Genomic DNA, 57,538 nt, shown 5'->3' with positions numbered 1-57,538 from the left:
TTTAGAATGAACTGCTTACACCGAACGCGCTCTCCCTTACATGTCTCCCTATTGTCTGCTTTTACTCCATATGATAAAGTAAGTACAGGTTTAGACGTGCGGATTGTTCAGGAGGTGACGCACTTGGCATCCATTATTACGATCATATTAATTATTGTAAGCATCACGCTGATTACGTTTGTTCTCATGCAACCGGGAAGAAGTGCAGGTTTAGCCGGATCCATTTCCGGCGGAGCGGAACAATTAATGGGGAAACAAAAAGCACGAGGGGTTGAGTCCTTCCTTGCGAAAACAACGGTCGTGCTTGCCGTGCTATTTTTCATCGGCACCATTTCATTGGCATATTTTCTATAGTGAAACAACGGGAGACGTTCCCGTTGTTTTTTACACTTTAATGCGTCTAAAGATTATAAGAAGCGAAAGACGGGAAACATAATGAAAGGCATACGTAGGGATCGCTGAACAACTTGCAGCTATCAGCTGAAGCCGGGATGTCGCTTCCATGGCTTCGCTTTCCGCGGACGAACGGTCAAGCCTCCTCGCGCAAAACCGGCGCTGCGGGAGCTTGACGCGTCCGTTTTGATGTCGACGCCATTGCAGCGTCATCCCTCCGTACGTTGCCAGAAGTGCAAGGATTTTTTGGCTTATAGGATGGATTTCCTTGCATCCAGCTTTGACAACACCAACGGAAAATGCTTATGTGCCAGTGTTTTTCCGTTATTCAGCAGTCCATACGTAATGGAGGAGGAAAAGAACCATTGAAAATCGTACCCCCGAAACCGTTTACGTTTAACGGTGATAACGGGCGCGCTGTTTTGCTTTTGCATGGCTTTACCGGATCAACGGCAGATGTGCGTATGCTCGGTCGTTTTCTGCAAAAAAATGGATACACAACACACGCGCCCATGTTCCCCGGACATGGAGTGCCACCTGAACAGCTATTGGAAACGGGTCCTGATGACTGGTGGGAAGCCGTTGAAGAAGGATACGATCATTTACGGGCACAGGGGTTTGAACACATTGCCGTTTGCGGCCTCTCCCTTGGAGGGCTGTTCACGTTAAAAGCCGGATACACATTCAAGGTGAACGGCATCATTCCAATGTGCGCGCCCGCCATCACGAAAGAACAAGATCAACGTTTATATAACGGTCTTTTGCAGTATGCCAAAGAATACAAGCGCTATGAGAAAAAAGATGAACAAACCATTGAAAAAGAAATAATTGATTTTAAAAAGAATACTGCGACGGTGTTGTCCGCCATTCATCAATTGATCAGCACGATTCGTGAACAGCTTCATGAAATAAAGGTTCCGATTGAAATCATCCAAGCTGGCAAAGATGAAATGGTTGATACGGATAGTGCGAATGTGATTTACGACGAAGTATCCTCTCGGCAAAAACATGTGCAAGGCTATGAGGATGCGCCGCACGTGATTACGCTATGGAAGGAAAAAGAAAAAGTCTATGAACATATTCTCGCGTTTTTGGAACAATTAGATTGGGAGAAGAGGAGTGAAAACGATGGTTGAAGAAACGATAGAACCAGTGCTTGCCCATATTCGTGACGAAGCAAAAAAACCGGTGAGCGTCCATGAATTACAAAAAGCATTGGAAATGGATTCAGCAAATAACCGGAAGGACCTAATGAAAACGTTGAACCATTTGGAAGACACCGGCCAGTTAATCCGTACGCGCAACAATCGCTATGGTATCCCCGAAAAAATGAATTTAATAAAAGGAACGGTACAAGCCCATCGCAAAGGTTTTGCTTTTATATTGCCTGAAGATTCAGGGCAAGATGACGTGTATGTTGCCCCCGGTGATCTTGCCGGTGCCATGAATAGAGATACTGTTTTTGTGCGTATTCAGTCCCGTTCGGGAGGGCATTCCGGCGATCGGGCCGAAGGTGCGGTCGTTCGCATTCTTGAACGGGGAACGAGCCGAGTCGTGGGAACGTTTCTCGACTATGAGCGTTACGGGTTTGTTACCCCTGATGATAAACGTTTGTATGATGATGTTTTTATTCCGAAAGGCCAAGAGCATGGTGCTGCCGATGGGCATAAAGTGGTCGTTGAACTAACGAAATATCCGGAAGGGCGCATGGGGGCCGAAGGGGTAGTCGCTACCATTCTCGGACATAAAAACGATCCCGGAACCGATATTTTGTCCATCATTCATAAGCATGAACTCCCGGGGGAGTTCCCGGAAGACGTGCAGGCAGAAGCGGCTGCTGCGCCTGATGAGATCCAAGCGGATGAAATCGAGCGACGCCATGACTTGCGGGAAGAAACAATTGTCACTATCGATGGTGCCGATGCTAAAGACCTTGATGATGCCGTAACAGTAAAGCGCCTGGACAACGGTAATTATCATCTCGGCGTTCACATTGCTGATGTCAGCTATTATGTGAAAGAAGGTTCCGCCATTGATGTAGAAGCCGAAGACCGTGGGACAAGTTCTTATCTCGTTGATCGTGTCATCCCGATGATCCCGCACCGGTTGTCCAACGGCATTTGTTCGTTGAACCCGAAAGTGGATCGCCTCACCCTCTCCTGTGAAATGGAAATCAGCCCCGAAGGGGATGTCGTTGATCATGATATTTTTGAAAGTGTGATCCGCACTTCTGCACGCATGACGTACACGGAAGTGAAAGAAATTCTCGTCGATCAAAACGAAGAGACGAGAGAACGGTATCGCTCGCTCGTGCCGCTCTTTGAAGACATGGAAGAATTGGCCGGCATTTTACGAAACAAGCGTTTTGAACGTGGAGCGATCGATTTTGATTTTAAAGAAGCGAACGTCGAGATGGACGAGGATGGCCATCCCACCGATATCCGTATCATCGAACGTTCCGTAGCCGAACGGTTAATCGAAGAGTTCATGCTCGCGGCAAATGAAACCGTTGCCGAGCATTTTCATTGGTTGAAGCTTCCGTTCATTTATCGTATTCACGAAGACCCGGACGAGGAAAAATTGCAAAGTTTTCTCGAGTTTATTACGAGTTTTGGCTATGTAATGAAAGGGCGCGGAGATTCCATTCATCCCGGGGCGCTGCAGGAAGTGTTGCAAGCGGTGAAAGGGGAAGCGGAAGAAACGGTCATCAATACGGTCATGCTACGTTCCATGCAACAAGCTAAGTACGATCCGGCGAATATCGGGCATTTTGGATTGGCCGCTGATTTTTACACCCATTTCACTTCACCAATCCGACGTTACCCGGATTTGATTGTGCACCGCTTAATCCGCACATACTTAGTGAAAAATCAAACCGGCAAAAAGACGGTGGACCATTGGCAAGGGCGGCTTCCGGATATCGCCAAACATTCATCGGCCATGGAACGCCGATCCGTTGATGCCGAACGGGATGTGGATGATTTAAAAAAAGCAGAGTTCATGAAAGATAAAATCGGGGAAGAGTTTCCGGCCTTTGTGAGCGGCGCGGCAAATTTTGGCTTGTTCATCCGTTTGGAAAACACCATTGAAGGCCTTGTCCATGTCAGTCATTTGACCGATGATTATTATCATTTCGACGAACGCCAATACGCCCTGATCGGGGAAAGAACTGCAAACATGTTTCGTATTGGTGATCGTCTCGATGTACGCGTCCTCGACGTGAACATGGACGAATCATCGGTTGATTTTGAAATTGTCGGTATGCCGGAACGGAAAAAAAGAGCACCCCGGGAAGGGCCAAAGGTCATACAAGGGGAACGCGGACGCCCGAAAGATCATAAACCGTCAAAAAATAAAGCAAAAGGCCAAAGCGGAGGCAAGAAAGGGAAGAAAAAAAAGAAAAGTAAACGATCGTAACGAGAAAGCTCTTTTCGAAGGGCTTTTTTTATTGGCGAGTGTGGATACATTCCCGTTAGCCACCATCTATCATCGGGGTGTCGCGGAGCGTGTCGTCAAAAGCATTCGGATGACGCCATCATAATCAAGAATAGGAAGCTTTATGGTGTCATTGATGCCAATGGTGGACGCCATTAAATGTATAAATGCGCTGTTTTATGGCGTCATCACGATCCGATGACGCCATAATATGCGAGATTCAGAAGGTTCATGGCGTCCAAACGATTGCAATCTGACATAACAGAATCCTTCATCACTATGGTCGATTGTTTAGCCGTTTTTTTGTTGGTAGCAGTTGTGTACATGACTCTATTGATTTTTTCACCAGTGGCTACTATACTAGGTTACACAACTAATGCACTGATGTAGAAGAGAGGAGAAGCCTTGATTCTTAATCCAGATGAACTAAAGCCGATCTATATCCAAATTTCCGAATGGATCGAAGGTGAAATTTTGAATGGGGCCTTTGGAATCGATGACAAGGTGTATTCCCAATACACGCTTGCGGACATGTTCAACATTAATCCGGCGACGGCGGCCAAAGGGTTAACGAAACTGGCGGAGGAAAAAATTTTGTACGACAAACGAGGGCTTGGTAAGTTTGTTACAAACGAGGCCAAAGCGATCATCGTCCATAAACGCAAGAACCAAAATTTAAAAAGTATGATGGAAAATATCGTTCGGGAAGCGGAACGACTGGGTATAAACGAAGAAGAATTGATCGCACTGTTAAGAACTGTAAAGGCCGGGAGCAAGGAGGACGAACAATGACTATCATCGAGTGTAAGGATGTGGCGAAATCCTATAAACGAACAAATGCGCTAAACGGACTATCAATGACGATCGATGAAAACAAAATCGTCGGACTTGTCGGTCGGAATGGGGCCGGAAAAACGACCTTAATGAAAATTATCGCCGGATTTTTACGGGAAACGTCAGGTGAGGTGAACGTCTTTTCCAAGCGGCCATTTAATAACTTGTTTGTATCGGAAAATACGATTTTTATCGATGAAGACATGCATTTTCCGACGACGCTGACAGTCGCCGACATCATGAAGGAAGCGGGGAACTTTTATGGCAATTGGGACGGGGAATTGGCCGAACAACTTATTCTTTATTTCGATCTGGACCGTAATCAACGTCATAAGCACCTTTCCAAAGGGCAGCGTAGCACATTTAACATGGTACTTGGCATTGCTGCTCGCTGTCCGCTCACCATTCTTGATGAACCAACAAATGGCATGGATGCGGCTGTGAGAAAAGATATGTACCGTGCTTTGTTAAAAGATTACATTGCCTATCCGCGGACGATGCTTTTATCAAGCCACCATCTCGAAGAAATCGAGGATATTTTGGAAGAGGTTGTCCTCATGGATGATGGAGAGAAATCTTTGCACATGTCGATGGAAGATCTGCAAGACACCACCATTGGTTTCACCGGAAAAGAAGATTTGGTCTATCCGTGGCTTATTCATCGGGACATTTTATATGCCAAAAAGGTTGGACCTAAAAATGTCTATGTTGTGGCAAGGAATGACTTTTCGACGGCAGAATTGCAAAAAATGAAGCAGGCGGGCATTCATCTCTTCCCGATATCAGCAAGTGATGCCTGTGTTTACCTTACCGCGAAAACGACTGGGGGCATAGACGATGTCTTTGACTGAAGCTAGCCGAACCGGTGTGATTGCCAATCAAGTGCGCTACAAGTTCAAAGCTTACCTTGATGTGTTTGCCACACTCGTGATCGTACAATTACTTGGCGTCCTTTTATCTTTTAACGGCACTGCCATGTCAAGTTACGGTGGTGTCGCCACTGAGATGGAAGTCCAATATTACACGGCGGATGTTGTGATGGGGGTTACCATCGTTTGGGGCTTTATTAGTTCTCTGTTGCTCACAACGAAAGCCTACAGGGAGGATGCCTTTGCGTTTGTTACCAATCGAATGACCAGCCATTTTTCGTCTATTATATTTATTGGTATTTTCAGTGTCGCGGGAGGGATCACAGCAGTATTATCCGGTTTTTTATTGCAAGTGCTCATGTACTATGGTGCCGGCTATCAAGATGTGCTCGTATCCGGCGGATATACGGATCCGTTGTATATGTTGACGGGGACAACGGCAGCTGTTTTGTTCATTTTTCTTTTCAGCGCCCTCGGGTATTTCGTGGGCATGCTCGGACAGTTGCATTGGGTATGGGTGATTGTCGTTCCCGCGACGATTATTGCTGTGACGAACGTACTGAATTTGAATGCAATGGGAGTTTTCTTTGAAGAGTCTTCATTCCCCATGTTTGTAATAAAAGCAGTGTTGAGCATAGCGGTTCTTTTTACAGTTTCGGGCTTGATATCGAACCGGTTAGAGGTGAAAAGATGAGCATGCTGTTGCAAATGTTTATATTTGTATTTTTGATTGTGCTGATCAGTGGTTTCGTTTCAAAAACAGCTTTGCGCGGGAAAAGAGCATTATGGCTCATGGGCGGATATGCGGTTGTTTTAGTCGTTTCCATGCTGTTGTTTGTAGTGATTGCAAATCAACATGAAACGGCCGGCGAAGGACTTGACGCTCAAACCGTTGCTCAGGAAGGTGAGCAGTTACAGGAGGCGGCGCAAAGCGGCGATCTTGATGACACGTATCTCCATGAGCACTGGGCATTTGCTTACGATGAGGAGCAGTTGGCGTTGGAAACACCGGACAATGACAGGATCAATTTATCCATCTATATCGAAGAAAAAGAAGAAAATGATAGCAGTTTGGAAATCGCCTATTATCAAGTCCCATCGACAGTTGAAGGTCAGGAAGTCGCAAACCCATATCCTCCCGAAGTGGACGTGGAAGATGACACATTGACCATCGTTGAACCGGAATTGTTTGAAGTGGAATATAGCGTTTTCGAGGAGCCTTTTCCTTTTCATCAATTCGAAGAGGATGACAACATCTTCGCCGGTCAGCAAGGGCGTACGCTCCTTTATTTACGTGTTCCCGCGGATCTTGACGTGGATACGATGGAGAATGTGACTTATGTGATGGAATAGCGAAGAAAATAAAATACCCCCTTTACATCTCTCTGGTAACATGCTATCATATAATGTCCAGAGGGAAGTTCCTCTGCTTATCCGGGGACGATACGGATTCGACAGGGATAGATTGAGCTTAAACTGCGAGCCGAGCTGGGCATGCTCGAGAAAGGCCCACGCCAATAATAACTGGCAAAGCTAAAGAAACTTTCGCAACACCAGCTGCACCAGTAGCTGCGTAACAGTTGCGGATCCTTCCTTCCATCGCCCGCGTGGAAGTTTGAAGGGTCTCACTCATAGCGGGCTACGCTGACCGGCCACCGTCTGAGGCCGGCAGAAGAGACTAATCAGACTAGCTGCATGTAAGCCCGTCGCCGGGCTGAAATGACAGCGAATGATAATACGGCGACTACGCTCGTAGACGTTTAAGCGGCAATATTTCTGGACGCGGGTTCAACTCCCGCCGTCTCCACCAATACTTATATGACAGAGCTTATAGAGGCTGTGGGAACAATGTGAACAAAAACGTTCTCAATACAATATGCATGTTTAACAGGTGTTTCTTTTAAGCATCTGTTTTTCGTTTGCCCAACACCTGTTAATTTTTAGAGATTAACAAATATGTTCTATATCCTGGAAAATAACTGTTGAAGGAAAATCACTTCTCACAGCACCAAGCGCACAAACCGACAACTGATAGCCTTCTTGAAGTGGATAGGAACATCCATAAGCCTCTTGATCTCTCCCAGTATCGCTTTTCTGTTGGACCATGAAATACCCTTCACCAGTGGGCAGGACCTCAAAAGAATCTACCGGTAAAAAAAGCCCTCTCCCTTCTGCTTTGACGTAACTTTCTTTCATGCTCCAAACCTGGCATGCTGCTGCATCTGAGTCATCCGCATGGAAAATGAATGATCGTTCACTAGAGGTGAAACAGCTCTTTAAGATATTTTTATCTATGGGTTGAATGCATTCCACATCAACTCCGATTTCTTGATGGTACAAGCCACAAGCCACCCATTCTCCTGCATGCGATTGATTATAATGAAACAAAGGATACTGAGGAAAATACGGTTTGCCGTATTCAGTTATTTCCTTTCTAATTCCCTTTCTTACAGTTGCCCCATATTTTTTTTCAAGAAGATGTAAAACAAGGGTTTCTCCGAGTGCGCTTCGGTACGCATCTTCCAAATAATGAAAACGTTTGATTTTTTCTTGTGAAATTTTCGGTAGTTTATCTACCGTTATGGAGAGGTGGTGCTGACTATAATGTCGGGGAAACGAACAGGTATACAGCTCTATCGTCACATGAACCGCCTCCGTTCTGTTTATTTTATGACTACCCGGCCTTTGCTTGTTCAGCTGATCGTTTCATAGCAATTTGCGCGTCAGCATCATGGATTCGACTTGATAGTGCCAAGGCAACCAGAAGAAATCCAGCTGTTGTAAGCATTGCAACCCTATAGGCGAAAAGCCCATCATCTGAACCACCGGCCGCTCCGGATCCAAACATGGAGAGAGCACTGGCCAGAATTGCGATTCCAATTGCTGCCCCGATTCGATTCTGAACTTGAAATAGGACATTTGTGGCCCTGAAATATTGGCAAACACAGAAAATTGGATGGCTCCAATCGTATGGCCGAGGGGCTACGGTGAATACCGTTATTGCGATCAGAAGGACTCGTTCACTGCCAAAACGATCACCGATCCACCCGGCCGCCGGAAGACAGGCGGCAAGGCTGACCAAATAGGTGATGTTAACGGACGAAACGCTACTCGGTGAGACGCCGAATTCATGCGCAATCACTGGCAATGCCACAATTAGCATCGTCGTGTCCATGGAAACCATAAACATCGACATGACGTAAACGGTGCAAGTGGCAGCTTTCGGGGTTCTGATTTTTATCATGCTTCTTATGATCTTTCTCCTTTAGGCGTTAGATCATGCCATTCTGCATTAATGTAGTGCACGCATATTTCATATTCGTCTTCGAGTAAGACAGTCCACCCCTCTGGCACTTGAACAAAGGATGGCCAAAGTGAAAATTGGCCTTGAGCATTCTGTAAAACAAAATAGAGAGATGCATCTTGGGCAAATGGATTCATGATAAGCTTCCCCCTTTGAGATAGTTAGTAATGTAGGTGCCGATTTCCGCAATAGGCCCTGGTTGGCACATATCCTTGTGAGCACATTCGATCTCATATTGATAAATAGTCCCATTAATATAAGGAGACCATCTTTCTGGTTCAATGCCTTCAAACCATTCGGGGATAATGGTCGAGCGGAAGAAAAGAACGTTCCCATCAAATGTTTGCGGATGATATCCATTTAATAACTTTACCGCGTTTACGTAATTGTTTTTTAAATTCTGGATGGTTTCGTCATCAAGGCTGGCAAGCGCACTTCCTTCTTGGCGCAGCCATTCGATCGCATTTTGAAGAGAAATTTCCTTTCCCTCTAAATTCTCGATGTCAAATCCCCCCAACGCAAGCAACCCCATGACGACATTACTCTCTTCTTCAGGATCATAGAAAAATTGATCCGGATAAGCGTCCAGCATAATGAGGGACGATACTTCAGCGCCCTCCGCTTGTAAATGAACAGCCATTGCCTGTGCAATATTTCCACCTAGAGACCAACCGAGCAGCCGATAAGGGCCTTCTGATTGAACAGTTTTCAACTGCCGGATATAATCAGCTGCCATTTCATCGAGAGAATTTGGGCGTTTCTCCGGTTCGGAAATAGCTCGTGCTTGAAGCCCATATAATGGATATTTTTGATCCAAGGCACTCATAAGCCCTGCATAGCACCAACTGAGCCCACCAGCGGGATGAACGCAAAACAGGGGCTGTTCTTCTCCGCTTTTCCGCAGTGGGAGGAGTACATCAAGAGCGGCATGTTGCTCCCCGCTCTCTATTTTTTCAGCCAAACCTTCTACGGTGGGCGATTCAAATAATGTTCCGATGCTCATTTTCTCTCCAAATGTTTCTTGGATTCGGCTCATTAATGTAACCGCCAATAAAGAGTGGCCCCCAAGATCAAAGAATCCATCGTGGATGCCGATTCGCGTTACACCAAGGATCTCGCTGAAAAGTTCAACCAACATCTCTTGATGCGGGGTTTGGGGTGCGGTTATGGCATGTGCTGTTTGCTTTTTCATATCTGGCGCTGGTAACGCTTGTTGATCAAGTTTACCGTTTGGTGTCAGCGGTAAATTCGGTATCGATACATAGGCTGAAGGACGCATGTAATTGGGCAGCATGCTTCCAGTCTGCTTTTGAAGTTCCCAAGTATCGACGTTTTCCTCACCGGCAGATACGACATAAGCAACAATTCGTTGATCTCCGGGTCGGTCCTCTCGAACGACCGTCGCAACTTCCTTGACCATTTTGTGCTGAAGAATAACGTGATCGATCTCCCCCAGCTCAATTCGAAAGCCGCGGATTTTAACTTGATGATCCGCACGGCCCAAATAGTCAAGTGTTCCATCCAGATTCCATCTAGCCATATCCCCCGTTCGATACAGGCGGCTCCCCGGTTCGCCGAAAGGATTGGCAATAAAACGCTCGGCTGTTAATGCAGGCTTGCCGAGATATCCTTGGGCAAGGCCTTTCCCAGCTACATACATTTCTCCGGTCACTCCGGCAGGAACAGGCTGCAATTGTTCATCCAATACATAAACGTTTAGATCAGGAATTTCCTTGCCAACAATGGAACTTCCTGAAGAGTGGACCATTGCTCGGCTGAGCGGCTGATAAGTCACATGTACGGTGGTTTCTGTAATGCCATACATATTAACAAGCTGTGGCTTATCCGATGGAAAATGGTCATACCAGGACTGGAGTCGGGAAAAGTCGAGTGCCTCCCCGCCGAAAATGATATAGCGAAGAGAAAGCTGCTCCTGAAGATATTCCCAGTCAGTTTCTGCCTGCATCAATTGATAAAAAGCAGAGGGCGTTTGATTGAGAACCGTAACTTTTTCGTTGACGAGCACCTCAAGAAAAGCTTCTGGGTTTCGTGAAACTTCGTGTGGAATAATGATCAGCTTCCCGCCATTAAGAAAAGCGCCCCACATCTCCCAGACGGAAAAATCAAATGCATATGAATGAAATAGCGTCCATACATCAGTCGCTGTAAATGAAAACCACCCTTCTGTAGCCGAGAAAAGACGTGATACATTTTGATGGGGGATTACAACACCTTTAGGTTTTCCGGTCGATCCCGATGTGTAAATCACATACGCTGCATCTTCAATGGATAAAGCGCGCGTTCGTTCCCATTGTTCGATATTGCCCTTATCAAACATATGGACTTTAGCAGTTGTATCACGATCATCCAAGGTGAACAGCAGAGCATTCGGGGCAGACAGTCTCACCTCCGAATTCATGACAATACACGTCGGATGTGCATCCGCAATCATATAGTCAAGGCGGGCTCTGGGGTGAGACGGATCCAAAGGAATATACGCTGCTCCGGCTTTTTGCGTAGCCAAGATGGCAACAATCATATTGATAGAACGTGGCAAGGCAATCGCGATGAAATGTCCAGGTCCTATCCCATAACTAATAAACAAACGGGCAATCTGATTGACTTGATCATTTAGGCTTCGATACGAAACGTTCTCTTCTCCGCAGACCACTGCAACCGCTTCAGGATTTGACATCGCTTGCTCTTCAAAAATTTGAGGTGGAAGAAATGTGCGATGTTCTCCAGTATCCTCTTTTTGTGAAAGAAAGTGTTTTTCATTAGGTGTGAGCACGTTTAATTGGCTGATGGCTGTTGCGGGATCTACGACTGCATTCTTCAGCAACTGTATAAAACGGAAGGCCATCTGTTCAATCGTTTCTTTCGCAAAAAGATCCGTCCGGTACTCAATCATTCCGTTCAAACCCAATGGTTGGCCTTTATTGTCACGTTTTTCTTCAATCTCAAATGTAAGGTCGAATTTGGCAGCGCCAACCGTTCGAATTTCAGAAACAGCAGTGGCTTCCGGAAGATCCAGGCTGTGTTCCGGCGTATTTTGGAACGCCAGCATGACTTGAAACAATGGATTCTTCCCCTGTATCCTCTGGGGATTCAAATGCTCGACCAGCACTTCAAATGGAAGGTCCTGGTGTTTGTAAGCTTTCACATTGAAACGTTTGACGCGCTGGAGTAATTCATGAAAAGGGGGATCACCTTCTGTATTTGTACGTAATACAAGTGTGTTCACGAAATAGCCGATCAAGTCGGTAAGCTGATCGTCATTTCGTCCGGCAATTGGACTTCCAATTGGAATATCGGCGCCTGCACCTAAGCGAGATAACAATGCCGCAAGTCCGGATTGAAGTACCATAAAAAGGCTGCAGCCTTCGGACTTGGAAAGATCAAGAAGCTGTTTATGCGTCACGTCCGAACATGCAAACTCCACCGTGTCACCTAAAACATTTCCACTGAATTGCCGCTGTCCATCAAATGGGAGATCCAATTGTTCGGGCAAACCGTGCAGCGCTTTTTTCCAATAGTTTAACTGTTTTCCGGAATGGCTTTCAGGGTTATCCACTTCACGAATCCATTGTTTTTGCCAGATGGCGTAATCCGCATATTGCAATGGCAATTCTGGCCATGTTAACGTTGTTTTCTTTTTTCTTGCCGTATAAGCAAGACTTAAATCGTGGTTCAACGGCGCTAGTGACCAACCATCAGCAATCGTGTGATGAAGAAGGAGCATAAACACGTGATCGCCTGCCCCACGTTTAAACACTTGGGCTTTGAGCATAGGGGATTGTTCCAATTTAAAAGACGTTTGCACTGCTTCGTTCAAATAGGCTTGAATATCTTCCCCTTGGCACTCTGTGATTGACAAAACGGGAATCGCTTGTTCAATCGGCAAGATCAGCTGTTCTGCTTCTCCATCTTTTTCGAGAAAAATGGTGCGCAGTGTTTCGTGACGACGGACCACATCAAAGAGTGCTTGCTCCAGTGCCTCAAGATCCAGCTCGCCCCGAATCCAAGTAACGAGAGGAATGTTATACGTAGGTTGAGGCCCTTCCATTTGATAAAGAAACCATAAACGGCGCTGTTCAAATGAAAGAGGCACACGTTCGGGTCGTTCTTGTTTAATGAGCGCCGGCTGGAAGGACTCTTTCGAACCGTTCAACTGCTGGGCAAGTCTTTCAACTGAAGGGAAATCAAAAATTTTTCCAATACCAATCTCATCGCCGAATACATCCTTTATTCGATTTGCGAGACGTACAGCTCGAAGGGAGTGCCCTCCCAAATAAAAAAAGTCTTCATCAATTCCGACATCCACTCCAGGAAGAACCTCTTTAAAAAGAGCAGCGAGAACCTCTTCTTGTGAAGTACGCGGAAGTTTTTTCTCCCTCCCATGAGAAATCGAAGGGACGGGGAGCGCCTTTCGATCCACTTTGCCATTTGGTGTGACCGGAAACTTCTCAAGTGTTACAAACGCCGAAGGGATCATATAATCAGGCAAATACTTTCGACCGTATTCCCGCACCTGTTCACTGTCAATAGGATCTCCGGTTGCCGGAATAATGTAAGCCACTAGCCATGGATCCCCAGAGGTATCTTCACGTATGGTAACAACGATGTGTTCGACCATAAAATGCCCGGCATAGACTTCTTCAATTTCCCCAAGTTCCAACCGGAAACCTCGCAACTTAATTTGATGATCAACACGTCCCAAGTAATCCAGGCTCCCATCTTCCAGCCATCTTGCCAAATCTCCGGTTCTGTACATACGAGAGCCAGGCTTTCCAAATGGGTCAGCAATAAATCGTTCCGCTGTCAGTGCCGGTCTTCCGTGGTAGCCGGACGCCAACCCTTCTCCAGCAATATATAGTTCTCCTATCGTCCCTTCAGGAACTAGTGTCAGTCCGTTATCAAGTACATAAACGCTCGTGTTAGTGATAGGCTTTCCAATTGAAGGCGTCGTTGCGTCTTCAATGTCAATCAATTTAGCTGTTGACCAAATCGTTGTTTCCGTCGGTCCATATAAATTTGTAACTTCGCAAGCATGGGCCAGTAGCTGATCCTTTAAATGCTTAGGGAGCGCTTCTCCCCCAGTCAGTACATGAAGACCCGCCAGGCTAGCCGGAGCGTGATTCATTAATACTTGCCACAATGTAGGGGTAGCCTGCATGAAGGTGACCTCTTGGCGGGTCATCAGCGAAGATAGTTTACCCGGTTCTTGTACACTTTCCTTAGAAGCGAACAGAACCGAGGCCCCGCTGGTAAGTGGGAGATAAAGCTCTAAGGCAGAAATATCAAAAGCAATCGTTGTAACTGCAAGCCATTCATCGCGTTCATTCAATAGAAAACGTTCACGCATATCTTCAATGAAATTATGCAAACCTTTTCTTGGAATCACAACACCTTTGGGGCTGCCTGTGGACCCTGACGTATAAATGACATATGCAGGGTCTTCTTCCCCAGGAGCTACAGAGAACTCGGTTGGCGTTAAATGTTGGGAAGAACAATCATTCCAGGGCTGGTCGTTAACATGGTCGACCAGCATAATGATGGGATTAGCGTCTTGTTCCGGCAATAATGTTACAAACGTGACAGTCGTCACAATGCAAACGGGATCAGCATCTTTTATCATATAACGCAGTCTCTCCGCAGGATAATCAATATCAAGCGGAATGTAGGCCGCCCCCGCTTTGAGTGTCGCTAGCATGGCGATCACTACGCTGGAGACACGCGGAAGGGCAATCGCAACATAGTCCCCCGGACCAATGCCTTTTGAAAGGAAGTAGCGAGCCCAACGATTGCTTTCTTCATTCAAAGTCTTGTAAGTAAGGGCACGGTCTTCACATTTCAATGCGATTGCCTCAGGATTCGTCGCTGCCAATCTTCCTATTTTTTTCGTTAAAAATACGTCATCCAGCTCAGTCAGCATCGGATTATACTCATTAAGCAAACGAGACTTCTCTTCTTCATCTAAAAGCCCAAGGCTGGCAATGGGGGTTTGCGGGGACACTTGGGTGATGGTTTGAATGAACGTGAGAAGACGTTTATGATGCGTGTGCAATTCTTTGTTTGTGTAAATAGCAGGATTACCTTCAAAATCAAAGCGCAACCCTTCATTTCCTGTAAGGTCATATACATTGATGGTTAGATCATCCACTGGACCAGCTGCCAGCGGGTGCCGTTTTGATTTAATACGGTTAAAATAAAGAGGCTCGTCCACAGGGACAATATTTACAAGCGGACCAAAGATTCGCCGTTCATTACCCACCCGATTTAAATCACGTCGCATATGCTCATGGCGGTAATTTCCATGTTTTTTAACCTGTTTCATCTCTTGAGAGATTTGCCTGTTTAAGTCTTGAATAGTCATATTGGGACTTAGTGTTAGACGAAGGGGAACGATATTCATAACCGTACTCGGGATCGTCAATGCAACAGAGCCTAGACGTCCCATTATGGGCATTCCCAGAACAACATCCTTCGCTCCTGTTAAACGGTGTAGGTAGATGGAAATCGCTGCGAAGATCCCTTGATGCCAACTTTGAAAAGTTTTATTAAGCGTTTCAACATCATGAGCAGAGAGCTGTCCGCTTGTTTTTAAAGCAGAGGAACTGACCATCTCCGTTCGGTTGCTAAAACTGACAATATCCGGATCATCGGCAAAACGATCCAGCCAAAATTGACGATCACGTTCAAATGTTTTCGAAGCTTTATATTCTTGATTTTCTTTGATTAGTTCATCAAACCTCGCCTTCGTTGCTACCGGGATAGAAGCGCCTGTCTGATCATACGTATAATGTTCGGCGGCTCGTTGAGTAAATAAGTAGAAGCCAAACCCATCTATGGCAATATGGTGAATTTTGATAAACCAAATATAGTGGTCATTGGCAAGCTTAAAAAGGATCATGGCAAAAACCCGATCAGAGTACAAGTCCACCGGACGTGAAAGCTCTGCATTCATCCTTTCTTCACAAGCCAGATAAGGGTCCGGTTGTTCGGAAACATCCATAAGAGGCAAAGAATATGAAACAACCGGGTCCAATACTTGCCATGGTTTTTCAATTTCCCCACCAAAACGGCTATGCAATGTTTCTGTCTTTTGAATGACCTGAGAAACGGCTCTTGCAAAAGAAGCAGTGTCAATCGTTCCTTTTATTTCGACATATTCCGCGGTATTATACGAAGGATTATACGGGTCCAATTGTTGTGCAAACCAGATGCCCGATTGGGCATCGGTTAAAGGCATTTTAAGCGCTAACTCGGTTGACATACTTTCCCCCCCTACATATAATCTTGGTTTGGCAAGCTTGACTTAGAATGGTTTTCTACGAGCAATCTCCAGTTCTTTATCGTCGGTTCTTCTGCCAATTTTACAAACGTAACCGATTCATTATACGATCGCCATCGCTCAACAAGGCTCATCAGCCGGACAGAATCCAATCCCCGCTCAAACAAATCTTCACATTCACTGACATCTTCCGGATTTTCTTCCAATATGTCTGCCACTTGCTTGTGGACGATCCCCACATTTTCGTTTTCACATTTTGTATCTTTTGCTTTATCAATCTCATTGAGCAAGTGGTCAGTAGACATTGTCATTGCGAAACGTTTTGTTGCGTATTGAAGGGCAAAAGCATGATCTTCCATTGAAAAGTCGGCCAATGCGTCCCCGACAAAGAATGGTTTGATATCAAGCATGAACGCTTCAGAAGCCGACAAAAGACAGCCGATATGCGCGTAGATTCCTGTGACGATTAATTGATCGCGTCCTTCTTCTTGCATATATTCATACAGTCTAGTTTTTTTGAATGCGCTGTAACGCCATTTTATTAATTGAATATCTTCAATTTCCGGGGCTAATCCCGTCATAATGGATGTCTGATCAGCATCATCCGGAATACCCTTGCCCCAAAAATCTTGCAACAGTCCTCGGTTTTCGGAACTTTGGCCCCCTGGTTGGGCAGTGTAGACGACGGGAATTCCCGCCCCTTGACTCGCTGCTTTTAATGTTTGGATATTTTGTACTAATGCAGGGATGGGCGGTTGTTGCTGATCGTAAGCGGAAAGGAAATAGTTTTGCATATCGTGAACGAGTAGAATCGCTCGTTTCGGTTCAAATGTCCAATTCACACGATTTCTAGGCAGATCAGATTCTAATGGCATCGGATAACTTGAAATGGAAGGTATCCCCATTAATGTCACCCTTTCATGTATATTGATTAGCAAGTTGCGCTCGTAACGCTTGTTTATTTGTTTTTCCTACACCGGTTTGAGGGAAGCTTTCCTTATATTCAAACCGATCCGGTATTTTATAGGACGCCATGCTTCGTGCCTGGAGAAAGCTTTTTATTTCACGGGTATTCGCCAAAGCTCCCTTTTTGGGTACAATAACTGCACATGAGCGTTCTCCTAAAAACTCGTCGGGAATGGCGATCACAGCCGCGTCATGGACAGCAGGATGGGCAAGCAAGTGGTTTTCGATTTCTTCAGCAGCAATCTTTTCCCCTCCGCGATTAATCTGGTCTTTGGCTCTCCCTTCAACAATGATGGAACCGTCCTTGGCTAGGCGTACAATGTCCCCTGTACAGTAAAAACCGTCATCGGTAAAAGTGCGATGATTATGTTCTGAAGCTCTGTAATAGCCGCGAATCGTGTATGGGCCTCTCGTCTGCAACTCTCCAACCTCCCCCCTTTTCATGATAGTGCCGTCTTCATCGACGACACGCACTTCATCATAAGGGGACATCGGCCGTCCTTGTGTATGAACAATCGTTTCTTCCGGATCGTCCAACCGTGTGTAATTCACCAGTCCTTCAGCCATACCAAAGACTTGCTGTAATTGACAGCCGAGCACTGGTCTCACCCGGCGGGCAGCTTCCGCGCTAAACTTAGCGCCTCCTACCTGCAAAATTTCCAGGCTAGCGAGATCATCATTCCGGGCAGGCGCAGCCTCCAGCCACACAAGTGCAAGTGGGGGGACAAGCGCTGCAATCGTCACTTGTTCCTGTTCAATAAGTGTAAATGCCTCGTCGGGACTGCTGCCTTGAGCCAAGACAACACGACCGCCTGCATACATCGTCCCCAGCACGCCCGGGGAACTGAGCGGATAATTGTGAGCAATAGGTAAAGATGCCAAATATACGCTGTATTCCCTCAACTTACAAATGTCATTACTTTTTCTGATGCTGTATAGATAATCATCATGCGTACGTGGAATCATCTTAGGCAAGCCCGTGCTGCCCCCCGATAATTGCAGAAAAGCAATGTCGCTCGCCTGGATATCAGGCCAGTTCTGATTTTCTGCATTTTTCTCCATTTCATCTAATGATGGAAAGGCCTCCACTATACCTGCCACCCATATATGTTGAAGACTTGAAGCTTGAGCTTGTACTTCTTTTGCAAGATTCGGATAGTCAAATCCGTTTTGGCCATTGGCGGTGATGTACGCTTTCGCTTCTGCATGCTGGCATAAATAGACCAGCTCACTTCGTCGATGGGATGGAAGGGCGAATATTGGCCAAGCTCCGATGCGAAAAAGCGCAAAGATGACGATAAAGAAATCAATGGAATTTGGAAGCTGAACGATTACACGGTCCCCTTTTTGAAGGCCTTCTGTATGAAAACCGCTGGCCAGCTTTTTTGCCTTTGTGTCCAACTGACGATAGCTGATGGATTGAGTTCCGCACTTTACCGCAATTTTTTCTGCAAACATCATGGCTCTTTCACGTAACATGTCATTAAATGTTTCCCCTCGCCAGACGCCTTTTTTTCGATAATACTCTGCCATTTCCTGCGGCCATGTCGGGTGTTCTTCCATAACTTTTCCTCCTGTCTATTTCCCTGTCTCCATGTACCGAATCCCTAATGCGCGGAGCATCGTTTGAAATTTAGCTGTTGTTTCTGCCAATTCTTCTTCGGGATCAGAGCCTTTCACGATCCCAGCTCCGGCGAAAAGACGTAATTTCTTATCTTCTGCTTCGGCACAACGGATGGTGACCACCCATTCACCATCTCCATTCTCGTCACACCATCCCACCATTCCGGTGAAATAATCGCGTTGGAACGATTCAAGATCCTGAATGGTTTCACGAGCCTCTTCGACCGGTGTGCCACACACTGCCGGTGTCGGATGAAGCGCTTGGGCAAGTTCTATCGAAGAAGTCGCCTCATCTAGAAGTTCTCCTTCTACCTCCGTAGATAAATGCCACATCGTCGCTGTATGAAGTAATGCAGGACTCTCAGGAACGGTTAAATAACGACAATAGGGGCGAAGAGCCTCCTCTACCGCTTTAACCACTACCGCATGTTCATGCAAATCTTTAGAGGAATGAAGCAGTTCTTTCGCCTGTGCTTGATCTTCATCGAAATTTTTGCCCCTAGGCCTTGATCCTGCCAACGGATTCGCCTTCACGTTATTTCTTAATCGGGAGAGAAGAAGTTCCGGACTGGCACCGACCAATGTCCGCTTTTTTTGATTGCGTTTAGGTAAATCTGAAGCAAACGTGTATCCATGTTTATTTTCTAAAACCAAACGATTAATCATCATTTTGACATCAACTGTTTCTTTCATCGTCAAATGAAGCGATCGTGACAAGACAACTTTGTTTACAACTTCATCTTCAATTTTTTGCAAACTTCGGTTAACGCTTCTCAGATAATCATCTGCATCAGGTTCAGGCCTAATATCGTTGCAAAAGGGGGAATCAACAGCTTCCACGCTTTCGGGTACATTTCCTCTCCCTGTCCACATCGTTGTTTCGGGTATAAACAAATGGGGGGATGTCTTTTTCAAGTCAAAGGGTATTGCACCAACGATTATCGGCCGTTGACCAACGAAAGGTCTCGCAGATCGCAAAGCCGTTGCTACCTGCTTATGCAATGGAAGATGTCCTTCCCACGGCAAAAAAGAGTGACATCCTTCGGTAAGTAACGTTCCCTTAGGGGAAGCAAGAAAAAAAGAAGTGGTCTGCTCGTTGTATGTTGAAAGTAAGCATTCAGCCCGGCTTTTACCGACGTGGTCGGTCAGCGTCATCATTAGAACCTCCTGGTTAAAAATTTCTTTATACTAAAATAATTAATTGATAGTGATAATCATTATCAATTATTGAATCAAATTTTAATGCCTCTAAAAAAACCTGTCAAGTCCTTAATTGAAAAATGCTGGCGAAAACAGACAATAAATTCCATTCATTTAGCCTGGGGGTACACGTAAGCGAATCCCCCCGATGAGGCCTTTCCGGCGCTTGCAAAGGACGCGCGGACGCATGATAAACATATCAAAGAGGAGTGATTCTTTCTTATTTTAATTGAAAATGATTATCATTATCGTTATAATGCTGAATAAAACGTTAGGATGAAGGGGGAGGAGCATGAAACATTCAATTATTTTATCGATGGCTGTAGGAGGGTTCTTTTTGAACGCTTGTGCAGAAGAGGGAACGCAAACAGACGAGAATACCGGGGAGGAAGTGAAAAGTACGATTACATATCTTGGAGAAGAATATGACCTCGATACGCCAGTCGACAAAATTGCAATAGCAGGATCGATGGAAGCTTTGGAAGATGCACTCATTTTGGGGTATGAACCGTTTGCAGCGAGTACTTCCGGAGGAGAGTTTGCTGGTCATGTCGACGAAATCCTCACCCATGCAGAAGCAGTCGGAGAAAAAACAGAGCCAAACGTCGAACAAATTTTGGAGCTAGACCCTGACCTTTTACTGGCTACAACGAAGTTTCCGGATAAGATGATGGAACAGTTGGAAAAAGTGACAGAGGTCATTCAAGTTTCCCATATAGCCGATGATTGGCAAGACAATTTGCGCTTATTTGCTGAATTAACCGACAAAGAAGGAGAAGCGGAAGAAGCCATAGAAGAATACGAGAAAGAAATTGCTAAAGCCATGGACACATTCGCTAGCGATTTTGAAGATGTCACTGTACTTGCGGTGCGCATTCGAGGGGGAGAAGTTAACATTTATCCTGAGGATATCTTTTTGAATCCGGTTTTATATGGGGATCTTGAATTTGATGTTCCTGACGTTGTAGAGAATGTTGAAGCCCAACAGGTCATTTCTCGGGAAGGGTTGATTGAACTGGATCCTGATGTGCTTTTTGTTCAATTTGCAGGAGAAGAAAATACAGAGGCAGCGGATGCACTTGAAGATTTTCAAAATGAACCAGCCTTTCAAAACATCTCTGCGTTTGAGAATGAGGACGTCTATATCAACAGTATCCCTCCCATGAGTGAAGGGGGACCGGCATGGAGTCGTTTGGAATTTGTCCAAGCCATTAATGAAAACCTAGGTGAAAATGACAATGAAGATTGAACCATTCCAAATTCCCGGTACCAATGTGTTTCATATGCAAGCTGGAATCCATACGTATCGCATTCACGTTTATGAACCGCTACAACCCCCTGAAAACAAAAATGGCTATCCAGTGCTCTACGTTCTTGATGCTAATGCAGTTTTTGGATCATTCGTAGAAGCGGTACGCTTGCAATCAAAGATAAAAAAACCCCTGGGCTGTGAACCGACGATGATTGTAGGCATTGGCTATGATAGTGATCAGCCGTTTCACGTTGAGAAGAGATTTTGGGATTATACGGTGAAAGCCAACCATTCTGAGCTTCCGCAGCGAAAAAATGGAAAAGCTTGGCCCAAGAGTGGCGGTTCTCCACATTTTCAAAAATGGATTGAAACGGATTTAAAACCATTTTTAGAAAATACTTATTCAATTGATAAGCAAAAACAGGGGTTGTTCGGTCACTCCCTGGGAGGGCTGTTTGTTTTGAATCTTCTGCTTAAAGAACAATCGAGCTTTCAATGCCACATCGCTGGCAGTCCTTCGCTTTGGTGGAAAAATAAATACTTATTAAAGGGTAAAATGAATCGACCGTCAGCAGCTCGAAACTTGTTGCTGACGGTTGGGGAAAAAGAACCGGAAGGGATGATTAAAAACACAAAATGTTTGTTCAGCCAACTGAAATCATTAGAAACACTGCGTGTGGAGTACTATCAATTTCCAGAAGAAAATCATAGTTCTGTTCTCACACCGCTTGTAAGTAAGACCCTTCGTTTTTTTCATAAAGAGGTTTGAGTGGCAGTCTCTTGTGCCACACGTTGAGGGGGTGTCAACGATCTATGATTGATCGATCATGCTGAGCAGATCGATTTTTTGCCTAATGAATCTCTAGGAACTCCGATAACTCATAGAGGTCAATATTTTTCTTAAATGGCCCTTTGTTTGATAATCAGGTAGCCTTCGGTGATGACATAATAGGCTCTGAACCAAATCCAATAAAACCACAAGCACAGAATATATATGACTCAAAATTTAGTTGTGTCGCTATAATAATAATACATTGCATACTCAAGAAATTTCTGCTCTTCGTTCGTCAACGGATGAAGAACGTTGTATTCATTTACTAAATTTTGTTCATTGATCTGCTTTATGTCCTTGTCTGTTGCTCCGGCCATCGTTTCGTGAGTTAGCGTTTCAAGTTTTTCGACACATGCCTGCGCTTGGGTGGAAGAAGGGCTGGTATTTAGCGAAACTAAATGCTTTATTCTTGTAAACAGATTAAAGTACCTCAGGTCAAGGTTGGCCCTTTCACGGCGGGAATGATGATAAAACTTTTGGAGATTTTCGTGCTTATTCAGATGTTTTTCTTCCCAGATGATGGCGTTGATCATAAAGCAAAACACCCTTAAATCTACATGCCACTGGTCCTCAATGACTGTTTGCATATGATCCAGTTGATCAATGGTTTGTTGAATGTCCTCTAATTGAACCTTAAGTTCTTTCCGTTTTACATTGATTGTTTGCTTAAGATCGTCTTGATCCATCCACCGTGTATCTTCTAACATACCTGAAATATCTTTAAGAGAAAATCCAATGAATTTTAAAGACTGGATTTGCTGGAGTCTTAGAAGTTCATCTTTGCCATATAGCCGATGACCTCCTTCTTTATAATCACTAGGCGTTAGTAAACCAACTTTGTCGTAGTACCGCAGTGTACGAATTGTTACATCTGTTTCTTGTGACAGTTGACCTATTGTGAGTTTGTCTTTTGACATGTCGGCACTTGCACCTCTTTCCTTTCCTTTTTAACAAAAGGAATGGCAATAAGATAGGAGTGATGCTTACGTAAAGCAATCCGTACCATTGCATTTAATATGAATAATAGTTCTGTAGCCAACACCGCCAAAGCGATAGACATGGGATATATTGGCGAAAAAAAATAACTCAAGACAAAGAAAGGGAAAATGGTTAAATGAAAATTGAGTGCTTTCCGACTGGACTCGCGATAAAATGTGTCTTTCTTTCTCGTCACTGTGTACATAATAAGTGGAGGAAATATTCCTAAGAACAAGGATATGCCAAGCATTAATTGTACGATCAAAATTTCTTTCTTCGATGGTTGACTCATTGTTGTGCCCCTCCTACATCATTTTTAACTCCTTTAAGTGTAAAAGGTGACGTAGGTAGAGGTTCAATGCTGAAATTAATTTTTTAAAAAGTTTGGAATATGCACTGGCTTCTATCCCTTATACTATATACGACATTATTCCCCGCTAAAAAGAATATAAATTATCTCCTTTTCAAATTTGTGATGCCATCTAATTTTTAAACCTTTCCGTTCGTAAAGACCAGCACTATAAAATGAGGAGGTATTTTTGTGTTATTTCTCAAGATAAACGTTCTCTTGTATACTTTCAAGTGAAGACGAATAAGTAACTTAAAACCCTAAAAACGAGTGAGGATGAATAAGAATTGGCACAAATGAAAGAGCAAGAGTCAAAGATAATGTTAAGAGAACCCTCGAACAAAGATGTAAACGACATTTACTATTGGAAGTATGAGGAAGAAAAACAAGAAGCAAAAAAATGGAATGGACCGTATATTGAGGAGCCCCATCTTACCAAAGATGAATTTCATCAATCTTTTCAAGACATTAATAAAGATGAAGTTCCAAGCTTATTAGTCGTGACGGTTGATGGTGAATTTATGGGCACATTAAATTCCTATTGGGTCGATAAGAATACGGATTGGTTGGAAATAGGCATCGTGATTTAAAACCCCGAATTTTGGAATGGAGGTTACGGAACCAAAGCTTTCAGAATGTGGGTGGACTATCTATTTAACTGTTTTGAGTCCCCTTCAAAATCTTTGATTTAGTGGGGGATGAATCGGCTTTTTTTATTAGAAAAATAGGAGAAACCTTGATAAAAAACATACGTTTGGTATAATGGAGATGAATCAAATGTTCGGGGGCTGACAACAAATGCTGGTACGCATGAATTATAAATACGAAATGTTTCCAAACGAAGAACAGATGGAAACAATGAATTGTTGGCTGTCTATTTGTCGTCATCAGTACAATTCCGCTCTTTTGGATAAACAGCGTTTTTATCAAAAAAATAAGACTGGACTATCCCGACATGCATTGCAAAAAAAGCAAACAAAGGATAAACAAAGATTCAAATTTCTTAAAACAATGCCGTCGCAACCTTTGCAGGAGGTATTCTTCCGTCTGGAAAAAGCGTACAAGAACTTTTTCGAGGGACGTACACGCTATCCAAAGCTCAAGAAGCATAAGGATTATACGTCAATGACATTTACACAATTTGGGGTGGATAAACGAAAGATAAAAAATAAGAAAACCGGTGACGTCAACGTACAGGATGTGCGTTATGCTGCTTCGTTAGACGAGAATAATCATCTTCTTATTTCAAAGCTTGGGGCCGTGTATGTCAACTTTCATCGCCCATTAGAAGGAAAAGTGAAACAAGTCACGATCAAACGCCAGAGTAATCGTTGGTTTGCGATTTTCAGCGTCGAAAGACACGTAAACGAAACGGTTGATTTCCCAGTTCAATCAACAGGCGTTGATGTTGGGATTCAAAAATTTGCCGTGCTATCGGATGGAAGCAACGTCGAGAATCCGAGATTCCTTTTGAAAGCAGAAAAGACATTGAAACGAGCACAAAAGAAACTTTCCCGCATGAAACAAGGCTCAAATAACTGGAAGAAACAACGTCAAAACGTGCAGCAACTGCACATAAAAGTGGCGAACCAACGGCGTGATTTTCTCCATAAGCGAAGTTATCATCTTGCGAAAACGTATAAATTCGTTTTTGTGGAAGACTTAAAAATTCAAAATATGGTGAAAAACCGTCATCTGGCAAAATCGATTCATGACGCTGGTTGGGGCGCTTTTTGTCGTAAGCTTGAATACAAGTGTAGAAATAATGGCGGAGCACTTATAAGAATTAAACCCCATTATACGAGTCAAGACTGTTCCAGTTGCGGGAAGCGTGTGAAAAAGGCCCTGTCCGTTCGCACGCATGTATGCCAGTCATGCGGGGTCGTTTTAGATCGCGACCATAATGCGGCCATCAATATTGAAAAAATTGGGCTGGATCTCTTGGGTTTGAGCCCAACCTTATAAATCGATTGTTTCCACTGTAGGGCAAGGTCCTGTCCGAGCAGTATAAAACAAAGCCCTGGGAGATGATGTAAGACTCGGTTCATATAGAATAAAGTTATCGTCTATGAAAAGGGAAGCTCCATCAAAATCTGGGATTTAGGTGGAGAGGTTCACTCATACCTCATTACACCGTCTGGGAATATCAACATGGTCCGGTAATGACCGCATGATGCGAGTTGCACGAAAAGTAGGCATGGTGGAAGAAGCTAGGATTCGGCAAGCGAGGATCGTGGACGGCCAAAGGTACGATGCGATTAAAATGGGGATCTTACGAAATGAGTGGGAAAATCAGTGAAAGTAATGGAGGCGCGAATAACTTGCATATTGTAAGCACTTTGAAAAGGTCGAATAGTAATGTATAATTATACTTAAATAATAGTAAATATACATAAACGGAAAGGTGCTAAGCTATGAACTTGGTCTGTGAGTCTGTGGAAATGAATAATTATTTGCTTGACACTAATGAAGTTGACTATTCCCAACCGATCATTCAGGAGAAAATTGCTGAACTTTTTGATCGCTTTCAAACAGAAGTAGAGAAAGCTAAAATTGCTTTCGAATTTGTAAGAGATGACATTCGTCATTCGTGGGATATTAAAGGTAACAGAGTGACATGTGCAGCTTCAGATACTTTGGCTTATAGAGAAGGAATCTGTTATGCAAAGTCCCATTTACTTGCTGCATTATTACGCTCGCAAAATATCCCAACGGGCTTTTGTTATCAACGCTTAATGTTGTTTGATGTACCCGAAAAAGGGTATTGCATCCATGCCCTAAATGCCATTTTTCTAAGAACGCTTAATAAATGGATTCGAGTAGATGCTCGAGGAAAAAAGCTATCGACGCCCAATTTTCCACGGATGAAGAATTGATAGCTTTTAGGATAGATGAAGTGGCCGGCGAAAAGGATTACCCAATCATTTATACAAAACCACATCCCAAAACAATTGTCACATTAAGAGAAAATACAGATGCGGTCGACATGTATAAGCATCGTTTGCCGGAATGCTTATAGTTAAAAATGTAGAGGTGATGAAAATGGTAATTAATCCTGCAACAACTTCAGGAGCGGCAGTCATTCATAATTTAATGATTCAAGCTTTTTTGGAATATAAACATGAAACTCCGCCATCTAGCGCTTTAGATGAAAGTGTTCAGTCAGTTTCGGATGCATTAGGCAAAGGGGAAAAGGCACTGATTGCTTATGAAGAAAATCAACCGGTTGGTATGGTGCGATTTCGATTAAAAAATGAAGGGTTAAATTTTTATCGTCTATCGGTTATTCCAGAAAAACAAGGGCTAGGCATTGCAAAAGAGTTATTAAAATCCTTAGAGGACTATGCAAATAAGGCTGAACTATCTACAATTTTATGCAAAGTCCGTATGACTGTACAAAAGAACATACAGCTATATAGTTCTCTGGGTTATGCTGTTTATGATGAAGAAGTTGTACATAAACCAAATGGTATGAATATTAAAGTTGTTTCAATGGAGAAAAAACTTTAGTTGCTCAATTAAAGGGACGTGTTTTTCCTCCGCTAGCTAGTGTCATTGTCATCATTATTCACTGATATCAACGATAGATTTTGGTGTCTAGAAAGGAATTCTAAAATGAATTTTATTGCTCCATCACGCTTGCAAAGCGGGGATACTGTTGCTGTTTTATCTCCTTCAGCCGGTGTCCCCAGCTTGTTTCCCCACATTTTTGATCAGGGAATACAGATATTAAAGGAAGAATTTGGCCTGAACGTTAAGGAATGGAGTACAGCACGAGCCGATCCGAATCACCTCTATCACAATCCAAAAGAAAGAGCAGAGAATATCAATGAAGCTTTTGCAGATCCAGATATAAAAGCGATTATAAGTTCAATTGGAGGAGACGATTCCGTAAGAATCCTTCCCTATTTGGAACAGGAAGTTATTCAAAAAAACCCCAAGATTATTATGGGTTTCTCTGACAATACAACATTTCTCACCTATTGTAATCAGTTAGGGTTGGTCACTTTTTACGGACCGACGATCATGGCAGGGGGTATCTCTCAACTACAGGGTATAGGTGAAGAATACAAGCAACACATTACAGATCTTTTATTTAATCAAAATGATGGCTATGAGTATAAACCTTTTCAGTATTGGTCGGAAGGTTATCCGGATTGGTCTGATCCTGAGAACACAGGCAAAATAAATGAACAAAATCTGAACTCACAGGGATGGAACTGGTTGCAAGGTCAAAGCATAAAAAAGGGAAGACTATTTGGGGGTAATATTGAAGTTTTTGAGATGATGAAAGGGACAAAGTATTTCCCTGAAGATCAATTTTTTGATGATAAGATTCTGTTTTTAGAGAATGGTGAAGGGACAACGGCAGTCAATCAAATAAAACGGATGCTAAGAAGTTATGGTATGAAAGGGGTTTTCGACCGCATTCAAGGGCTGATGTTTGGCAGGGCTAGAGATTACTCGATTCAAGATAAGGAACAATTGGATAATGTATTAATGAACGTTATTCAAGATGAATTTCATCAATATGATTTGCCGATCATCAGCAATATGGATTTTGGCCATACAGATCCATTTTCTATTCTTCCGATGGGTACTATGGCAGAGATTGATTGCAAGCAAAAACGCATAATATTGATAGAATCCAGTGTTGTATAAGGAGTAGTAAAAATCGCGGGTGGTGATGAAAGATTGGAACCTGAACCAAAATGGCTAGCATGGGCCAAGCAGCTTCAATCCATTGCGCAATCTGGTTTAGCCTATTCAACTGATGAATTTGACATTGAAAGATTTGAGTTGATTAGAAACATAAGCGTTGAAATGATTGCCGAGCAATCAGACATGAGTCAGGCGAAAGCCAAAGATATTTTTGCCAATGACACAGGGTATGCCACCCCTAAAGTAGACGTGCGCTCGGCTGTTTTTAAGGATAATAAAATTCTTATGGTGAAAGAAAAGAAGAGTGGTTATTGGTCTTTGCCAGGCGGTTGGGCGGATATCGGTTTAACCGCAAGCGAAGTGGCTGTCCAAGAAGTGAAAGAGGAAGCCGGATTTGATGTGACACCTACAAGGTTGTTGGCAGTGCTGGATATGAAACGCCACCCGCATCCACCTACATTGCATCATATTTACAAAATGTTTATCCAATGCGAGATTGTAGGTGGGAAGGCGGCGAAAGGGATGGAAACGAGCGAGGTTGGATTCTTTGAACATGATCATTTGCCGCCGCTTTCGATCGCTCGAAACACGGAATCCCAAATAAAAATGGTATTCAATAAAACAGATAAGGGTGCAATTTTTGATTGAAATCAGGAAATTTTTGGGGGTGGTGGGTGATGGATCAGTTTCATGGACATAAGCAGAGAGACTTGGAATTACCGATACATCGAAAGCGATTGATGGATCATATTGAAAATGATCTGACACAGGATGAGAATGTTAAAGCGATATTTTATGGCGGTTCAATAGGCAGTGGGCATGCCGACATATTTTCAGACATCGACTTAAGGATTGTAGTGGATGGTCGTAAGGTTCAGGAATACAGGGATAAGAAGAAAGAGAGAGCTCATCATTGGGGGAACATATTATTTTTTGAAGGTTATGAACACGAAAGTTTTATTATCGCCCATTTTGATTCATTTGTTAAAGCCGATATTTTTTATTATAAAGAAAATGAGCTTATACCATCCGTCTGGCTTCAAGATTTGCATATTGTTTATGATCCTTACAACATCGTGAATGAGGTTCAGCTGAGATCAAATCAACTGCACTATCAATTTGGCATTGAAGATCTAGAAGCTTGGCGCACAAAACACTATGCTTTTTTGCACGAAGCATATAGAAGAGCCGTGAGAGGTGAGTATTATTATGCCATGCACTGCATGGATTGTTTGCGGCTATCGATCGTTGCAGGTTGGTATATGGAGATGGGACTACAGCCCAATTCATTTGGTGATTGGGCAAAGATTGAGGGGGAAAGAAGCCCTTTAAAAAAATGGCAATTAGAGTTGTTACAGAGATGGGATAGCTCTGGGCAGCTGGATAAGGCCATAAAAGTAATTTCGGATATGAAACCGGAATTTGAAAGAGTGAACAAGCATTTAAGTGCCAGTATTGGAACTTCGGCAAAAGAGGATTTGGTTAAAGACGTTTATCGTAAGATCTTATAGTTTTTTCGTGAATTGGTGATAAAAAGGGCACATTCACAATAGTAAATTTCCTACTCAAAGCATTATGTGTCATCACGTTTTTATAGTTTTTCATGGTGAGATTGAAAAACATCCTCCAGAGCGATGTTATATTTATTGGCAATCACGAGGATATTGCCTAAAACATCTCCTAATTCTTCTGTCAGGTCTTGTTTTAACTCATCAGTTGTTCCTTTATACTCGTCAGGTCGATCACGACCAATTTCCATAGCTCTTATAGCCCTTGCAACTTCTCCTGTTTCTTCAGCGAGAAAGTCATTACGTATGAAACTATCAAGTTCAGACCAGCCTCTTGATTCATAATAGTCTTTGACCCATGATTGAAATTCGGTAACGTTCATTTTGTAGGCCTCCTCGTTTAATTCTAAGTTTAGCAAACAGATCCTTATAATAATAACAGATGGTTTAGACAATGGATATTTACGACTGCAGTACGTTGGAAGGAGCAAACAGTGATGGATCAAAAATGGAATGAATCAGATACGGAAGTGTTCCTCCGTTACGGGCGAGTTTTTGTCCCAGAACGGGGCGAATTGGCGAAGACTTTTATCGATCTTATTCCAGCAAATCATGATGAAGATTTCGTCGTTGTAGACATCGCTACGGGTGGAGGTTGGTTAACTGAAACCATTGCAAGCACCTTCCCTAAAGCACATGTTATTGCTTTGGATGGATCTCCGGAAATGTTGAAATATACAAAAGATCGACTTGAACAGTACGCTGACCGTTTAGAATTTCGTCATTTCGATCTTTTTGACGCTTCATGGCTAAATGATTTACCGAATAAAGTAAGGTGCTTTGTGAGTAGCCTTGCCATTCATCATATTACTTTTCAACAAAAACAAGATTTATTTAAAAAGCTTTATTCGAATTTACATAATAACGGAGCCCTTTTGATCGCTGACATTGTAAAACCGGTAAATGAAATAGGCAGGCGCAGCATGAGTCGTAGTTGGGATGATGTCACGAAAAAACAATCCCTGAATTTAGAGGGGAACCTTCAAGCTTATGAATATTTTCTCAATACAGAATGGAATCTGTTTGAGCATCCGGACGATCCTGTCGACAAACCGTCCACGTTGTTGGAACAATTAAATGCCCTTCAGCAAGCGGGCTTTTCTGATATAGATGCATGGTGGGTAAAAGCGGGTCATGCTCTTTTTGGGGGGTATAAGTACGAATAGCAGCAGGGCCTTTATCATAAATGTTGAGAGCAGCGGAGATCGAAGCGAAAGGATTAATCATTTCACTTCGTTTAAGGGTAACGGGGGTGTAATATTGGTTGAAGGGAATTTATTAAACTTAAAGATTGTTCATTGTTAAACTTAAGAGGTTTATCTTTGAGTTTGGTTTTAGTACATTGATAGAGAGCCGTTGCAAGCATCGTCACCCCATCCTCTCTTAATTGAGGGGGAGGAGGTGAACGCTATTAGAGATTGTCCTAAAAAACCAGCAGAGTTGAAAAACTGCATCAAAAAACAAAAATGCGAAGAGCCAAGCAGTGGAAAATCACTGACTTAGCTTTTCGAGCAGTTCACTTCCTTTTACTGCTTTGCAGTAAAGACTAAGTGAAAGAAAGCCGCAAACATTTTCCCATTTCTTACGATGATCAGTTCATGGGGGAACTGATGTAAGAAGACGATGGCTCAATCTGGGGTTTGGGATGATGTGTGCGGTCTTTTTTTATTATTACGTATAAAACAAGGAAATATACATAAAAAGTGATAAGACCATGGGGGGTCTTATCACTCATACAAGGTGTTTTTCGCTATTAGCAAATGTCCGTTGGTAACCAACCAACTTTATTTCTGTTATCATTATATACCTTTTGTTCGTCCAAGTCAATTGGGATACAGGAAAAATAAGGAAAAGCAAAGGATCGGTTTGATCCATTTACCAAATGAAGAAAATAGGGTATGCTTGTCCATAAGTTAGGGTCCTTGATATTGGATTTGGGCAAGTTATCACCCGTCTTTCCAGTAGAAAGGATTTTTTTGTGCCCCCCCCCCTTTTTTTGAACATTCGATGTCCTCGGATGCATGGTGAGCAAAAGCAGGCCATGCTCTTTTTGGGGGATATAAGTACGATTAGCAGCGAGACTTTTAAAAGTTATTTCGAGGTGAATATAGTGTTTATAAAGGGACTTAATCATTTTTTATTTTCTGTTTCAAATTTGGAAAAATCCATTGAGTTTTACCAGGATGTATTTGAAGCTAAATTATTGGTTAAAGGAAGCAGCACCGCTTATTTTGATTTGAATGGGATGTGGTTGGCGCTTAATGTAGAAGAAGATATTCCTCGCAATGACATAAATCAATCATACACGCATGTTGCTTTTACCATTGAAGCGACTGAATTTGATTGTATTTATAACAAATTAGAGAAATTGGGCGTAAATATCTTAACTGGTCGTCCCAGGAGCGAGAAGGACAAGAAGTCTATTTATTTCACGGATCCTGATGGTCATAAATTTGAGTTTCATACCGGGACTTTGCAAGATAGACTGGATTATTATAAACAGGAAAAGTCACATATGGAGTTTTATGTTTAATTTGGCATGTTAGAACTTGCTTTAATATTGGAGGATGAACGATGGAGATTCGAACAGTGAACAGTTCAGATTACGATGTATTATCGTCGTTAATAAATGAATGGTGGGGCGGTCGGCAATTCGGCAAATGTCAACTATGTTGCCGAAATTATTATTTGCTTTATTTCTAAAAAAAAGGGCAGGGCATCACTGTAAACTTGATCGTGGACAATGTTGATTTATTTTTTATAAAGCCCGTGAAACCAATGCAGAGATTATAGAAGGGCCTATTGATCGCCCTTGGAATCCTCGTGAGCTTAGACCCGAATAATTATATGATACCATTTTCAATGAATATTGATCAGGAAAAATCGTTTGATGAAGTTATGAGCTGATTCGAAATAAAAGGGATTATGCCTGAATAGACATATTGCTGAATATAAGGGGTGACCAAGATGCGTTCTGAAAAACAAATGATGCAAATGATTTTAAACGTGGCGCAAGGTGATGAACGAATTCGCGCTGTAGGAATGAATGGTTCCCGAGCGAATCCGGATGCACCAAGGGATCCATTTCAAGATTATGATATTGTTTACCTTGTTACGGATGTTCATTCGTTTTTGAATGATCCTAGTTGGATTGATGTGTTTGGGGAAAGAATCATGATGCAAACACCAGAGGATATGGCAATGTTTCCAGCTGAATTAGGCGGAAGGTACTCTTATCTGATGTTATTTGAAGATGGAAACCGTATTGATTTGATTCTGGTGCCGATTGAAGAAAAAGACAGTTATTGTACTGAAGACAAACTAACCATTATTTTGCTCGATAAGGATAATAATCTACCGAACATTCCACCACCAACGGATGAAGGATACTGGGTGAATCGTCCTTCTGCGGAGTTTTTTGCTAATTGTTGCAATGAATTTTGGTGGGTGACCACGTATGTAGCAAAAGGTTTGTGGCGCAGAGAAATTCTTTATGCACATGAGCATCTGAACATTGTTAGGACAATGTTAATAAAAATGCTGGAATGGCGAGTCGGATTAGAAACAAATTTTTCTGTTAGTATCGGGAAATCCGGTAAGTATTTAGAAAGGTTTCTAACGGAAGAAGATTGGCAAGCGCTCCTTCTTACGTATGCAGATGGCCGGTATGAAGGGATTTGGGAAGCGTTGTTCACAATGGAAGAAATATTTCAGAAGAATGCAAAAATCGTTGCAGATGCGTTCCATTTTGAGTGCCCACACGAAGAGGCACAACATGTTATTCGCTATTTAAAGCATGTTAGAAATCTCCCTTCTAACACATCGGAGATTTATTAGTCACAGCTTCATAATTGTGAAATAACCGTTGGTGGAAAACGAGCTGTGTATTTCGCAGTTAAAGGTTTGTTGATTGAAAAATTATTGCTATTATTAATGAATCAATAGGAGCGATCACACATATGTAAATCATCCTCTCTCTAACACAACAGAAAATTGAATATAGAGAGAGGATGTTATATATGCACAGTACGTTCATCCGCCTTGTGACAGGCCAAGCGTTTAACGGTGCAGGTATGGTGCTCTATATCGTCTGTTTAATGCAGATGATATATGAAGCCAGTCATTCGCCAATTCTTATGAGTCTCGTACCTGTGACGATCACGTTTACAAGGTTTATTTCGGGTCTAGTCGTTCCCGTGTTTTTTCAACGCTTCCCGTTGCCAATGATTCTTTTATACGCACAAAGTTTCAAGTCGGCATTCTTTATCCTGTTAATCTTGGTTGCTTTTTATGGAGAGCTGTCCTTGATATTCATCCTCATGAGTCTTCTCGCTTTTCTTGATGGATGTTCCGATCCTGCAAGTGATGCATTAATTCCCCGGTTTGTGCAGGAAGAAGCACTTGTCAAAGCGAACAGCACAGCGGCCATCGTCTACCGAACGATTGAGTTCGGCTGCTGGGCGTTAGGTGGCGTATTTCTTGCTATATTCGGTGCGGAACCCTTATTGATCGTGGTTTTCACCTTGTACGTTATTGCAACATCCGTGTTTTGGACGATTAGACAAGAAGCTTCTGTGCTCAAGGATCAGCCCCGAAAAAGCTCACCCTTTGAAGAAATGCTCATGGGATGGAAAGAAGTACGACGATTTTCTTGGCTTCGCAATTTCATTGCCGTTTCATTCATGGATGCAGCGGTAGGTGTCGTATGGATTGCGGCGATTGTCTATATTTTTGTTGAGGAAGCACTTGGTGTTTCCGAGGTCTGGTGGGGATGGATCAATGCTAGCTTTTTTCTTGGCCTGATTATGACAGGGGTTATCGTTTATGCACGGGAGCACCTTTTTCGGCGTCAGCTCAGACGAATTGTGCTAATTGGTTTTCTAGGATCGGCACTTGTTACAGGCACGTATGCATTAATTACACTGCCTTTGCTTGCCCTTTTGCTGTCTGTAGGTGTTGGGGTCTCCCAGCAGCTACGAGGGGTCGGCATGCACACCATTTTGCAACAGAAAATTTCCGGAGAAAAATTACCGTACGTTTATGCTGTTAATGAAGCAGTAACAACATTAGCGTTCGGCATCGGCGCGTTAACGGTGGGAATTATTGCTGAAAATACCGGTATTCGTTTGGTGTATTTGATCTCGGCAGGTTTCTTGCTCGCGTGTATGGGCTTGTGGTTCATTACTTTTCGTAAGATTGGTGAAGAAAAATAATTTGGGATGCAATAAAGCTGCGATGTTTATAAAAGGGTATTTTCTTCAAAGGATCGTCGAGAAAAAAGAAAAGACACTTTCCAAACAAAATACGAGCCGGAGCCCGCGTTAATTAAAGGAATCCCTATTCGTGTGTGTAACCACTGCTATTTTATTAAAGGCTTCCTGTCCCTAATATTTAGCAGATAATTTTTGGTTGAACGTTTGTTTTTTTGTACAAGTAGGTACATGCATTACAAGCATTTTTCATTCCTACATAAAGTATTGTATACCTCATAAAGAAAGGGGGTATACTAAATGTTTAATAAGTGGGACGAACTCGTCTTTGGCGCTAACTTTGATGGTGATCGTTATAAATGTAAATGCGAACCTGTCAAAAAGAAACATGACCATTGCGGGTGTAATAAATGCCACGATCACTGTGGATGTGAGAAAAAAGACGAGTGCAAGCGCGAGAAAGAGTGCACAGTCAAGTTTTATGTTGATTGTGACTAATTGTAACCCTTCGTTGTCCTCCTTCAACGATCCCTTGTCTTTAATCAGGGGATCGTTTTTGTATTTAAATAGGGATTGCTGAACAATTTGCAGCTATCAGCTGAAGCCGGGATGGCGCTTCCATGGCTTCGTTTTCCGTGGACGAACGGTCAAGCATCCTCGCGCAAAACCGGCGCTGCGGGGTCTTCGCCCTGTGCTTTCCGACAGGAGTCTACGTGTTTTTCCTTCGCTCGCTAGTGGTGTTACCATATTTAATCACGAATATCAACCATTGATTTTAGTGTTGACCCAACATAAGATTATTTTATATTTTTCCCGGTGAAGTTAACTAAATCAGGTTGGTAAATCAGCTTTGAGTAAGCATGCCCAACGTAACCCTTCTTCAGCCCATTATCCTGTTCAAACTGCTCACCGACTGCCGGAAACTTTTCCTCATCATAATCAAGCTCCGTATATTCTTTCCATACCTTTTGATCGTTCTCAAGAATTGGGCTCATCTTTTTAACTTCTTTTATTCCTACAGCTTTATGCTCTCCGTAATGCATGGATGTGTTCGTTTCATAATCCGTGCCAAGCATCAACACGTAGCCACTATTACGGTATATAAAACCAAGCGGCGATTGATTACCCAGGCCATGATCTAATGAATGATTCCTTGCAATTTCGTCGCGGTTCATCCCCCACACTGAAAAAGAGTGTACAGGATGATAGCTGCGTTTCACGTCCGGGTATGTGCGAAATGACTCTGCAATGGTCCCCATTGCTACGGTTGGTATTACATCGGGATCAAATGGCGGCAATTCATTCATCACTTCGGTGACCCATTCTTCCGGAATTGCCGGGTTGCCCCATTCTCTTGGGTCTGATACATCAGCACTGTGTGCCGGCATGATAATCGTACCTTTTGAACTGATCACATCTTGTAAAGCTTGAATGACAGCAACTGGTCCACCGCAGACCCAACCTAACGATTTCATCGAAGAATGCACAATAACGACCATGCCTTCGCCTAAGCCTAGCTTTCTTAAGTCATTTGCAAGCGAAGTACGTGTCTGTGGTGCCTTAGATTGTTGAATTAGTTGTGATTGAGTCATGAGGGCCTGTCTCCTTATCGTTTGACAATTGTACTATAAAAGGTTTTAAATCCGGTACTCTTGTCTTCAAATCCCATGTTCTTATAAAATTTGTGTGCATTTGACCTCTCTGGCCGATCCCCGCTATTTAATGCAAGCACATTAGCTCCTATATTGTTCGCCCATTTTTCTGCTACTTTAATGAGTTCTTTTCCTATTCCAAGTTTTTGATAATCGGGATCTACAACCATGGCTGCTATTCGAACATACATGCCATCCAATTCATAAAAAAAGCTTTTAGTTAAACCGGTCATCCCCACGATTTTATCATTATATAGGGCGACCAAAGTGTGATAGTCAGGGTGTGATTCTATATGGCTGAATCTTAAAGTCATTTCCTCGGTAGTCGTTGGATAACCTAAATGCTTCATCAGCTCGGCTAATGCACTTACGTCCTTTGCAGTTGCTACTCTAATTTCCATCAGTAATGTCCCCTAAGATCTTCAATATCCCCAAAAATTGTAAATATAATCTCGATCACCTACTGGTATCGTGTCATTTAAATCAAGCTCACCTCTTTCATAAAAAAGGTGAGCTTATACCAAGAGAAGACTATAATCCCAAAAAGGGTATAGCACCTTAAGGATAAATGAAAATGCTGTATTTATAAAGGGGGATATTTTGACCATTTGAAAAAAAGATGCGAGAAACATTCTTTACATAAATGCCAAAGAACGAATCCCTAATGAACACCCTTCTCAGCAAAAACAATGTCCCCATTATCTGCGTCTAACTCCACCTTAATTCCAATCGGAAACACATGAGAAGGAAAGGTATGGCCGATATCAACATTTGCCAGAATTGGGAAGCTTCGATCACCGATGACCTCAAGTAAAAGGTCTTCTTGCGTGAAAGGAGACCCAAGATCGTCAAAATGTTCATGTTTGCCTATAATCAACCCTTGGATTTGGTCAAAAACACCGTGAAGTTTTAACATGGAAAACAACCGTTCTTCTGTTGCCATGTCTTTAAAAGAATCTTCGATAAAAAGAATAGCATTCTTCAGATCCGGAAAATACGCCGTACCTATAAAGCCAAACATGACGTTCAAATTGCCGCCGATTAGTTTTCCGCTTGCTTTGCCACTTCTGACACATTTCCACCCTTCATTAGTAACCATCGTTTTTGCCCTGTCTTGTGAATGCCAATCGATAAGTTCTTCTGTCCATTTATCAGGTATTTCAAGTGTATAGGGAGCTTTTTTTTCGGCAAATAGTTCATTTTTTACATAGTCTGCACCTGATTTAAGCATTTCTGGATATTCTCCAAAAGAGGGAACAACAGCAGGACCATAGAACGTGTGCAGACCAGTTTTTTTGTAAATTCCCAAAAGTAATGCTGTGATATCGCTGTAACCCATCATAATTTTTGGGTGCTTTTCCAAGGTTTGATAATCGATGTAAGGCAATAAAGAGTTCGAATTCATCCCCCCAATCGTACTGATAATAGCTTTAATCTCCGGATTTCTTATAAATTCGTTTATTTCTTCTGCCCGATCACGAATAGTAGATGACCGATAACTCTGTTCTTTATTTGTACAACAACCCTCAACCAAATCTAACCCCATGCTTTCCAAATACGCTTTGCCCCTTTTAAAACGCTTGGGAAACTTTACCGGTGCCGGGGTGGAAGGGGATATGATTCCCACTTTATCTCCTTTTGTTAGTTTGCCTGCTTTCATCACCGCCACATCCCTTTCTGCTCTCTCCGTTACTAAATCAATGATTTTTTAAAAACATAGCTAACTTTATCATAATTCATTCTTTCTTCATAAAAGCGATGGGCATCGTAGCGTTGTAAGCCCGAGGAAAGGGCAACACTTTCATAGTTATTCTTTAATGCCCATTCGTGAACGAAAGAGAGGAGTTTTTCTCCGTAGCCCTTTGAACGTTTAGTTGCATCCGTAACTAAGTCGCAAACCCAAATAAACCGTCCATAGTATAAGGTTATCATAGGCTTAAATCCAGTAACAGCGACGATTTCTCCTTGATCATATAAGGCAAACAATCGATACATATCTTTTTCTCTCGCCTCTGCCACCAATTCCACGTATTCTTTTTCGTTAAGATGAGAACGCAATTGATTCATAATCGGGAACGCTTCCAACCATTCATGCTTGGAGATTAATTCTTTTACATCCATTTACTTAGCCCCTCCTTGAATTTTATCTAAGCCCTATCATTAAGTAGTGATAAGGAATAAAATGAGTATATCTTCACACTGGCATTATTAAAATAGCCAGATACATCACATTAAGCAATGCCAGATAGAAAAACGGGGGTGGGCTCGATGTTTGAAATCACCGTTCATTTAAACGCTACAAGTAATACTCCTTTGTATCTCCAAATCTATCAATACTTTAAGCAAGAAATTCAATCGGGTAGGATAGAGGAGGAAACAAAGCTTCCATCAAAGCGAAAACTTGCCCGGCATCTTGAAGTCAGCCAACTCACAGTCGAGTCTGCATATGATCAACTGAAAGCAGAAGGATATATCCAAAGCCAACCTAGAAAAGGGTTATTTGTACAAAAAGTGGAGTACGATGTAATCCCTGACCAAAATGCGCCGCAGTTTGATACAACAGAATCACCACAAATATCACAGAAAATGAAGTATGATTTTCATCATGGAAAAATTGATCTGGATCATTTCCCGCACAAAACTTGGCGTAAAATCAGTATCGATTGTTTAAACGACAAGGAACATTTATTAAACGGTGACCCTCAAGGAGAATTCCATTTACGCAAAGAGATTTCTATGTATCTTTTTCAATCCAGAGGTGTTCAATGTTCTCCGAATCAAATTGTCATTGGGGCAGGGACACAATATTTAGTTGGCATTCTTTGTATGCTTATGAATAAGGATTCCATTGTAGCAATCGAAGATCCGGGTTTCCATAGGACGAAACATGCGTTGGAAACCCACGGCATTTCTATTGATCCAATCCCTCTGGATGAAGAAGGAATCGACATAGAACGGTTAAAGCATAGCTCAGCCAATATTGCCTATGTTACCCCTTCCCACCAATTTCCGACCGGGATTGTTATGCCGATCTCACGAAGGTTGGAGCTCCTTAAATGGGCAGAAAAAACAGGAGGATATATCATCGAAGATGATTATGACGGCGAGTTTAGATATAAAGGAAAACCGATTCCAAGCTTACAGGGGATTGACGCTTCAGAAAATGTTATTTACTTTGGAACTTTTTCCAAATCATTAATCCCTTCTGCCCGCATAAGCTACATGATCTTACCGGAAAAGCTGCTAAACCAATACCACCAAACAATGAGCATAAACAAACAAACAGTACCTCGCCTATATCAGGATATCCTGTGTCAGTTTATGAAGGATGGCTATTGGGAAAGACACTTAAATAAAATGAGAACCGTATACCGCAGTAAACATAAGACATTAATTGCAGCGATTCATCAAGAGCTAGGAAAAAGGGTTACAGTTATTGGTGATCAATCGGGCTTGCACATCCTTTTGGAAGTGCATAATAACATGAGTGAAGAAGAGTTAATCAAAGCAGCAGAAAAACACAATGTGAACGTCTATCCAACCTCGATTTATTATGAGAAAAAAGAAAATCACAGCTCCCCTTTGCTATTACTTGGATTTGGGGGTTTATCGGAAACTGAAATAAAAAAGGGGATCATTCAATTGAAAAAAGCTCTTTTTTGATGTGTTATGCCGTCATGAAAAAAGATTGTGATTATTCGCGTTTCAAGTTATGATAGGAGTAGTAATCAACCGCCTATGTTTTTTGTGAAAGGAGATTGTAACGATGCGCGTGTTTTTCTATATGCTTATCGCCTTCGGGCTTGCCCTGGCTGGCTGGGCAGGCTACGATTGGGTGCAAAGCACGCAATCGGTCGAATCTACCGAGGAAGAAGCGGAAGCGTCTGAACCTGAACCTGAGCCAGAACCCGCACCCGAGCCGGAACCTGAACCAGTGCAAGAAGAAGAGATAGAGGAATCGGAACCGGATTCAACGAAAACATTTGACTTTGAAAAAGGGGATGAAATTGCCTCCCTTGAAATCCCGTCCATTGATTCCCGCTTTGAAGTGTTTTGGGGAACGGATGATGCGACACTCGATCAAGGCGTTGGCATGTATGATTCCGATGAGTGGACGGAGACTCCCAATGTTCAAAAACATACGGTTTTAAGCGGCCACCGAGACACGGTCTTCACTGAAATGGGAGATGTTGAGGAAGGCGACGTTATGCAAGTGGAATTCGATGGCTGGGTGTATGAATATGAAATTGATGATATTTGGATTACCGATGCAGACGACCGTACTGTGATTGTCGAAAAAGATGAACCGGTACTGACGGTGACAACTTGTTATCCGTTCGATTATATTGGGGCTGCGCCTGAACGCTATATTATGCAAGGCGAATTGGTCGATCTATATGAAAAATAACGAAAAGTTTAGCCACCGCGGCTAAACTTTTTTCATAGGGAGCGGGGCTTGTCATACGTTTAGATAAGAAGATGAGGTGAGCGTATGGGCAATCTGCCGGGACTATTATTATCGTTTGGTTTTTTGTTTATTGTGTTCTTGCTGTTGCTTTTTTTCGTATTGAAAGGTTTCCATCAAATCGTGAGCATGCACAAATTTCTCCGCATCAATATCATGGCTATCATCGGGATGGGTGCAGTGATCATTATTGGATTTTTGAAAAATTTCTATAGCATCACATTCATGCTGGTCATTCCGTTGGCGATCCAATTGTTTTGTATTCGGAATATTGTGTTGCATTACAGAGGGAGGAAATATTAAATGTCAACGATGGCGGTCATCGTCGTGATCCAATTGCTGGCGTTTTTGTTGATTGGCGCATTCCTTTTGTTTATTATCAATCACTTCAGCAAGTTCACGTTCGTGAACATTCGGAAGATCTTGCCCGGCATAGGTATTTTTGCCGTGGCGATTGTGCTCGTTTCATGGATCATCCAAGGCGGACAAAGCCTATCCTATTTTTTGTTGCCTTTTTTCATGATCGGGATTTTGCTCATCGTAATGAAAAAAGCGCCTGCGCGTTGACAGGCGGTGTGGCTGAAATGTAGGTTTTAGTAGCATTGGTATGGTAACTCAAGTCGGATGCCATTATTGCTAATGCGTTTCCAATTGTAACAGTACCACACCAACGATAATGATACCAATGGAAATTATCTTTCTTCGGCTGCTGCTTTCTCCGAAGAAAAACATTCCTAATAAGGCTGTCCCTGATACAGTGAGGCCTGCCCAAATTCCATATAAAATCCCTAACTCCATGTATCTTACGGTTAACACTAAAAATAGTCCGCATAAACCGTAAAAAACAAACGCTCCTATACTGGCTAACTTTTTTGTGAAGCCATAGGATAATTTGACGCAGATATTGGCAGTTACGGAAGTGGCTAAACTAAGGACGAACAAAAAATATCCCATTTAATGTTTAGTCTCCTTTCCGAAAGCAGATGTTGGTTTTACATTAATACCAATCACTCCTGCAATAATTAAACCAATACCAAGGAATTTCAGAAAAGAAATTGTTTCGCCAAAAAGAATAATCCCTGACATTGCAATAAAAACCGTTCCCCCACCCGTGAAAATAGCACTAATAATCCCTACTTCTGACTGATTGGTTAAATAGATATATAAGATGAGTGCTACATACCAACACCCCATGACTACAATGAACATGTTCCAATTGTTAGCGGCAGCCGGCATAAAAGAAGCCCCGGCTACTTCAAAAATAATGGATAATATCAATAAAAAGTAAAACACAATGAAAAATCTCCCTGTTGTAAATGTGGAGTACAGGGTGCCATATTCCTGTAGTCGCTTTAATTATGTTGTGCCTTTATTATATAATGGGTTTATTATTCGGTAAAATAGATATATTTGAATAAATAATTCAATATTATTGAACAGGAAGGATTGTATGGAACAACGACAACTCGTAACCTTTAAAACCATTGTTGATGTCGGGGGATTCAAAAAAGCTGCAGAAAGATTGGGGTACGCTCAGTCTTCTGTCACGACACATGTCAAAGAATTGGAAAAGGAAATGGATACACCATTGTTTGACAGGCTTGGGAAAACAGTCATTCTAACTGAAGCAGGGAAACGTTTTTATCCATATGTTGATGAAATGATCCAGCTATATCATCAATCCATAGAGGCCGTTCGAGGAGATGAGGAACCCTCTGGGACATTAACCGTTGGTGTTTCTGAATCGTTAATGATCTATTGGCTTCCCAAGTTCATTCCATCTTTTATGGCAAAATATCCGGCTATCCATTTGGAGGTTAAAGCGATTGATTATCAAAATGTCACGCAACAACTCAAGCGTGGAGATTATGATGTGGTTCTTTTTGTAGAAATGTCCGGTTGGCAATCAAATGAATTAACGATTCAAACATTAACAGAATCAAAGCTAGTTCTTGTTGGTTCTTCCACTGGTTTGAACCAACCCACTTCTGAGGAAACGATGTTCCTGCCGGAACGATCGTGCAGCTGGCGTCCTGTTTTTGAGGAGTATGTACAAAAAGCTGGGGAACGATCCGGTAAAACCATAGAACTCCCAAGCATTGAATCCACCAAGCAATGTGTTATGAGCAGCTTAGGGATCTCTTTATTGCCGTTCTTCGCAGTCAAGGCCGAAATCGAAAATGGAAAATTGCTGCAATCAGAGATTGGGATATCTGCTGAATATGTCGGCATTTACACTGCTTATCATAAAAATAAATGGCTCCCTGCCTGTTTAACTATTTTTCTCGAGGAGTTATCGTCAGTGAAGAACAAGGAATTGTAAGGTAAGCTTGCTTGTAGTAATTTTCTCTAGCTTTCAGAAAGGCAGTGATCTTTAAGAGCCTAGCTTGAGCAATTTGTCAAGCTAGGTTTTTCCGTATTTTAAATAGGCTTTAGTGCCGTCAAAAAATATAAAAATAAAAATAAAAATGAACAAAACGCTTACGTTAAACGTAGTAACTGTGAAAGCAAAAGGAGGGGTGAGGTTGTGGATGAAACAAATGAACGAATAAAGCGGGCGAAAAAGGGTGATGAACAAGCGCTCGCTACCGTTTTGCTCGAGCAATATGATTTCGTCTATCACTACCTTCTGAAGCTGACAATGCATCCGGCAATGGCTGAAGACATTACGCAAGATACGATGATCAAAGCCATCGAGCGCATTAAACAATACAATCCGAAGAAAGCCAAGCTATCGACTTGGCTGATCCAGATCGGAACGAACCTATGGATCGATGAAAAAAGAAGACAAGAAAGGGCAAAAAAATTACGTAATCAAAATCAACTCGAGTGGCAACTACGCCACCAACCATCCGATGATTGGCTGACTGTGACCGCTGCACTTGAGCAATTAAAAGAGAAACACCGGATTCCGGTTATTTAAAGCATTACTACGGATACGGTTACGAAGAAATCGCAAAAATTTGTAAGGTCCCGGCAGGGACAGTTAAATCACGACTCAATAGTGGCCTTAAACGTCTAAGAGAGGAGCTTTCCAATGAAAGAAGATGAAGTGAAAGAACGCTTGAAACAATCACTGTCGACGACTGAACGTTCTAGAGCAAGTAAGAAACCTACTTCAGGCGAGATGATCACACTCATCAAACAAACACGTGAGAAACAGCGAAAAGAAATGTATATTTTCCTTATCATCGCTCTCGTTTTTATTATGAGCACCGTATTGTTCATTGCTAGAGCCCCTCTTTTGTTTGCAGGTTTTCAAGTGGTTGTGACGGTGGTCGGGATTGGATTTCTAGTTGTCGAAAGGAGGTTTCAGTATGAGTGAACTTCAAGAAATCCCGATTTGGGCGTTTTTTCTGATATTCCTCGGGTTGTTTGCGCAAAGCACATTCCTCTTTATCCATAGCCGTAGAAATGGCCATCTTCGCTGGTTTTGGGGGATTTGGGGGATGCTCAATTTGCCAACGCCGCTCATCGTTTACGTTCTTTATATTACATTCATCATTCCATATAGGGAGAGGAGACTTACAAATGACGACTGATCTATTTTTACTCATCTTGCCGATCGTACTGATCGATCTTACTTTAAAAATCGTAGCACTCATTGACCTTTACCGTCGTCCGAGAGCTAACGGACCAAAGTGGATGTGGACACTTGCGATCTTGATCGTGAGCACATTTGGACCGATTATTTATTTCATCTTCGGCCGTTCGAAAGGAGCGTAATACAGTGATTAGCGTAGAAAATCTCTCGAAAAATATTTCAGGAAAAGAAATTATTAAGCATGTTGATTTTCGTTTACGTTCGAACATGATTACGGCACTTCTCGGCATGAATGGAGCAGGGAAAACGACGACGCTTCATATGCTTGCGACAATTCTCAAGCCAAGCGCCGGGCGGGTCGTCATGCACGAAGCCGTCAAGGACGCACGCAAAGAAATAGGCTTCTTGCCCCAACACCCAACGTTTCATGGCTGGATGAGCGCTCGGGAATACGTAACCATGGCGGGGGAGCTTGGCGGATTATCTCGTGGCGATGCTAATGTGCGAGCGGATGAAGTACTTATGCAAACGGGGCTCGAGAGAAGTGCAGCCCAAAGGATTTCAGAATTTTCTGGTGGAATGAAACAAAGGCTTGGTATCGCACAAGCGATCATTCATCGCCCAAAACTTTTACTCTTGGATGAGCCGGTGTCATCGCTTGATCCACAAGGAAGAAAGGACGTTATTTCGCTGCTTAGTGAGCTAAAAAAGAAGACGACAATTTTGTATTCAACGCACATTTTACACGATGCGGAGCAAATTGCCGATGACGTTCTCATGATGCACAAAGGAAAGATCGTCGCCTTTGAACGTTTGGATGAGCTTATGCAACAATCGTCGAATCGAACAAAATTCACCGTTCATGCTGAAGAATTACTGGATGATTGGGGCGTAAAGCTGCAAAAACGTTACCCTGATTGGACTATTCATGTTCGAGAATCAAAAGCAGATATCGAAGGACCTATAGAAGGAGTGGAAATGCAAGCAAAAGTGATGGAGAGCCTCGTAGAAAATCGAGTAGCAATTCGCAGTTTAATCGCTGGAGAAGGATCGTTGGATGAACTGTTTCGTGAGGTGATTAAACGTGTTTAACGTTCTATTAAGGAAAGAGCTGCTCGAAACATTCCGTAGCTACCGCTGGTTGTGGCTCCCTGTGTTTTTCATCGGGCTTGCGATCATGCAGCCGCTACTGAGTTTTTATATGGAGGATATTGTTGAGCAATTCGGTAGTATGCCCGAAGGTACAATGATGACCATTCCAACACCATCAGCCGAGCAAGTTTATAGTGAAACACTTGGTCAGTTCACACAAATCGGTACATTTACCCTTGTTCTTGCGTTTATGGGAAGTTTAAGCAATGAGCGAAAGAGCGGGGAAGCATTGCTTACACTAAGCAAACCAACGAAATATTACGCATATTGGTTCTCGAAGTGGGTATCAGCGTTAGGGATAACGACAGTTAGTTATTTAGTAGGCATCACTGCAGCAATATATTACATCTTTGCCTTGTTTGAACCGCTACCAGCCGGGGAGATCCTCTTATCAACGATTGCATATTTGGTGTGGCTCATGTTTGTCGTTACGATCGTACTCGTTTGGAGCACTGTGAGTAAACATACGAGTGTCGCTGCCGCGGGGGCTCTTATTACGCTGCTTTTACTTAATGTCTCAGCATCATTGTTTGGGGATTTGATGTCATGGACGCCTGGCATTCTCCCGGGGATTGCTGCAGGCGTAGAAACGGATACCGTTGTAATTCCGATTATCGTGAGTTTGATGCTGATTGCGGTGCTCATCACAGCTTCTATACGTTATATGAAAAAGACGGATTGGCTGATGTAAAAGCATTTGAGGCGACAGTACTGCGCAGCTCCGGAGATAAGGCGCGAAAGGAGACATATGCGGACTATTTTGAAATATATATTATTGCTTCTTTCTATTTTTGCACAGGCAGGAGTTATTTTCTATGTGTTCATTGATTTGTCTCAAGCATGGTTGATGGCCGGTGTTTACGTTATTGCGTTGTTTTTGCTCTTTGTCATTTTGATAACTGAACGAAGAAAAGAAAAAAGAGAGGAAGAAGTTTATGTTAATCGCGACTACTGATCAGTTGGAAAATCACGACATAAAAGAAGTGATCGGCTATGTCAAAGGAAACACGATTAAAACAAAACATCTGGGCCATGATATTATGGCTTCGTTGAAAGCCTTGATTGGCGGAGAAATTAAAGAATACGATGATATGTTAAATAAAGCAAGACAAGTGGCTATAAGCCGTATGGTTCAAGAAGCTGAAGAAAAAGGAGCTAACGCGATTGTCGGCTTTCGCCTGCAAAACTCTGCCATCATGAGAAACGCTTCAGAAATTGTTGCTTATGGAACCGGTGTAAGGATCGAATGAACGGTATCCCAATTGTACTTGTAGGTATTACGATTTCCTATTGGATTGAGAATGAAGCTAAAGATTTACTTGTTGCTCGGCAATCAAGTTTTCCGGTTTTTCTTTCTGCACGATGAGCTATTTCCATGGACGGCTGTGCAGTCTCAGCCGGAGAGAAGCCGCTAAAAGGAATAAACGAACACACCTTGATATTAAGGTTTTTCTGGGATGTGATTCTCGATTGAGGTGTTGGATGCTTCTCCAAACCATTCAATATTCTTTTCTATGTTTTCCGGCTCTTCACCAAAATCTATGGCTGACAAACTAGGGGCAATTATGATTGGTAGTGACCGCTACGGAAAAACCCTACGCTTTCCGTGGGCCCCGAGCTCAGCCTCCTCGGAAAAAAAGAAGTTCACTTTTTTCCTGCGGGGTCTTCGCCCTGCGCTTTCCCACAGGAGTCTACGTGTTTTTCCTTCGCTCGCTAGTGGTGTTACCATATTTAATCACGAATATCAACCATTGATTTTAGTGTTGACCCTGTTTCTTATTGACTATTCATTTCCGTTCTTTGACCCTTGAGAGACTCTCTGTGGGCGATATATGGGTATATACATATGAGGCCCAGCATCAACCAAGAGCTTTTACAGCCCATTATTTTTGCTTCAAAGCGATCTGCTCCGTCTATTGTTAAAAAATCAACGCAAGGTCTCCGAATCCAAATGCTTCATACATTTGTATGATTTCCTAAATCTTGGATTTAGGTGGAGAGGTTCACGCTGGGCAACCGATAGATAAGCATTAAACTAGACTTATTTTCTATGTTCTTTTACGATAAGTATCAAATCTTATCTTTAGATGATGCCACAAATTCCCCCACAGTAACTAATACTACAGCGAAACTTAATAAATATCCTATCCTGTATAACCCTAATCTCATGGCTTTCTTTGACCATGTGGTGCCTCATCATAGGAGGAATAGCGGATGGCGCAGTATCGATCGCGAACGGAAAAACGCCGTTCTGAAAAGAAGGGAAAACGATCCCTGTTAAAAAAAGTGTTTTTCATTTTCATCGGGGTTTCGGTTGCTGGTACGGTAACGGTGACAGCAGTAGCAGCTTCAATGATTGGAAATGCCCCCGAACTTAACGAAGAGGAACTTAAGTTTGCGGAAGGGGCAACGATTTATGATATGAACGATAATGAGCTCGGACGCCTACAAGGGTCGGAGAATCGTAGCTATCGGGACATTGATGACATGCCCGAACATCTGAAGAATGCGTTTATAGCGGTAGAAGACTATCGCTTTTATGAACATAGTGGCATTGATCTTTACCGGATTGGCGGTGCGATTGCCTCAAATATTACGGATGGTTTTGGTTCTGAAGGGGCGAGTACGATTACCCAACAGCTCGTCAAACAAGCCTTCTTATCCGCCGATCAATCGATGGAAAGGAAAGTGCAGGAACAATGGCTCGCCCTGCAAATGGAGCGGCAATATTCCAAAGATGAGATCCTGGAAATGTATTTAAATAGCAGTTACTTCGACAGTTCTGCCTGGGGTGTTGGAGAATCTGCGATTCGTTATTTTAATAAAGAAGATCTGAACGAACTTACGGTCGCTGATGCTGCTGTTTTGGCAGCCATCCCGCGGCGTCCTTCCTATTATAATCCGCAAAATAATCCCGAGGAGGCTGAACAGCGTCGGGATATGATCATTTCCATGATGGAGGAGCAAGCATTGATTAGCGGAGATGAAGCAGCCGAGGCTATGGCTGTAAATATTGAAGATCAGCTGGATTATACCCCTCCGGAGAATATTGCCTATCAATCGATCATTGACCAAGTGATGGAAGAAGTAGAAAATATCAATGGTATTGAAAGCACGGATATGTATGCGGCCGGTTTTGATATTTATACGACGATTGATCCGGAGGCGCAGGAGACTGCACAGGATGTTATTCAAAGCGATGAATATATTTCCCAATATCCTGATAATGACGAGTTCCAGGTAGGCTTTTCCCTCCTTGACACGGAAACCGGTGCGATCCGTGCAATGGTAGGTAATCGTGAGGAGACAGAAGAGGAAAGAGGTTTAAATTACGCGACCTCCACCAGCGGTCAACCGGGATCGACGGTCAAGCCCATCCTTGATTATGGACCTGCTATCGAGGAGTTGGGTTGGTACACCGGAGAAACGATTGATGATGAACCCCACGAATATTCGGATGGGACTTCCATTCGTAATTATGGCGGTAATTATAGTGGCGAGGTCTCCATGCGAGAAGCGCTTGTACGATCTTTAAACATTCCGGCTGTAAAGGCGATCCAGGAAGTCGGTTTGGACGATGCCCAGTCATTTGCTGAAAGTCTCGGTCTCGGTCTCGGTTTCGATCAGGATATTACCGAAGGCTATGCCTTAGGTGGTTTTGATGAAGGTATATCCAGTATGGACATGGCTGGCGCCAATGCCGCGTTTGGAAATGAAGGAACTTACAATGAACCTTATAGCGTTCGAAAAGTGGAATTTCGTGATGGACGTGAGATGGAGAACTCCCCTGAATCAGAACAAGTGATGTACGAATCGACCGCTTATATGATGTCAGATATGCTTAAAGATGTCGTGAGCGACGGTTCTGGAACCGGTCAACGTGCGAACATTGAAGGACTGCCGCTAGCCGGAAAGACTGGAACTTCGAATTTTACCCAGGAAGAGTTAGGGAATTATGACGTCCCTGACGGAGGTGTGCCGGATGTTTGGTTTAACGGCTACACGACTGACTATACGGCAGCTGTCTGGACCGGGTTTGGTGGTGGACGCGACAGTGGCTATTTGATCGGTGAAGAACAGAATATTGCTCAGGATATTTTCCGGATCATCATGACAAACGTTCACGAAGGCGAGGAAACGGAAGATTTTTCACGGCCAAATTCCATTTGTGAGACCGATGGTGAACTTTATCGATGTGGAGAGCCTCCGGCACAAGCAACCGAAGAAGCGGATGAGGAAGGAACGGATGAAGAGACACCTGAAGCACCGGACGAAGAAGGAATAGAAGAAGAAGAGTTGGAGGAAGAGGAAGACGATGAGGAAGGAACAGAGCCGGAGACACCGGATGAGGAAGGAACAGAAGAGGAAGAACCGGAAGAAGACGTAGAAGAGGAGGACGAAGACGAAGAAGACGAGGAAGACGAGGAAGACGAGGAAGACGAAGAAGACGAGGAAGACGAAGAAGACGAGGAAGACGAAGAAGAAGAGGAAGACGAAGAAGACGAAGAAGATGAAGAAGAGGAGGAAGACGAGGAAGACGAGGAAGATGAAGAAGACGAAGAAGATGAAGAAGATGAAGAAGAGGAAAATGTAGACGTCGAGGACGACGAATAAAAATCATTAAAAAAGAAGAATGGGCTCTTACCATTACTTTTGGGAGCTCATTCTTCTTCTGTTTATTTAGTCTTTTGTTGCTCTTGATCTTCGTTCCCAGATGTTTGACAGTTTTCGTACTTCTTTGGCCGACAGTATACATCTGTTATACGCCCGTATCCTTTCAACCTAACTATGTTTCCACTTATAAAGCAACGCATTGATCTGCCCGCCAACAATTAAGATAATGCCGGTTAAATAAAACCAGAGCATGAGGATGATGATACCGCCAATGGCGCCATACGTAGCTTCATAATTTCCGAAATTGCTAACGTAAAAAGAAAAGCCGAGAGAAGTGATTTGCCACCCGATGGTTGCGATAAAGGCACCCCAAAAGACTTCTCGCATTTTAAAATGGGCATTTGGCGCGGCATAATATAACATCATCAGGACAAAAATCATAATCGAGATGGCAATGACCCACCTTAACACTTGAAATAGAAATTCCATGTTATAAGAAAAGGGAATCCAAGTTTGGATGACATTTATAATGGCTTGGCCAAAGACGGGTATGATTAATGTAATTGCAATCACAAATACCATGGAAAAGGTTAACGTCAATGATAATAGTTTTACTTTAAGGAATGGCCTGGTTTCTTTCACTTCATAAGCTCGATTGGTTGCCCGTATAAATGCGCTGATGCCGCCGGAAGCTGTCCAAAGCGTACCGATAAGGCCAACGGAAAGAAGGCCGCCTCTGGTTTCACTTAAGAGAGAGCTGACATTGCCTGCAATCATTTGGCCTGTATCGCCTGGAGCGAAATCTTGAATCCATTCGATCACTTGATTGATAGGCAAGGAAAAATAAGGAAGAAGGGTAAGAATAAACAATAATAAAGGAAACAATGATAACAAAAAATAATAGGCCAGTTGTGCGGCGAGACCTGTTGTTTCATCATTCTGGAATTTTTGGAAAAGCATTTTAAAGAATGCTTTAGAATTTTTTATTGAAATCATCCGTATTCTTCACTTCCTTTGTTACAGTGTAGCACATTTACAACAAGGATTGTTCTGGTGATTCAGTATGTTTATTATTCGGACTGGGGGTATTGCTAAACTGGGGTAACCGTGGAAATGATTGATAATCTCACTCGTCATTTATTTTGATTGTTCCAACAAGACATCGTGATGGGCGAGAAGTTCATCAATCATCAGGTCCGCCCCTGTTTCGTTATAACCTTGAAAATCATCCACATTAAAGTTATGAACTTGAACAAGATGATCGGAGTCATCCCCCCTCCAGGCTCTCTAAAAAAAGATTGGTTGATTCGTCCTCATTAGAAGTGAAAATTGCAACGTGAATCTCATCGCTAGTTTTCATCTCCAGTTTCTTGCTGATTTTCGAAGAATTGGTCTATATACTGTGATTCTCCTTTACTGAGCGTATCTTCTTGTTGCAAATTATAAAGTGCAGTAACAGTGACAATAACAGCTAAATATGGAACTACTTTTTTTAATGTTTGCATCGTCATCCCCTGTATCAATGATTTATTTGGAACGACGGCGATCGTTTCCATTTTTGCGAAGCCGATTGAATGAAATTCAATTCAACTCACAATTATAGGTAAAAATATTGTATCCTATTGTATCTACAATTGCTTACAGCGCCGACAAGTTTTCAACAAACATGGGAACTTTCTTATCTGCTGAAAAAAGAAACGAACCCCAGGGAAACCCAGGGTCTCAGTTCTTTTCCACTTACTAGTTAATCGCCTTGTTATTCAGTTCTATCGAGCGTTGACTTGGCATTTCTGGTTCTTCCTCGACACTTACTCTCTCCACTCTCGCGCCCAGTTGTTGCAGCTTCTTGTGAAAATCAACGTAACCGCGATCGATATGCCGTAGTTCCGCTAATGTCGTTTCTTCTTCCGAGACGAGGCCCGCAATCACAAGCGCTGCAGCTGCCCGCAAGTCTGTAGCGGATACTTCTCCTCCGGTCAGGCGCGTCGGACCCGTAATAATCGCTGACCGATCTTCAATCTTAATGGAAGCATTCATACGGTGAAATTCCTCTATGTGCATAAAGCGGTTCTCAAACACGTTTTCGGTAACGATACTCGTTCCTTTTGCTTGTGTGAGCAATGCCATAAACGGCGCTTGCATATCTGTCGGGAATCCGGGATGTGGCATGGTTTTAATATCTGTCGGCCGCAAAATATCCGGACCAATGACGCGCATGCCATTATCCTTTTCTTCAATGATAACTCCCATCTCGCGCATCTTTGCTACGAGTGGACGCAAATGTTCGATAAGCGCGCCTTCCACAAACACATCACCGCCGGTGATGGCCGCGGCTACCATGAAGGTACCGGCTTCCACGCGATCGGGAATAATCGTGTGATCGGCGGCTTCGAGATGATCGACACCATCAATCCGAATGGAATCGGTCCCCGCGCCGCGAACAACACCGCCCATGGCGTTCAGGTAATTTGCCAAACACACAATTTCAGGCTCTTCGGCCACGTTCTCAATAATTGTTGTCCCTTCAGCCATAACCGCGGCCATCATGATGTTTTCGGTGGCTCCCACGCTTGGGAAATCCAGATAAATGTTGGTGCCTTTTAAGCGACCGTCTACCTTCGCCTCGATATAGCCTTTCCCAATTTCTACCTGGGCGCCCATGGCTTCAAAACCTTTTAAATGCTGATCAATGGGTCGGGTGCCAATCGCGCAACCACCCGGTAAAGCCACATTCGCACGACCGGTACGCGCGAGCAACGGGCCCATCACAAGGAATGAAGCGCGCATTTTTTGGACATATTCAAACGGGGCAGTCGGTCGTAACGCCTTTTGCTCCGCATTTGCAGTAAAGACGCCATCTTCATACGAGACGTCCATTTGCAAGTGACTTAAAACGTTTTTCATCGTGTATACATCTGCTAAGGGAGGAACATCATAGATGGTGCTGGTTCCTTTGTCAGCTAGGAGTGAGGCTGCGAGGACAGGGAGAACTGCATTTTTGGCGCCTTCCGTTCTGACGGTTCCTGCCAGCTTCTTTCCTCCTTGAACTTTTATCTTTTCTACCAACGTATTCTCCTCCATGTTTTGGTTTATCCTCGCTTATTTTATTAAATTAATCAAATTGGGCGTTCCTGTAATCAACAGCTATAATAGTTTACCGAATGATCTTCTTATGATTCCTGATCATCCTCAATCTGCTGTTTCTTTTTTAGTTTGTTTTCAAATCTATCCAACTGTCTAGTCGCGAAGTCGCGCCCGCCGATCCCAAAAGAGATGGTGAAAGCTACGGCCAATCCACCAAGGATTAATAAAAAGCCGATATTCACGATCGTGCCCGCGAAGCCAAGTTGATCCAACGTCATAAAAACGGCAAAGAGAATGACTGTATACTTGACGATCAATGCCGATAATGAGCTGCGTGTGTAACGAACAACGGCTTGTTCGAGGAAATTCCCGGCGATAAGACCGAGGCCAATGATCAACAACGCACTTAACAGCATCGGCAAATAGAGAATAACGGCATTGCCGACTTGATTCAACACATTTAAGTCGATGACATGCAATGCTTCAACGGTAAAAAACAAGATAATCAAAACCTGAACGATTCTTCCCAAAACGCCCGGAAGGTCAAACGTTTGCCCCTCACGAGGCCCGAATCCAATCGCTTCGTAGACGCGATTGATATTCGTGCGGTTTAATAAGCTGGTTAATAAACGTGATATAAACGTTGCAATGTAGTACCCGGCAATCACTAGAATAATCGCTACAAACAAGTTCGGAATGATGCTCAGTATACTGGATAAGACCATAACGATCGGTTCTGAGATCGTTTGAATATTGAGGGCCTCAAGGGCGATAACAATAATAGGTATTAAAACAATCACCATTACGATATTGGCCAGTATCGATGAGAGGGTATCCGAATCTGGTCGTTCCCGCTGATTTGTCTGCATTTTATCAAAAAAGCGATCAAAATTGAGCGCATGAAGGGCACTCTGGACGAGGTTGCGAATTAAACGTGCCACCAAGACACCTATGATTAAGATGATTGCTGCTAATAATATGTTAGGTAAAAATGTCAACACCGATTCCATCATATTCGAGATCGGCTGTGCAACAGCGGTCAGGTTCAACGTACCCAAAATACCCGGTATAAACAAAATAAACACGAGATAATACGCGATGGAACCTGTTGATTCCGCGATTTGCTCATGGTGATTTATATCATCATTTTTATCGCTTCGACTTACATTTTCGCTTTCGCTTTTTTCGTTTCGCATAAAGGTCGGCCATTTAACTTTTCTTACGATAGATGAAATGATGCTCTTGACGATTTTTGCGATCACCCACGCGAGCAGCAATAATAAGAGCGCTGCTATAATGTTGGGGACGCTTTGTAACAGTTGGGACCACATATTTTCCATTGTATTCATGTTTTGTATGCTCCTTTTGTCGAAATTTGCGGGGAATATATTCTATAATGTTACCAGAATGTATGAATCTTTTAAAGGAATTACATAGGAAAAATTACTTATGTTACTCAATTATTTAATCAAAAACAGGCGCGTTGATTATCCGTATTTTTCCAACAAAAGGGTTTAGACGAAAAGGGTATTAAACATACCGTGTTATGTTACATACATTTGCGGATTAATTTGGCATTCGACAGCCATTACGGCTCCCCAAAACCCAGACCTGAGGACTCCTTTGGCTTCTGAGCGGCGATTTGAGTCCGCAGATCATGTTCGAAAGGACTTATCTGATAGTAAACAGTTTTCTTTTTCATGTCAGAAGGTATTTTAAGGTAAATCAACGCGCCTGAATCAAAAAGGGTATTAAGAGGTTTGTCGTGGATAAAATGTGGATAAGTTACAGGGGAACTTCCAAGGGTTGCTAGTGCCTTTTACTCAGGATATTGAATTTATCATTTAAAAAGTTCTATTTTATTCTTTTTTTGGTCTGTACGGATACTTGGCATAATATGATATGGTGCATGTGACGCTGGTTATGACCTTTTTTAATCATACTATTGAGCGTTCATTTTTCTTGTAATTATTGATGAGTGTACGTATAAAATCTCTCCATAATCATCCGGAATGTAAATATCTACGTGATCCGCCGGGATTTCAACCATAAACTTATACACATGTATAAAATCGTAGTCATCCGGATATGCTTTCTTAAATTCATCTAAATCAAATTCGCTTGTGAACCCTTCTGTGAATTCCTTGACGTTATTAGCTGATTATTTTTAAAATATATAAAGTTCTTTTAAAATATTTTTTATGGTTCTCACACGGTGTCGTTTTTTCGGATGTGGCTACACGTGTACCCCAAATCACATGCAACGCCACTTCCGAAATAAGAGAACTTCCTAAATATCGTCTTATAGACCTTCGCAAGAGTGAATGCGGTGGTTGAATTCTTTAAGTGCTTTTTTAACGGGTCAACACTAAAATCAATGGTTGATATTCGTGATTAAATATGGTAATACCACTAGCGAGCGAAGGAAACACACGTAGACTCCTATGGGAAAGCGCAAGGCGAAGACCCCGCAGGAAAAAAGCGAACTTCTTTTTTTCCGAGGAGGCTGAGCTCGGGGCCCACGGAAAGCGTAGGGTTTTTCCGTAGCGGTCACTACCAATCATAATTGCCCCTAGTTTGTCAGCCATAGATTTTGGTGAAGAACCTTTTTAACGAGTAAACATATTTTTTGTTGAATTGTCATGATGTTGGTATGGTACAAAGGGGGAATTGAATCTCGAATGAGGAGAGTTTGGTTCATGAAGAAATTTCTTACAATTTTTAGTGTCGTCATGATTGCTGGGTGCAGTACAGACGATGTAGATGAAAGTGGAAGCATAGAAGAAGATGAAAGCGGTAGTGTAGCAGAAAATGAGAGCACAGATGAAACGGGAAGCCTAGGCGAGGCTGATAATAGTGAGGGAAATGAAGAGGTGGGTGAAAGTGATCAGCCGTTCTTTGAAAATCATCGAAATGAAATACCTGAGCTAAATGTTGTGGAAGAAGAAATCGGAAGGGATTTTGATGAAGTCAATATACAAAACGATCAAGGAGGAAGTCGAGTCATTCTCTATGAAAATGATGGCATTCCTGAATATAAATCTATTTACATAAAAAACGATGAACGCCTAAAAATTATTAATACGAATAATCAAGATGATGAAAATGGTCTAATTTATGAAGAAATTATAGGGTAGTATTAAATTTCGAAACGAGGTGGTGACTTCCACAATCGAAGTGTAAGTACGGGCTAAACATTGCGCTCGTCTTGCGTACAAGGGCTATATTGTCGAATAACGCAAGCAGACAATGATCGCACTTTTTTTATATAAGCTAAATTAAAATTTGAGTAGATTTTTACTAATGAAATAAGGGCATTTGTTTGGAAATGTCGAACGTTATTAAATGCCCTCATTATCGAATCCAATTCAAGCATATGTGACAGCAGCAATGGCTTTCCTTGCATCCAGCTTTGACAACACCAACGGAAAAGACTTATGTGTTCGTCTTTTTCCGTTATTCAGCAGTCCCTATTTATTCTGAATGATTAACATAAGAATTGGCTGTTGTCGCTTTTTTATTTGCTACTCTATTCACGAAAATGAATATCAATAATGCAACAATAACTAAAATCGCACTTCCAAGTCCTACGTAATTTACAGAGCTAAAACGAATGACTCCACCACCTGCAATCGCACCTAGGCCTATACCCATGTAAAGAGCTGATGCGCTAAACGATAAAATCATAGATGCTTGTGTAGGATTTAGTGAAATAAGGAATGCATTTAATGCTGGATTCATTCCAAAACCTGGGATGCCCCATAATAAGGAAATCAAACCTACAAGAACAATGGCCAATGTAGATGGATTTAATAAGGTAAGCAAAGAGAAAGTTGCTAATAAAATAGAAAAACCAATTTCCTATTTAGGAGGTAGCTGCAATATGAAAAAAAGGATAAGGATCCTGTTTTCTCTGGTACTCATTGGATCCGTTTTCATAGGGGGCTACCATTTGATGAAATCACGATCGTATCAGGTGTTTGGAAATATGGTGGACCGCATTGATACGGATGAGAAGGTGGTTGCCTTAACGTTTGATGATGGTCCAAATCAAAAGGTGCCCGAATTGTTGGCACTGCTGGATGAGTATTCGGTGCCTGCAACATTCTTTCTTGTAGGACGGGACATAGAAACCCATCCTGAAGAGATGCGGATGATCATTAATAGTTCGGAAATCACACCTATTCCCATCCAAGAATGATGTTTCAAACAACTTCATTCATCAGAAATGAAATTCAATCAACAAATGAACTGATCC

Annotated in this window: 61 protein-coding genes, 1 other RNA gene and 2 pseudogenes (1 of these 64 running past the window's edge); 41 read left to right on the top strand and 23 right to left on the bottom strand. The window is 42.7% G+C overall.

Annotated features, from left to right (window positions below; all coding sequences use genetic code 11):
* Positions 1-123: 123 nt before the first annotated feature.
* Complete coding sequence (secG, locus tag HUG20_RS17480; protein ID WP_200085951.1) at positions 124-354, top strand: preprotein translocase subunit SecG; 231 nt, start codon at positions 124-126, stop codon at positions 352-354.
* 30 nt (positions 355-384) lie between these two features.
* Here the strand turns inward: secG and HUG20_RS17475 are convergent, their stop codons facing one another.
* Positions 385-606, bottom strand: coding sequence for a hypothetical protein (locus HUG20_RS17475; RefSeq protein WP_200085950.1), 222 nt, complete (start codon positions 604-606; stop codon positions 385-387).
* A 152-nt stretch (positions 607-758) separates the two neighbouring features.
* Here HUG20_RS17475 and HUG20_RS17470 point away from each other — a divergent pair, with 152 nt between their 5' ends.
* The 7 genes from HUG20_RS17470 to ssrA all read left to right on the top strand — a co-directional run bounded on the left by HUG20_RS17470 (position 759) and on the right by ssrA (position 7,341).
* The gene (locus HUG20_RS17470) at positions 759-1,529 is read left to right on the top strand and encodes an alpha/beta hydrolase (protein WP_200085949.1); all 771 of its coding nucleotides are present in this window, start codon (positions 759-761) and stop codon (positions 1,527-1,529) included.
* Positions 1,522-3,810, top strand: coding sequence for a ribonuclease R (gene rnr / locus HUG20_RS17465; RefSeq protein WP_200085948.1), 2,289 nt, complete (start codon positions 1,522-1,524; stop codon positions 3,808-3,810). The genes HUG20_RS17470 and rnr overlap by 8 nt, the downstream gene beginning before the upstream one ends.
* 423 nt (positions 3,811-4,233) lie before the next feature.
* A complete protein-coding gene (locus HUG20_RS17460) occupies positions 4,234-4,620 on the top strand; it encodes a GntR family transcriptional regulator (protein WP_200085947.1) in 387 nt (128 codons plus the stop codon).
* Positions 4,617-5,513: an ATP-binding cassette domain-containing protein gene (locus HUG20_RS17455; RefSeq protein WP_200085946.1), complete on the top strand. Its 897-nt coding sequence runs from the start codon at positions 4,617-4,619 to the stop codon at positions 5,511-5,513. The genes HUG20_RS17460 and HUG20_RS17455 overlap by 4 nt, the downstream gene beginning before the upstream one ends.
* A complete protein-coding gene (locus HUG20_RS17450; RefSeq protein ID WP_200085945.1) occupies positions 5,500-6,225 on the top strand; it encodes a hypothetical protein in 726 nt (241 codons plus the stop codon). The genes HUG20_RS17455 and HUG20_RS17450 overlap by 14 nt, the downstream gene beginning before the upstream one ends.
* Positions 6,222-6,884 carry a hypothetical protein gene (locus tag HUG20_RS17445; RefSeq protein ID WP_200085944.1) on the top strand — a complete coding sequence of 221 codons (663 nt, stop codon included), beginning with the start codon at positions 6,222-6,224 and terminating at the stop codon, positions 6,882-6,884. Before HUG20_RS17450 ends, HUG20_RS17445 begins: the two co-directional genes overlap by 4 nt.
* An 83-nt stretch (positions 6,885-6,967) precedes the next feature.
* Positions 6,968-7,341, top strand: a transfer-messenger RNA (tmRNA) gene (ssrA, locus tag HUG20_RS17440).
* 137 nt (positions 7,342-7,478) lie between these two features.
* Here the strand turns inward: ssrA and HUG20_RS17435 are convergent.
* Genes HUG20_RS17435 through dhbC form a run of 7 tightly spaced genes read right to left on the bottom strand, consistent with a single transcriptional unit; the run spans position 7,479 to position 19,873 of the window.
* Complete coding sequence (locus HUG20_RS17435; protein WP_200085943.1) at positions 7,479-8,174, bottom strand: 4'-phosphopantetheinyl transferase family protein; 696 nt, start codon at positions 8,172-8,174, stop codon at positions 7,479-7,481.
* 31 nt (positions 8,175-8,205) lie between these two features.
* The gene (locus HUG20_RS17430) at positions 8,206-8,775 is read right to left on the bottom strand and encodes an MFS transporter (RefSeq protein ID WP_200085942.1); all 570 of its coding nucleotides are present in this window, start codon (positions 8,773-8,775) and stop codon (positions 8,206-8,208) included.
* A 5-nt stretch (positions 8,776-8,780) separates the two neighbouring features.
* Positions 8,781-8,972 carry an MbtH family NRPS accessory protein gene (locus HUG20_RS17425; protein ID WP_200085941.1) on the bottom strand — a complete coding sequence of 64 codons (192 nt, stop codon included), beginning with the start codon at positions 8,970-8,972 and terminating at the stop codon, positions 8,781-8,783.
* Positions 8,969-16,111: an amino acid adenylation domain-containing protein gene (locus tag HUG20_RS17420; RefSeq protein ID WP_200085940.1), complete on the bottom strand. Its 7,143-nt coding sequence runs from the start codon at positions 16,109-16,111 to the stop codon at positions 8,969-8,971. Before HUG20_RS17420 ends, HUG20_RS17425 begins: the two co-directional genes overlap by 4 nt.
* Positions 16,112-16,122: 11 nt before the next feature.
* The gene (locus HUG20_RS17415; protein WP_200085939.1) at positions 16,123-17,034 is read right to left on the bottom strand and encodes an isochorismatase; all 912 of its coding nucleotides are present in this window, start codon (positions 17,032-17,034) and stop codon (positions 16,123-16,125) included.
* Positions 17,035-17,047: 13 nt separating this feature from the next.
* Positions 17,048-18,658, bottom strand: a complete 1,611-nt coding sequence (locus HUG20_RS17410; protein WP_200085938.1) for a (2,3-dihydroxybenzoyl)adenylate synthase — start codon at positions 18,656-18,658, stop codon at positions 17,048-17,050.
* Positions 18,659-18,673: 15 nt separating this feature from the next.
* Complete coding sequence (gene dhbC, locus HUG20_RS17405) at positions 18,674-19,873, bottom strand: isochorismate synthase DhbC (RefSeq protein WP_200090572.1); 1,200 nt, start codon at positions 19,871-19,873, stop codon at positions 18,674-18,676.
* 337 nt (positions 19,874-20,210) lie between these two features.
* On the opposite strand from dhbC, the gene HUG20_RS17400 reads away from it, so the two are divergent.
* Together HUG20_RS17400 and HUG20_RS17395 are read left to right on the top strand one after the other, a co-directional pair.
* Positions 20,211-21,167 (top strand): ABC transporter substrate-binding protein, encoded by a 957-nt coding sequence (locus HUG20_RS17400; protein WP_200085937.1) that lies wholly within the window; start codon positions 20,211-20,213, stop codon positions 21,165-21,167.
* A complete protein-coding gene (locus HUG20_RS17395; protein ID WP_200085936.1) occupies positions 21,157-21,939 on the top strand; it encodes an alpha/beta hydrolase in 783 nt (260 codons plus the stop codon). Before HUG20_RS17400 ends, HUG20_RS17395 begins: the two co-directional genes overlap by 11 nt.
* Before the next feature lie 230 nt (positions 21,940-22,169).
* Here HUG20_RS17395 and HUG20_RS17390 read toward each other — a convergent pair whose 3' ends face one another.
* Both HUG20_RS17390 and HUG20_RS17385 read right to left on the bottom strand, forming a co-directional pair.
* The gene (locus tag HUG20_RS17390; protein ID WP_200085935.1) at positions 22,170-22,919 is read right to left on the bottom strand and encodes a MerR family transcriptional regulator; all 750 of its coding nucleotides are present in this window, start codon (positions 22,917-22,919) and stop codon (positions 22,170-22,172) included.
* Positions 22,895-23,272, bottom strand: coding sequence for a DUF4870 domain-containing protein (locus HUG20_RS17385; protein WP_200085934.1), 378 nt, complete (start codon positions 23,270-23,272; stop codon positions 22,895-22,897). Before HUG20_RS17385 ends, HUG20_RS17390 begins: the two co-directional genes overlap by 25 nt.
* A gap of 353 nt (positions 23,273-23,625) precedes the next feature.
* Between HUG20_RS17385 and HUG20_RS17380 the strand changes: the two genes are divergently transcribed.
* The 8 genes and pseudogenes from HUG20_RS17380 to HUG20_RS17350 all read left to right on the top strand — a co-directional run bounded on the left by HUG20_RS17380 (position 23,626) and on the right by HUG20_RS17350 (position 29,502).
* The gene (locus HUG20_RS17380; RefSeq protein ID WP_246476790.1) at positions 23,626-23,919 is read left to right on the top strand and encodes a GNAT family N-acetyltransferase; all 294 of its coding nucleotides are present in this window, start codon (positions 23,626-23,628) and stop codon (positions 23,917-23,919) included.
* Between the two features lie 208 nt (positions 23,920-24,127).
* Complete coding sequence (locus tag HUG20_RS17375; RefSeq protein WP_200085932.1) at positions 24,128-25,294, top strand: RNA-guided endonuclease InsQ/TnpB family protein; 1,167 nt, start codon at positions 24,128-24,130, stop codon at positions 25,292-25,294.
* A 148-nt stretch (positions 25,295-25,442) separates the two neighbouring features.
* Positions 25,443-25,628 (top strand): annotated as a pseudogene (locus HUG20_RS19270) (GNAT family N-acetyltransferase); the annotation flags it as partial.
* A gap of 115 nt (positions 25,629-25,743) precedes the next feature.
* Positions 25,744-26,348, top strand: a pseudogene (locus HUG20_RS17370) (transglutaminase-like domain-containing protein).
* A 23-nt stretch (positions 26,349-26,371) separates the two neighbouring features.
* On the top strand, positions 26,372-26,839 hold the full coding sequence (locus HUG20_RS17365; protein WP_200085931.1) for a GNAT family N-acetyltransferase: 468 nt from the start codon (positions 26,372-26,374) through the stop codon (positions 26,837-26,839).
* A gap of 105 nt (positions 26,840-26,944) precedes the next feature.
* Positions 26,945-27,991, top strand: coding sequence for a S66 family peptidase (locus HUG20_RS17360; protein ID WP_200085930.1), 1,047 nt, complete (start codon positions 26,945-26,947; stop codon positions 27,989-27,991).
* A 33-nt stretch (positions 27,992-28,024) separates the two neighbouring features.
* The gene (locus HUG20_RS17355) at positions 28,025-28,639 is read left to right on the top strand and encodes an NUDIX hydrolase (protein ID WP_200085929.1); all 615 of its coding nucleotides are present in this window, start codon (positions 28,025-28,027) and stop codon (positions 28,637-28,639) included.
* A gap of 29 nt (positions 28,640-28,668) precedes the next feature.
* A complete protein-coding gene (locus tag HUG20_RS17350; protein WP_200085928.1) occupies positions 28,669-29,502 on the top strand; it encodes a nucleotidyltransferase domain-containing protein in 834 nt (277 codons plus the stop codon).
* Positions 29,503-29,582: 80 nt separating this feature from the next.
* Here the strand turns inward: HUG20_RS17350 and HUG20_RS17345 are convergent, their stop codons facing one another.
* A complete protein-coding gene (locus HUG20_RS17345) occupies positions 29,583-29,882 on the bottom strand; it encodes a MazG nucleotide pyrophosphohydrolase domain-containing protein (RefSeq protein WP_200085927.1) in 300 nt (99 codons plus the stop codon).
* Between the two features lie 114 nt (positions 29,883-29,996).
* Between HUG20_RS17345 and HUG20_RS17340 the strand changes: the two genes are divergently transcribed.
* The 5 genes from HUG20_RS17340 (at position 29,997) to HUG20_RS17320 (ending at position 34,772) form a co-directional block, all read left to right on the top strand.
* Complete coding sequence (locus tag HUG20_RS17340; RefSeq protein ID WP_246476787.1) at positions 29,997-30,725, top strand: class I SAM-dependent methyltransferase; 729 nt, start codon at positions 29,997-29,999, stop codon at positions 30,723-30,725.
* Between the two features lie 944 nt (positions 30,726-31,669).
* On the top strand, positions 31,670-32,092 hold the full coding sequence (gene fosM, locus HUG20_RS17335; protein WP_200090571.1) for a FosM family fosfomycin resistance protein: 423 nt from the start codon (positions 31,670-31,672) through the stop codon (positions 32,090-32,092).
* 41 nt (positions 32,093-32,133) lie between these two features.
* On the top strand, positions 32,134-32,262 hold the full coding sequence (locus tag HUG20_RS19710) for a hypothetical protein (RefSeq protein ID WP_281392450.1): 129 nt from the start codon (positions 32,134-32,136) through the stop codon (positions 32,260-32,262).
* Positions 32,263-32,526: 264 nt separating this feature from the next.
* Positions 32,527-33,396 (top strand): aminoglycoside 6-adenylyltransferase, encoded by an 870-nt coding sequence (locus HUG20_RS17325; RefSeq protein WP_200085925.1) that lies wholly within the window; start codon positions 32,527-32,529, stop codon positions 33,394-33,396.
* Between the two features lie 182 nt (positions 33,397-33,578).
* Positions 33,579-34,772, top strand: coding sequence for an MFS transporter (locus HUG20_RS17320; RefSeq protein WP_200085924.1), 1,194 nt, complete (start codon positions 33,579-33,581; stop codon positions 34,770-34,772).
* A 591-nt stretch (positions 34,773-35,363) separates the two neighbouring features.
* Here HUG20_RS17320 and HUG20_RS17315 read toward each other — a convergent pair.
* The 5 genes from HUG20_RS17315 to HUG20_RS17295 all read right to left on the bottom strand — a co-directional run bounded on the left by HUG20_RS17315 (position 35,364) and on the right by HUG20_RS17295 (position 38,542).
* Positions 35,364-35,516: a hypothetical protein gene (locus HUG20_RS17315; protein WP_200085923.1), complete on the bottom strand. Its 153-nt coding sequence runs from the start codon at positions 35,514-35,516 to the stop codon at positions 35,364-35,366.
* A 50-nt stretch (positions 35,517-35,566) separates the two neighbouring features.
* A complete protein-coding gene (locus HUG20_RS17310) occupies positions 35,567-36,361 on the bottom strand; it encodes an AAC(3) family N-acetyltransferase (RefSeq protein WP_200085922.1) in 795 nt (264 codons plus the stop codon).
* Positions 36,362-36,375: 14 nt separating this feature from the next.
* A complete protein-coding gene (locus HUG20_RS17305; RefSeq protein ID WP_200085921.1) occupies positions 36,376-36,822 on the bottom strand; it encodes a GNAT family N-acetyltransferase in 447 nt (148 codons plus the stop codon).
* 260 nt (positions 36,823-37,082) lie between these two features.
* On the bottom strand, positions 37,083-38,084 hold the full coding sequence (locus tag HUG20_RS17300; protein WP_425504126.1) for a S66 family peptidase: 1,002 nt from the start codon (positions 38,082-38,084) through the stop codon (positions 37,083-37,085).
* Between the two features lie 29 nt (positions 38,085-38,113).
* Entirely contained in the window at positions 38,114-38,542 is a 429-nt protein-coding gene (locus HUG20_RS17295) for a GNAT family N-acetyltransferase (protein WP_200085919.1), read from the bottom strand.
* A 147-nt stretch (positions 38,543-38,689) separates the two neighbouring features.
* On the opposite strand from HUG20_RS17295, the gene pdxR reads away from it, so the two are divergent.
* From pdxR to HUG20_RS17275, 4 genes are all read left to right on the top strand, one after another.
* Complete coding sequence (gene pdxR / locus HUG20_RS17290; RefSeq protein ID WP_200085918.1) at positions 38,690-40,084, top strand: MocR-like pyridoxine biosynthesis transcription factor PdxR; 1,395 nt, start codon at positions 38,690-38,692, stop codon at positions 40,082-40,084.
* 103 nt (positions 40,085-40,187) lie between these two features.
* Entirely contained in the window at positions 40,188-40,829 is a 642-nt protein-coding gene (locus tag HUG20_RS17285) for a class D sortase (protein WP_200085917.1), read from the top strand.
* 84 nt (positions 40,830-40,913) lie between these two features.
* Complete coding sequence (locus HUG20_RS17280; protein ID WP_200085916.1) at positions 40,914-41,189, top strand: hypothetical protein; 276 nt, start codon at positions 40,914-40,916, stop codon at positions 41,187-41,189.
* Positions 41,190-41,453: a hypothetical protein gene (locus HUG20_RS17275; RefSeq protein WP_200085915.1), complete on the top strand. Its 264-nt coding sequence runs from the start codon at positions 41,190-41,192 to the stop codon at positions 41,451-41,453.
* Positions 41,454-41,522: 69 nt separating this feature from the next.
* Here HUG20_RS17275 and HUG20_RS17270 read toward each other — a convergent pair whose 3' ends face one another.
* Both HUG20_RS17270 and HUG20_RS17265 read right to left on the bottom strand, forming a co-directional pair.
* Entirely contained in the window at positions 41,523-41,840 is a 318-nt protein-coding gene (locus HUG20_RS17270) for a DMT family transporter (RefSeq protein WP_200085914.1), read from the bottom strand.
* A complete protein-coding gene (locus HUG20_RS17265) occupies positions 41,841-42,179 on the bottom strand; it encodes a DMT family transporter (RefSeq protein ID WP_200085913.1) in 339 nt (112 codons plus the stop codon). It abuts the gene before it with no gap.
* Between the two features lie 157 nt (positions 42,180-42,336).
* Between HUG20_RS17265 and HUG20_RS17260 the strand changes: the two genes are divergently transcribed.
* The 11 genes from HUG20_RS17260 to HUG20_RS17210 all read left to right on the top strand — a co-directional run bounded on the left by HUG20_RS17260 (position 42,337) and on the right by HUG20_RS17210 (position 50,196).
* Entirely contained in the window at positions 42,337-43,209 is an 873-nt protein-coding gene (locus HUG20_RS17260; RefSeq protein ID WP_200085912.1) for a LysR family transcriptional regulator, read from the top strand.
* A 204-nt stretch (positions 43,210-43,413) separates the two neighbouring features.
* Positions 43,414-43,809 carry a sigma-70 family RNA polymerase sigma factor gene (locus HUG20_RS17255; protein ID WP_200085911.1) on the top strand — a complete coding sequence of 132 codons (396 nt, stop codon included), beginning with the start codon at positions 43,414-43,416 and terminating at the stop codon, positions 43,807-43,809.
* Positions 43,776-43,937 carry a sigma factor-like helix-turn-helix DNA-binding protein gene (locus tag HUG20_RS20045; RefSeq protein ID WP_200090570.1) on the top strand — a complete coding sequence of 54 codons (162 nt, stop codon included), beginning with the start codon at positions 43,776-43,778 and terminating at the stop codon, positions 43,935-43,937. The genes HUG20_RS17255 and HUG20_RS20045 overlap by 34 nt, the downstream gene beginning before the upstream one ends.
* The gene (locus tag HUG20_RS17245; RefSeq protein WP_200085910.1) at positions 43,924-44,211 is read left to right on the top strand and encodes a DUF5345 family protein; all 288 of its coding nucleotides are present in this window, start codon (positions 43,924-43,926) and stop codon (positions 44,209-44,211) included. The genes HUG20_RS20045 and HUG20_RS17245 overlap by 14 nt, the downstream gene beginning before the upstream one ends.
* Positions 44,204-44,428 (top strand): transcriptional regulator, encoded by a 225-nt coding sequence (locus HUG20_RS17240; protein ID WP_200085909.1) that lies wholly within the window; start codon positions 44,204-44,206, stop codon positions 44,426-44,428. The genes HUG20_RS17245 and HUG20_RS17240 overlap by 8 nt, the downstream gene beginning before the upstream one ends.
* Entirely contained in the window at positions 44,418-44,612 is a 195-nt protein-coding gene (locus tag HUG20_RS17235) for a PLD nuclease N-terminal domain-containing protein (RefSeq protein WP_200085908.1), read from the top strand. Before HUG20_RS17240 ends, HUG20_RS17235 begins: the two co-directional genes overlap by 11 nt.
* A gap of 4 nt (positions 44,613-44,616) precedes the next feature.
* Entirely contained in the window at positions 44,617-45,522 is a 906-nt protein-coding gene (locus HUG20_RS17230) for an ABC transporter ATP-binding protein (RefSeq protein WP_200085907.1), read from the top strand.
* Entirely contained in the window at positions 45,515-46,273 is a 759-nt protein-coding gene (locus HUG20_RS17225; RefSeq protein WP_200085906.1) for an ABC transporter permease, read from the top strand. Before HUG20_RS17230 ends, HUG20_RS17225 begins: the two co-directional genes overlap by 8 nt.
* A gap of 57 nt (positions 46,274-46,330) precedes the next feature.
* Complete coding sequence (locus HUG20_RS17220) at positions 46,331-46,537, top strand: hypothetical protein (protein WP_200085905.1); 207 nt, start codon at positions 46,331-46,333, stop codon at positions 46,535-46,537.
* The gene (locus HUG20_RS17215) at positions 46,518-46,832 is read left to right on the top strand and encodes a YbjQ family protein (protein ID WP_200085904.1); all 315 of its coding nucleotides are present in this window, start codon (positions 46,518-46,520) and stop codon (positions 46,830-46,832) included. The genes HUG20_RS17220 and HUG20_RS17215 overlap by 20 nt, the downstream gene beginning before the upstream one ends.
* Before the next feature lie 964 nt (positions 46,833-47,796).
* Positions 47,797-50,196 (top strand): transglycosylase domain-containing protein, encoded by a 2,400-nt coding sequence (locus HUG20_RS17210; protein WP_200085903.1) that lies wholly within the window; start codon positions 47,797-47,799, stop codon positions 50,194-50,196.
* A 168-nt stretch (positions 50,197-50,364) separates the two neighbouring features.
* Here HUG20_RS17210 and HUG20_RS17205 read toward each other — a convergent pair whose 3' ends face one another.
* The 4 genes from HUG20_RS17205 to HUG20_RS17190 form a co-directional block, all read right to left on the bottom strand.
* Entirely contained in the window at positions 50,365-51,192 is an 828-nt protein-coding gene (locus tag HUG20_RS17205; RefSeq protein ID WP_200085902.1) for a YihY/virulence factor BrkB family protein, read from the bottom strand.
* Between the two features lie 353 nt (positions 51,193-51,545).
* The gene (locus tag HUG20_RS17200; protein WP_200085901.1) at positions 51,546-51,701 is read right to left on the bottom strand and encodes a hypothetical protein; all 156 of its coding nucleotides are present in this window, start codon (positions 51,699-51,701) and stop codon (positions 51,546-51,548) included.
* Between the two features lie 235 nt (positions 51,702-51,936).
* Positions 51,937-53,262 (bottom strand): UDP-N-acetylglucosamine 1-carboxyvinyltransferase, encoded by a 1,326-nt coding sequence (gene murA, locus HUG20_RS17195; RefSeq protein WP_246476459.1) that lies wholly within the window; start codon positions 53,260-53,262, stop codon positions 51,937-51,939.
* Positions 53,263-53,366: 104 nt separating this feature from the next.
* On the bottom strand, positions 53,367-54,629 hold the full coding sequence (locus HUG20_RS17190; RefSeq protein WP_200085899.1) for a mechanosensitive ion channel: 1,263 nt from the start codon (positions 54,627-54,629) through the stop codon (positions 53,367-53,369).
* 1,350 nt (positions 54,630-55,979) lie between these two features.
* On the opposite strand from HUG20_RS17190, the gene HUG20_RS17185 reads away from it, so the two are divergent.
* Entirely contained in the window at positions 55,980-56,417 is a 438-nt protein-coding gene (locus tag HUG20_RS17185) for a hypothetical protein (RefSeq protein ID WP_200085898.1), read from the top strand.
* 337 nt (positions 56,418-56,754) lie between these two features.
* Here the strand turns inward: HUG20_RS17185 and HUG20_RS17180 are convergent, their stop codons facing one another.
* Positions 56,755-57,105, bottom strand: a complete 351-nt coding sequence (locus HUG20_RS17180; RefSeq protein WP_200085897.1) for a hypothetical protein — start codon at positions 57,103-57,105, stop codon at positions 56,755-56,757.
* Between the two features lie 130 nt (positions 57,106-57,235).
* On the opposite strand from HUG20_RS17180, the gene HUG20_RS19705 reads away from it, so the two are divergent.
* Complete coding sequence (locus tag HUG20_RS19705; RefSeq protein ID WP_200085896.1) at positions 57,236-57,481, top strand: polysaccharide deacetylase family protein; 246 nt, start codon at positions 57,236-57,238, stop codon at positions 57,479-57,481.
* Positions 57,478-57,538: the 5' end (the start) of a polysaccharide deacetylase family protein gene (locus HUG20_RS20040; RefSeq protein ID WP_425504078.1), read on the top strand. It continues 131 nt past the right edge of the window; the window shows 61 of its 192 coding nt (coding positions 1-61); its start codon is at positions 57,478-57,480; its stop codon lies off the right edge, out of view. Before HUG20_RS19705 ends, HUG20_RS20040 begins: the two co-directional genes overlap by 4 nt.

The organism is Salicibibacter cibi, from assembly GCF_016495865.1.
GTDB classification, from domain to species: domain Bacteria; phylum Bacillota; class Bacilli; order Bacillales; family Marinococcaceae; genus Salicibibacter; species Salicibibacter cibi.
This window is presented reverse-complemented; position numbering and strand designations above follow the sequence as displayed.

Bases quoted from the DNA above. Each gene is read 5' to 3' on its own strand.
- HUG20_RS17400 (WP_200085937.1), top strand. From the start codon at position 20,211: ATGAAACATTCAATTATTTTATCGATGGCTGTAGGAGGGTTCTTTTTG.
- HUG20_RS17455 (WP_200085946.1), top strand. From the start codon at position 4,617: ATGACTATCATCGAGTGTAAGGATGTGGCGAAATCCTATAAACGAACA.
- HUG20_RS17325 (WP_200085925.1), top strand. From the start codon at position 32,527: ATGCGTTCTGAAAAACAAATGATGCAAATGATTTTAAACGTGGCGCAA.
- HUG20_RS17375 (WP_200085932.1), top strand. From the start codon at position 24,128: ATGCTGGTACGCATGAATTATAAATACGAAATGTTTCCAAACGAAGAA.
- HUG20_RS17220 (WP_200085905.1), top strand. From the start codon at position 46,331: ATGCGGACTATTTTGAAATATATATTATTGCTTCTTTCTATTTTTGCA.
- HUG20_RS17215 (WP_200085904.1), top strand. From the start codon at position 46,518: ATGTTAATCGCGACTACTGATCAGTTGGAAAATCACGACATAAAAGAA.
- HUG20_RS17210 (WP_200085903.1), top strand. From the start codon at position 47,797: ATGGCGCAGTATCGATCGCGAACGGAAAAACGCCGTTCTGAAAAGAAG.
- HUG20_RS17280 (WP_200085916.1), top strand. From the start codon at position 40,914: ATGGGCAATCTGCCGGGACTATTATTATCGTTTGGTTTTTTGTTTATT.
- HUG20_RS17270 (WP_200085914.1), bottom strand. From the start codon at position 41,840: ATGGGATATTTTTTGTTCGTCCTTAGTTTAGCCACTTCCGTAACTGCC.
- HUG20_RS17320 (WP_200085924.1), top strand. From the start codon at position 33,579: ATGCACAGTACGTTCATCCGCCTTGTGACAGGCCAAGCGTTTAACGGT.
- HUG20_RS17380 (WP_246476790.1), top strand. From the start codon at position 23,626: ATGAAAGAGCAAGAGTCAAAGATAATGTTAAGAGAACCCTCGAACAAA.
- HUG20_RS17395 (WP_200085936.1), top strand. From the start codon at position 21,157: ATGAAGATTGAACCATTCCAAATTCCCGGTACCAATGTGTTTCATATG.
- HUG20_RS17235 (WP_200085908.1), top strand. From the start codon at position 44,418: ATGACGACTGATCTATTTTTACTCATCTTGCCGATCGTACTGATCGAT.
- HUG20_RS17295 (WP_200085919.1), bottom strand. From the start codon at position 38,542: ATGGATGTAAAAGAATTAATCTCCAAGCATGAATGGTTGGAAGCGTTC.
- HUG20_RS17260 (WP_200085912.1), top strand. From the start codon at position 42,337: ATGGAACAACGACAACTCGTAACCTTTAAAACCATTGTTGATGTCGGG.
- HUG20_RS17445 (WP_200085944.1), top strand. From the start codon at position 6,222: ATGAGCATGCTGTTGCAAATGTTTATATTTGTATTTTTGATTGTGCTG.
- HUG20_RS17425 (WP_200085941.1), bottom strand. From the start codon at position 8,972: ATGAATCCATTTGCCCAAGATGCATCTCTCTATTTTGTTTTACAGAAT.
- dhbC (WP_200090572.1), bottom strand. From the start codon at position 19,873: ATGACGCTGACCGACCACGTCGGTAAAAGCCGGGCTGAATGCTTACTT.
- HUG20_RS17385 (WP_200085934.1), bottom strand. From the start codon at position 23,272: ATGAGTCAACCATCGAAGAAAGAAATTTTGATCGTACAATTAATGCTT.
- HUG20_RS17340 (WP_246476787.1), top strand. From the start codon at position 29,997: ATGGATCAAAAATGGAATGAATCAGATACGGAAGTGTTCCTCCGTTAC.
- HUG20_RS17410 (WP_200085938.1), bottom strand. From the start codon at position 18,658: ATGGAAGAACACCCGACATGGCCGCAGGAAATGGCAGAGTATTATCGA.
- HUG20_RS17190 (WP_200085899.1), bottom strand. From the start codon at position 54,629: ATGAATACAATGGAAAATATGTGGTCCCAACTGTTACAAAGCGTCCCC.
- HUG20_RS17200 (WP_200085901.1), bottom strand. From the start codon at position 51,701: ATGCAAACATTAAAAAAAGTAGTTCCATATTTAGCTGTTATTGTCACT.
- pdxR (WP_200085918.1), top strand. From the start codon at position 38,690: ATGTTTGAAATCACCGTTCATTTAAACGCTACAAGTAATACTCCTTTG.
- HUG20_RS17450 (WP_200085945.1), top strand. From the start codon at position 5,500: ATGTCTTTGACTGAAGCTAGCCGAACCGGTGTGATTGCCAATCAAGTG.
- HUG20_RS17185 (WP_200085898.1), top strand. From the start codon at position 55,980: ATGAAGAAATTTCTTACAATTTTTAGTGTCGTCATGATTGCTGGGTGC.
- HUG20_RS17315 (WP_200085923.1), bottom strand. From the start codon at position 35,516: ATGGTAACACCACTAGCGAGCGAAGGAAAAACACGTAGACTCCTGTCG.
- rnr (WP_200085948.1), top strand. From the start codon at position 1,522: ATGGTTGAAGAAACGATAGAACCAGTGCTTGCCCATATTCGTGACGAA.
- HUG20_RS17310 (WP_200085922.1), bottom strand. From the start codon at position 36,361: ATGACTCAATCACAACTAATTCAACAATCTAAGGCACCACAGACACGT.
- HUG20_RS17365 (WP_200085931.1), top strand. From the start codon at position 26,372: ATGGTAATTAATCCTGCAACAACTTCAGGAGCGGCAGTCATTCATAAT.
- HUG20_RS17350 (WP_200085928.1), top strand. From the start codon at position 28,669: ATGGATCAGTTTCATGGACATAAGCAGAGAGACTTGGAATTACCGATA.
- HUG20_RS19705 (WP_200085896.1), top strand. From the start codon at position 57,236: ATGAAATCACGATCGTATCAGGTGTTTGGAAATATGGTGGACCGCATT.
- HUG20_RS17275 (WP_200085915.1), top strand. From the start codon at position 41,190: ATGTCAACGATGGCGGTCATCGTCGTGATCCAATTGCTGGCGTTTTTG.
- HUG20_RS17345 (WP_200085927.1), bottom strand. From the start codon at position 29,882: ATGAACGTTACCGAATTTCAATCATGGGTCAAAGACTATTATGAATCA.
- HUG20_RS17420 (WP_200085940.1), bottom strand. From the start codon at position 16,111: ATGTCAACCGAGTTAGCGCTTAAAATGCCTTTAACCGATGCCCAATCG.
- HUG20_RS17430 (WP_200085942.1), bottom strand. From the start codon at position 8,775: ATGATAAAAATCAGAACCCCGAAAGCTGCCACTTGCACCGTTTACGTC.
- HUG20_RS17205 (WP_200085902.1), bottom strand. From the start codon at position 51,192: ATGATTTCAATAAAAAATTCTAAAGCATTCTTTAAAATGCTTTTCCAA.
- HUG20_RS17390 (WP_200085935.1), bottom strand. From the start codon at position 22,919: ATGTCAAAAGACAAACTCACAATAGGTCAACTGTCACAAGAAACAGAT.
- HUG20_RS17305 (WP_200085921.1), bottom strand. From the start codon at position 36,822: ATGGAAATTAGAGTAGCAACTGCAAAGGACGTAAGTGCATTAGCCGAG.
- HUG20_RS17240 (WP_200085909.1), top strand. From the start codon at position 44,204: ATGAGTGAACTTCAAGAAATCCCGATTTGGGCGTTTTTTCTGATATTC.
- HUG20_RS17415 (WP_200085939.1), bottom strand. From the start codon at position 17,034: ATGGGGATACCTTCCATTTCAAGTTATCCGATGCCATTAGAATCTGAT.
- HUG20_RS17475 (WP_200085950.1), bottom strand. From the start codon at position 606: ATGACGCTGCAATGGCGTCGACATCAAAACGGACGCGTCAAGCTCCCG.
- HUG20_RS19710 (WP_281392450.1), top strand. From the start codon at position 32,134: ATGGAGATTCGAACAGTGAACAGTTCAGATTACGATGTATTATCGTCG.
- HUG20_RS17245 (WP_200085910.1), top strand. From the start codon at position 43,924: ATGAAAGAAGATGAAGTGAAAGAACGCTTGAAACAATCACTGTCGACG.
- HUG20_RS17360 (WP_200085930.1), top strand. From the start codon at position 26,945: ATGAATTTTATTGCTCCATCACGCTTGCAAAGCGGGGATACTGTTGCT.
- HUG20_RS17285 (WP_200085917.1), top strand. From the start codon at position 40,188: ATGCGCGTGTTTTTCTATATGCTTATCGCCTTCGGGCTTGCCCTGGCT.